The following is a 57671-nucleotide window of genomic DNA, read 5'->3' as shown; positions in this document are numbered from 1 at the left end:
CTCACCCGGCATCTGCGGGCCAGCGGGGTGCACGCCGGGGCCCTGCACAGCGGCAAGTCCCAGCCACAGCGCACACGGACCCTGGCGCAGTTCAAGAACAGCCAGATCACCGTTCTGGTGGCGACCAATGTCGCGGCCCGTGGCCTGCACGTCGACGACCTCGATCTCGTGGTCAACGTCGACCCGCCCACCGACGTCAAGGACTATGTGCACCGGGCGGGCCGCACCGCCCGCGCCGGTGAGTCCGGCAGCGTGGTCACGCTTGTGCTGGCGGGCCAGCGCCGCGAGACGAGCCGCATGATGGCCGAGGCCGGCATCGAGCCGACCGTCACCAAGGTGCGCTCGGGTGAGGCGGAGCTGAGCCGGATCACCGGCGCCAAGACTCCCTCCGGGATCCCGCTCGACGCCGGGCCCGCCGTCCCCCGACCCAAGAACACCAACGCTCCCTTCCGCGGCCTCGGCACCAGCAAGGGCACCTCCCGTGGCGCCGGCGGCAAGTCCCGAAAGGCCGGCGAGGCCCGCAAGCTCGCCGAGGCCCGCAGAGCCGCCCTCGTGCGTCGCAACGGCTGAGAGCCGTTGCCCTGGCAGCCTGGCCACGGGATCGACAACCCTCGGCCCGGCCCGAAGCCGTCCCGTGCGCCTCACCTACGAAGTCAACGCCTTGGCCGCGAGAGGGATATTCGCCGAAACGGAGCAGGATGACGTTGCCGGCGCCTCGCACTGCGCCCAGCATGACAAGCTGTGCTTGCCCACCCCCGAACCCAGGAGGTCACCATGACCGCAGAGCCAGTATCTACGGAAGGTTCGGAGCCGGCTGCCCCCGAGACGTCCCCTCTGGAGCCGGACAGCGACGGCAATTACGACCTCAAGCGCAAGTTCCGCGAAGCCCTGGCGCGCAAGCGCGGTGCGCAGGCGGACGCCGCTGATGCTGCCGCCAAGTCCGATGCGTCGAAGGTGCGTTCGGCGCACGGCCCGGCTGCGAGCCAGCGGTCGTTCAGGCGCAAGAGCGGCGGCTGAGTCGATGAGTCCCGCGAACTACGGGTAGTAGGTCTCGTGTCGCCACCAGACCGCCGTGTCCGGCGGAAGGGTTCCGGTCTCGTCGAGGGGATCGCTGGCGAGCAATGCCCGGCCCGGTGGCAGTCGTGCCCCCTCGTCGTCCATGGCGATGAAGACCGAGATGCCGTCCGGGCGGGCGCATTCGACGAGCCCGTTCTCGTGGAGTCGCCACCGGGCCGAGAGGCCGGCCGATGCCCCGGCCGGGCTCAGCAGCTCCCGTCGGACGCGCACCGCGGTGCGGAAGAGTTCCAGGGTGGAGCCCGCCGCGTCCGTCTGGGCCTCGACCGCGTAGCGTCCCCACCCTGGCGGGACGGGCAGCCATGGCTCGGCCGCCTGCGGGGGAGAGAAGCCGTGGGTGCCGGTGCTCGCGACGGTCCAGGGCATCGGGACCCGGGCTCCGTCGCGCCCGATGGCGGCGCGTTGCCACATGGGGTCCCGGCGACGGTCGGCCGGGACGTCGACCTCGGGTAGCCCGAGTTCCTGCCCCTGGTAGACGTAGACGGCTCCGGGCAGGCCGAGCAGGGCGAGCAGGGCGGCCCGGCCGCGCCGCCGGCCGCGTTCGCCGGTGCCGAACCGGGTCGCGGTCCGGACGAGGTCGTGGTTCTCCAGTGCCCAGGTGGTGGAGGAGGCGTACGCGTCCCGGGCGGCCGCCAGTTCGTTCCCCGTCCGTACCCACGCGGTGGCGTCCCAGCCGAGCTGGGTGAAGGTGAAGGCGAAGGACTGGTGCAGCTCGTCGGGCCGGGTGTAGCGAGCGGCCCGCGGCGCGGGAAGGTTGACCTCGCCGACCAGCAGTCGTGCCGGCTGGTAGCTCTCGGCGATGCGCCGCCAGCGGCGGTAGACGTCGTGGACGGGCTCCTGGTCCATGGCGAGCGGGTTGGAGCGCAGGCCGTCGATCACCTCCGGTACCGCGGGGCTGTCGGGCAGGCCGGGCTGCTTGTAGAGCCCGTGAGCGACGTCGATGCGTACGCCGTCGGCCCCGCGGTCGAACCAGAACCGCAGCACGCCGTCGAAGTAGTCGTGCACGGCCGGGTGCTCCCAGTTCCAGTCGGGCTGGCCGCTGGAGAACAGGTGGAGGTACCAGTCCGGGTCGGTGGGGTCCTGCTCGGGCGCACGGGACCACGCCGGGCCGCCGAACACGCTGAGCCAGTTGTTGGGAGTGCGCTCGTGGGCCGTGCCGCGGCCCGGGCGGAAGTGGAACAGGGATCGATCCGGCGAGCCGGGCTTCGCGGCGACGGCGCGACGGAACATCGGATGGCTCGTCGAGGTGTGGTTGGGCACGAGATCGACCAGCACCCGGATGCCGGTGCGGTGCGCGGCGCCGAGCAGTTCGTCGAAGACGCGCATCGAGCCGAACAGCGGGTCCACGTCGCAGTAGTCGCTGATGTCGTAGCCCTGGTCGATCTGGGGCGAGGGCTGGAAAGGGGTCAGCCAGACGCCGTCGACCCCCAGGGAGGCGAGGTAGGGCAGGCGCTCGATCAGCCCGGCCAGATCGCCGACGCCATCGCCGTCACTGTCGCTGAAGGAGCGTGGGTAGACCTCGTAGATGAGCGCGTTCCGCCACCATCCGTGGTCCTCGGCGGGGTTCAGCATCGCAGCCATGCGGTGGTGGCGGCAGGCAGCGTCGATCCCGTCAGGGGGGCGCTGGTGAGCAGCAGCTCGCCGTCGGGCAGCGGGCAGGGCGCGGCGCCGAAGTTGGTCACGCTCACCCATTCGTTGGGGCGGCGGAAGGCGAGGACGTCGTCGCGGCCGGTCTCGATCCAGGTGAGTTCCTCCTCCGTCTGGAGCCGGCGGCGCAGGTCCAGGGCGCGCCGGTAGAGCGAGAGCGTCGAGTCCGGGGCGGACTGTTCGGTCTCCACCGAGCAGCCGGCGAACCAGCGTGGCTGGGGCAGGTGCGCGCCGGCCGCGCCGAAGCCGAACGAGGGGCCGGTGGCCGTCCAGGGGAGCGGGACGCGGCACCCGTCGCGGCCGGCGTCCACGCCGGGGTTGCGGAAGAAGGTCGGGTCCTGCCGTGCCTCGGCGGGTATGTCGGCCACCTCCTGAAGCCCCAGCTCCTCGCCCTGGTAGAGGTACGCTGAGCCCGGCAGGGCCAGTTCGAGCAGCGTCGCCGCGCGTGCCCGGCGCAGCCCGAGGGCCGCGTCGAGTGGGGGTTCGGCGCCGCCGGACAGCAGCCAGGCGCCGCCTTGCTTGACCTTCGCGCCGTTCAGCGGGGGGAGGCCGTAGCGGGTGGCGTGCCGGACGACGTCGTGGTTGGACAGCACCCAGGTGCTCGACGAGCCCGACTCGTGGGCCAGTTCGACGTTGAAGGAGATGATGTCGCGGAACCGGGCGGCGTTGAAGTCGGCCTCCAGCAGGTCGAAGTTGAAGGCTTGCCCAAGTCCTTCCGGGCTCGCGTAGCGGGCGCGGCGGTCGGAGGCGACCCACGCCTCGGCCACGGCCGTGCGGGGCGGGGTGTACTCGTCGAAGACCTTCCGCCACTCGGCGTAGATGTCGTGGACGTCGTCGCGGTCCCAGAGCGGGTGGTCGCCGTCCTTGGGCAGGGCATCGAGTTCGGCCTGGGAGGGCAGCTCCGTGGGAAGGCGCTTGGCCAGCCCGTGGGCGACGTCGATGCGGAAGCCGTCGACGCCCCGGTCGGCCCAGAACCGCAGCGTGGTCAGGAAGTCCTCGTGCACCTCGGGGTTGTCCCAGTTGAGGTCGGGCTGCTCGGTGGCGAAGAAGTGGAAGTACCACTGCCCGTCCCCGACCGGCTCCCAGGCGGGTCCACCGAACGTGGAGGTCCAGTCCGACGGCGGCAGCTCGCCGTGGGCACCTCTGCCGTCGCGGAAGACGTAACGCCGGCGTGCCGGCGAGCCCTTCGGCGCGGCCAGTGCCTCCTGGAACCACACGTGGCGGTTGGAGGTGTGGTTGGGCACGATGTCGACGATGAGCCGGATGCCGGCCTGGTGCAGGGCGGCGACCATCGCGTCGAAGTCCTCCAGCGTGCCCAGGCGGGGGTCGACGTCGCGGTAGTCGTCCACGTCGTAGCCGCCGTCGGCGAGCGCCGAGGGGTAGAAGGGGCTGAGCCAGACCGCGTCCACCCCGAGCCGGGTGAGGTACGGCACCCGGGAGGTGATGCCGGGGAGGTCGCCGATGCCGTCGCCGTCGGAGTCGGCGAAGGAGCGGGGGTAGATCTGGTAGACGACGGCCTGCCGCCACCAGGTGTCGTCGGCGGAGCTGGATGAAGCGGGCGATACGGCGGTCATGGGTCCTGGTGTTCCTTCTGCTGGGGGAGGGGGAGTTGCTGCGCCGGCTGCGGCTCAGAGCGCGGCGAGCCGATGCAGGAGCAAGTTGACGAAGCGCTCGGCATCGACGTCGCGCGCGATCTCGCAGTTGGGCGGAAGCTCGTCGGGATGCCCGGCGAGGTCGGCCACGGTGATGCCGCGTGCCACGCCGTCCAACGCGACCTCGACGTGGGCCGGTTGCCACTCGATCAGGTCGGGATGGGCGATGGAGGCGACGGCGAGGGGATCGTGCAGGTGGAAGCTGCCGTGGGTGGTGGAGTGGGGGTAGCGCCGGCGCAGCGTCTCGATCCAGCCCAGCCCGCACTCTCCGGCGAAGCGACCGAAGTCGCCGCCGGTGGCGGCGAGCACGCCGGCCTGCTCCTGGCTCATCCGCACCTGGTAGGTGACGTCGAGCCCCACCATCCGGACCCGGGCGCCGGAGCGCAGGACGCGCACGGCGGCTTCCGGGTCCGCCCAGATGTTGAACTCGCCCGGCACCGTGGCGTTGTTCTGGGTGCCGAAGAAGTAGCCGCCCATGAGCACGATCCGGTCGATCGCGGTCGCCAGCTCCGGTTCGATGGCCAGGGCGGTGGCGAGGTTGGTCAGCGGGCCGATCTGCGCCAGCGTCACCTCGCCGGGGTGGGCCATGACGTGGTCGACGATCGCCGTCGCGGCCCGGCGGTCCGACGGCGGGGGGGACCCGAACCGCTGGAGCACGTCGCTTTGCCGGGAGCGTGCACGGCGGATGCCGAGGAGGGCGCGATCCGCGCCGCGTACGACGGGAATGTCCGACCGCCCCAGCCGGCGCAGGAGTTCGAGGGCGAGCACGGTGGCGCTGTCGACGTCGGTGTTGCCCTCGACGGTGGTGACGAGGTCGAGGTGGAGTGCCGGCTCGGCGATGGCGTAGGCCAGGGCGAAGCCGTCGTCGATGTCCTCGCCCGGTGCCCCCATCGCGACATCGGTGTCCAGAATGAGTCTCCGCGGAGAATCGATCATCACAGTTCCTCTTCCTGCAGCTGCGCCCCACGATGGGTGACGGCGCGCGTACCGGCCTGGACCGCCGCTTTGACGGCGTCCTCGAGGGTGGCGCCACCGGCGAGCGTGCCGGCGAACGCGTCGCCGGCGCCGGTGGTGTCGACGGCCTCGGCCGCCGGCCCCGGGATGTGCCTGACGTCGCCGGCGCCGCCACCGCAGCTCACGGCGTACGTCCCTTCGGCGCCGCGGGTGATGATCGCCGAGGCGGCACGTCGGCCGGCCTCGGCGGCGGCGCTGGCGACGTCCGCGGCCACCCGGCCGCTCGCCCAGAGAAGCGCGTCCGCCTCGTGCTCGTTGCCGACGAGCGGATCGGCGGCCGCCACGACATCGGCCGCCGGCGGAACGTACGGCGCGAGGTTGAGCACGACACGCCAGCCCCGTGCGACCGCGAGACGGGCGGCGTGCTCGATGACCTGCACCGGGATCTCGGCCTGAAGAACGAGGACGGCCGGCTCGGGGATGGTGTCGAATGCGGCGGTCACGGCGGCCGCGCTCAGGGAGCCGTTCGCGCCGGGGATGACCACGATCACGTTCTCGCCGGCCGCGTCGACGCTCACGACCGCGGCGCCGGAGTGACCGGTCTTCAGGGTCTCGACCGCGGTGATGTTCACCTCGGCCCGCTCCAGGGTGGCGAGCAGGTCCTGCCCGTCCGGGCCGACGGCGCCGATCATCCGGACGTTCCCACCGGCCCGGGACGCGGCGGTGGCCTGGTTGGCGCCCTTGCCGCCGAGGCCGGTGTGCAGGGCGCCACCGGTGACGGTCTCGCCGGGTCGTGGCAGCACCGGCGTCTCGACGGTGAGGTCATGGTTGATCGAGCCGACCGCGACGACCGGGCAAGGGCTGGTCCGGATCATCGGCCGGCCTCGGCCAAGGCCAGGGTGCGGGTGGCGAGCTCGCTGATGCGCGAGCCGTCGTATCCGCGCACGGCGCTGCGGACGCGGTCCGCGAGCGGGGCGACCAGGTGTTCGGGCAGCTGGGAGGCGCCCAGCAGCGCACCCATCACGGAGCCGACGGTGGCGGCCGAGGAGTCGGTGTCGTAGCCCGCCTGCACCGTCAGGCCGATGGCGGCGGCGGGGTCGTCGCCGCTCCACAGCAGGCCGGCGACGATGACGGCGGCGTTGTTCAGCGTGTGCACCCAGCTGTGCTCGCGGAAGGTGGCGTCGACCCAGGCGATCGCCTCCTCCCAGCTGCCTCCCCGCCGGTGCAGCTCGACGACGTGGCCCACCGTCTGCGCCAACCGCGAGCCGCGCGGCACGTAACCGAGCGAGCGCTCGACCGCCTCGGCGCAGGAGCCGGATACGAACGCCCCGGCCACCAGCGCCGCGGCCCACATCTCGCCGTAGATGCCGTTCCCGGTGTGGGACAAGCTCGCGTCGACGTAGGCGAGCCGCGCCGCCGCCAGCGGAGCGCCCGGGTTGACGTAGCCGAAGACGTCGGCCCGGATGAGGGCGCCGATCCACTCGCGGTAGGGATTGCGGTAGCGGCCGGCCTCGCCGACGGCGACACCGGAGACGATGTTGCGGTAGGTGGCCCGCTCCGCGGTGAAGGTCTGCAGGAAGGGCAGCTTGTCCAGCCACTCCCGGGCGACGTCGTCACGGGTGAAGGAGCGCCCGTAACGTTCGAGGAGATGCAGGCCGAGCACGGTGTAGTCGACGTCGTCGTCACGGGGCATCCCGTCTACGTGGCCGAGCGTCGCCTCGGTCGCCGAGGGATTGAGCCGCTCGACCCCGGCTGGCAGCCGGTCGCTGAGCGGGATGTAGCCGCGCAGGGGCCAGGCGCCCGCGTCGGCGAGGTAGGCGCGGATCTGCGCGGGTGTCAGTCCCTCGACGGGCTTGCCGACGCAGCAGCCGGCGCACCGCCCGTACCAGGCGCCAGCGATGCGGTCGGCGAGGTCGTCCGCCGCGGAGGACGCCGGAGTGGACGCCGGGGAGGCGGCGCCGGGCAGCCGGGCCAGGATCGTGTCGAGGTCGTCGGGCTCGTCGTAGGGCCAGTCGGCCGCGCGCTCGGCGCCGGCCTCCAGCAGGGGCAGCAGCCCGCGCAGGGCCGCGCGGTCGCCGGCCGCGCGGGCCTGTTCGATCCGGGTACGCAGGTCGGTCGGGACGCGGTGGCCGGTGAGGAGGAGCTGGTCGACCTCGTCGGGGACGGTGTCGCAGGGGTCGAGGACGTCATGCATCGTCGGAGGGCGCCTTCTTCGCGGATCGGGTCGGGCGGGGGAGGGATGCGGGTCGCAGGCTCGTTGGGCGCGCTACTTGACGGCACCGTTGGCGACGCCGCCGATGATCCACCGCTGCGCGAGCAGATAGATGATCATCATGGGGGCCATGGCCATGAGGTAGGAGGAGAAGGCCAGGTTGTAGTTCGTGGAGAACTGGCCCTGGAAGGCGTACTGGGTCAGCGGCAGCGTGTACTGGTTCTGGTCGGAGAGCACGACCAGGGGGAGCAGGAAGTCGTTCCAGGTCGAGAGTCCGGTCAGGATCGCCACGGTCGCGTTGGCCGGGGTGAGCAGGGGAAAGATGACCCGCCAGAACCGCTGCCAGGCGTTCGCTCCGTCGATCGTCGCGGCCTCGTCGATCGCGATCGGGATGGTGCGCATGTAGCCGGTGTAGAGGAGCACGTTGAACGGCAGGTTGTAGACCACGTAGAGCAGGGCCAGCCCGCCGAGGTTGTCCAGTCCCAGCCGGCTCAGCTCCTTGACCAGCGGCAGCATGATGATGGGGAACGGGATGAAGAGCGCGGAGAGGAAGTAGAAGAACACCCCCCGGAACGCCCGGCGATGCATGTTGCGGGCGATCGCGTATCCGACCAGCGAGTTGGTCAGCACGGTGAAGACGACGACCACCGCGGTCAGCAGCAGGCTGTTGCCCAGCGCGTGCCAGAAGTGGGTGACCCTGATCGCCTCGCTGAAGTTGCCCCAGTGCAGCGAGTGTGGCAGGCCCCACAGGCTGCTGCCGGCATCCGAGCGCGTCTTGAGCGCGGTGACCACGGTCAGGTACATCGGGGCCAGGATGCTGAGCGAGCAGAAGAAGAGCAGGCCGGTCAGCAGCCAGCCGGAACGCCGGCGCACGGTCGCGTTCACGCGCTCACCTCCCGAGCACGCAGCGCCCGCAGTTGCACCAGTGACAGCATGGCGATGACCACGAAGTAGATGACCGCGTTGGCCGACTGGTAGGCAAACTGACCGCCGGTGAAGCCGTTGTGGTAGATCAGGTACGAGATCGACTGGGTGCTCGTGCCGGGTCCGCCGCCGGTCAGCGCGACCACCAGGTCGAAGACCATCAGCTGGTTCTTCAGCGACAGCACCATGTTGATGGTCAGGAACGGCGCCAGCAGCGGGAAGGTGATCCGCCAGAACCGCTGCCAGGAGTTGGCGCCGTCGATCGTCGCCGCCTCGAGGACGTCACCGGGTACCGACTGCAGTCCGGCCATGTAGATCACGATCGTGGTCGCGCACGACTGCCACACGGCGACCAGCACGACGCCGAGCCACGCCAGGTGCGGGTTGCCCAGGATGCTGTCGGACAGCCAGGAGATCCCCAGCGACCTGCCGATGCCGGTCAGGCCGGAGGAGAACAGGAAGTTGAAGACGTAGCCGATGACGATCGTGGCCAGCACGGCGGGCAGGAAGAAGATCCCCCGCAGGAGCCCGCGGAACTTGATGTTGCGGGTGAGGCACACCGCGATCGCCAGGCTGATCGCGTTGACCACGACTGTGCTCAATGCGGCGAACCCGAGGGTGAAGCGGTAGCTGTGCAGCACCGAGTCGTCGGAGAACAGGTTCACGTAGTTCTCGAAGCCGACGAACTTCCAGTCGCCGTATCCGGTGGAGTCGGTGAAGCTGTAGAAGACGCCTTCCAACGCCGGCAGCGTGTGGAAGAGGAAGAAGAGCACGATCGCGGGGACGGCCATCAACCAGTAGGGGTTGACGCGTCTGAGGACGGCCCTGCGCACGACCTTCCCTCGATGTGCTTGAACGGTGCCGGCCACGACTACTTGATCCCGTTCTTGCCGAAGTCGGAGTCGACGTCGCCGAGGTACTTCTTCGCGTTGCCGTCGTAGAGGAACGTCTGCGTCAGCCCGGCGAGGTTGCTCGCGCCGGTGAACATGCCATCGGGGTACATCGCGGTCTTGTCGGTGTCGATCCACTCCTTCTTCAGCTGTGCGAGACCGCTGTCGCTCGGCGCGACGTCGTTGCGGACCGAGATCAGGTGCTGGTCGTCGGCGTACTCCTGCTGGGCGGACTTGGAGAACAGGAAGTCCACGAACTCCTGTGCCTGCTTCGCGTGCGAGCCGCTCTTGGCGACGCCGACGACGGAGTCGGGCCCGGACAGCAGCAGGTTCTGGCTCGCGGTGTCGCCGGTAGGCAGGACGAACTCACCGATGTTCTTGTGCGCGTTGATCGCGGTTATCTCCGGAATCGCCCAGGTCCCCTGGACGTACATGGCCGACTTGCCGTTGGCGAAGGCCGCGTTCCCGTCGTCGTAGGTGGTGCCGAACGGGTCGGACTGCGCGAACTTCTTCAGCTGCAGCAGCCGGTCGGTCGCGGTCCGGTAGGCGGCGCTGCCGGAGAAGGTGGCGCTGCCGCCCTGCAGCTTCTGCCAGAAGTCGGACCCCTGCGTCGGACCGGCCAGGGAGTTGAGCAGCAGCTTCGCGGTCCAGTTGTCCTTCCAGGTGAACTCGAAGGGCTGCTGACCGGCGGCCTTGATCTTCTGGGCCGTCTGCACGAACTCGGCCCAGGTGGTGGGGACGGACAGGCCCAGCTTGGCGAACTCGTCCTTGTCGTAGAGCACCACCTGGGCGTTGACCGTCCACGGCAGGGCGTACGTCTTGCCGCCGGTCTGGCCTGCCTTGTTCGTGTAGTCGATGGCGGCGGTGGCGTTGACCGCCTTCGCCGCCGCGGTGCCGGTCTGCGGCGCGAGGACGTTGGTCTTGGCGACATCGTTGTAGACGCTGACGTTGACCGCGATGACGTCGGGCACGTTGCCCTTGACCAGGGCCGTCTTGAGCGCGGTGAGCGCGTCGGGGGCGTTGTTCTGGACGACGGTGATGTCCGGGTGGCTCTGCTCGAATTCCTTGATCAGCTTGTTGACGACGGCGATCGACTCGCTCTTGCTCTGGAAGAACTCGATCTCGACCTTGCCACTGGAGCCACTGCTCCCGCCGCAGGCGGCGAGCGTGCCGGCCATGGAGAGAACCAAGGCGAGGCCGGCTGATCTCTTCAGGGGGCGTGCGGTCATGACTTCTCCTTTGAAGTGGGTGAAGAGGCTCGTGTCGTGGCTGGTGAGGGCATACCGGGACGGCCCATGGGCGAAGGATGAGACCCGCGGGCGGCGTGCCGTCCGGGGTCAGGGACTGGGCGGTGCCGGCACGGCCTGGGGCCGCCGGTCGGCGATGCTCCCGCGGTGGGTGATCGTGTGGGGCAGGATGTGCGGCTGGGGCCGGATGGAGGAGAGCAACTGCTCGACGGCCAACTCGCCCATGTGGTACAGCGGCTGCGTGACGGTGGTCAGGGCCGGATGAACGTGCTGGGCGGTGGGCGTGTTGTCGAAGCCCAACACCGAGACCTGGGCGGGGACGCGGTAGCCGAGGCGCTGCAGCTCGTTGACCGCGCCGGCGGCCATCTCGTCGCTGAGCGCGAAGATCGCCGTGATGTCGGGATGCTCCGTCATCAGGGTGCGCACGGCCGGAGGTGCACTGTCGTAGAGCGAGTCACCGTAGGCGACGATCGGTGCGAGCCCTGCCTCGGCCATGGCCCGCTGGTATCCGCACATGCGCGGCGTGTTGACCAGCACCGACTCGGTGTCGCCGGTGATGAGGCCGATCGTGTCGTGGCCCAGCCGCTGGAGGAAGCGGGTGCCGTCGTAGGCGGCGAGGTCGTCGTCGATGGCCAGGCTCGGGAACCGGGAGCCGTCGCGGATCGCCACCGCCGTGAAGGGGATGCGGTCACCGAGGGCCCGCCGGATCTCGGCTGTGACCACGGTGGAGATGAGGATGACCCCCGCCACCCGGAACGCCCGGAAGTTCCGCAGGTAGCCGGGTGCATGGACGGCGTGGGGCCCGGTGCGGCCCAGCATCACCGAGTAGCCGCGAGCACGCGCGGCCGCCTCGATGCCACCCATGATCTGGGACGCCAGCGCGTCGGAGACGACCGGGGCCAGCACCCCGAGCACCGGACTCTGCCGGGTCTTCAGTCCGCGGGCGAGGGTGTCGGGCTCGTAGCCCAGCCGGGAGGCCGCCTCCTCCACCCGCTGACGGGTCTGCTCGGAGAACCCGGTGAGCCCGTTGACCACGCGCGACACCGTGGCGGGCGAGACGCCCGCCACGCGAGCGACGTCGCGGATCGTGCTCATCGGACTCCCTCGAATCGGAACGCAAACGGTTTCCTACGCAAGGGGACATTAGGAGAGTGGCGCTCGCGACGCAATTGTTTACTAAACACGTATACCGGTGCTCGCGCGGTCGGCCCGGGTGCCGCTCAGTCTCCCCGCCCGGACCGGCGTGACCCGACCGTTTCCGAGGACGGTGACGGGGGCGGCGAGCGGTCCGCGCGGGATTGTCGTCAGGCCCGGGTCGGCAGCACACTCATTGCCACCGTCAGGAACGTGATCGCCCAGCGTCGGGCCTCCACGCACTTCCCGTCGGACAGCGCTGGGACCGCGTCTCGGGAGTGATTCTGATCGGCGACGCCGCACACCTCAGGTCACCGTTCGCAGGAGTGGGAACCGACCTGGCCATGTTCGACGGCGCGGAGCTTGCCCGTGCGATCCTCGAACACCCCGACGACATCGAAGCTGCCCTCACTGGCTACGAGACCGCACTCTTCCCCAGGGCGACGTCAGCGGCGGCCGACACCACCAAAAGCGGCCTCCGAGGTTGCCGCGATGATCGAGGGCGTGCTGCGGCACTGCACCGAGATGGTAGTGGACCGGCAGTACACCGACACCCACGGCGCCTCGATCGTCGGGTTCTCCTTCGCGCACATGCCTCGACTTCAAGCTGATGCCGAGGCTGAAGAATTTTGGTCTGCTGGTGGTACAGCGGCAGCAACTCGCTGACCTGCGAATATGGTGGCTGTGGCGACCTTGCCGGGACCGTCGGCCCGGGAATGGTCCGGATCTTGGCTGATGCAGACCTTGGGCCTGCGGCTCTGTTGGATTGGCCGTAGCCGCCCGCTCCGAGCTGGCGGTCTCACCTGGCACAGGTTGCAGGGGCCGTCCAGGGGGTTTACGCCAGTCCGGTGTGGGCGTGAAATCGCAGGTCAGGTCCTCCTGGTTCGGGAGGGTCCGTCCAGTTCGTGATAGCCGGTGAGACTCGCCGGGGATCGTCCTGACGGGGCCTCTGTCCGGAGCCGTGGGACGACGAAGCCGCGCCGGAGCGCTTGAGGCGCGACTCATTGTGAGAAGCCGCGCTGGCGCGCACGATGAGGTCGGCGCCTCATGCGGTCCGTGTCGCTGTGACGCTCTCAGAGTGCGCCTATTTCGTGTTTGCACTCGCCCACGCGTTTCTGAGCCGGTCGTCAGGTGTTCCGTTGTGCTGAGTCCGTTCGCCCTGTCCTCATGGACTGGGCGAGGGCGTTTGCGTGTTTGTGGAGAGCTCGGTCAGGGGCGTCGGTCGGTCGGTTCATCCTTTCTGGGCGGGGCCAAGGGCGACTGAGCACTGGATGCCTGTTCGGGTGCGGTGGCTTGGTGGCCGTGGAGTCGATAGACCATTTCGTCAGGACAACGGTGCAGGCGGGCCCGGCGCCAGGCAACGTCGTAGGACAGGGGTGTTGCGCTGCGCCGTTGAATGAACAGGGCTCGGAGGCTGGTCAGGGGGGCCAACAGTATCCGCCACAGGGCGAGCTTCATGGGTGCGCCCTTCGTGGTGCTCCGCCAGACCCGGGCGTGTCCACTGGCGCGATGCTGCCGGGGAGACTGCCGCCGTTGAGAGTCTTGAGGGAGTCGGACAGCACGAGCATGGCCTGCTGTCGCTTCTCGATGTCCGTGAATCCTTGGCCGACCTGTTCCCATTGCTGCAGGAGTGGGAACCACCAGCGGTCGCACGAGCAGATCAGGCGAGCAAGGCGCTGGAGTTCGGCAATGTGTTCGTCGCCCAGGGCACCGGGGGCGTGGTGTTCAAGTTGGTCCAGGACGACAAGGTCCGGGTGATCGTAGAGGTTGTTCTTCAAGAAGCGCAGGCGGTGGATTCGTTGCTTGTCCGCGGCCTGCTGTGCCAGTAGGTCCTGTGCCGCGCTGGGCAGACCGAGAGCCGCGTAGACGTTCAGCAGGCAGTAGTCCGGGGCACGGCGAGGCAGCCGGCCGAGGGCGGCGTTGACGGCGTCCTGTGCGGCGGGCACGTCCGAGGCTCCCATTCGCACCGCTGTCTCGGTGGCCGTGGCATGCACTGCAGTGCGTACTGCCTCCTCCACATTGGGAGGCACACGCCAGAGTGGTCGCCAGGTGATCGTGTACACGGCTTCGAACGCGATGCCGGCGGTGGCACTGGGCAGCAGGCGCGGCTGGACGGACGTACTCCTACGGACGGCGCGGTGCCACGGCCACCTCATGCGATGTTCTCTTCGAGCGGGAAGACCGTGTGCAGACGGCTGTCGACGAGGTGGTTGTAGAAGTCGTCAGCCACGCTCACGCCCTCAGCCGTGGAGATGCCACGCAACTCGTTCATGAGCTTCATGCCGGCCTCGAACATGTTGTGGCCGCGCAGCGCTGGCAGGAGTTGGTCGCGCAACTGTGTGTAGGCGCTGGGGTCGCCGGCACACGAGCAGATCCAGTCCGTCAGACGCGAGATGACCTCGGCAGCGGTGTCCGCGGAGGAGAGCAGGTCGTGGACGGCTTGCTGTACGTCGATTTCCGTGGGAGGCGTGCACACGAGCCATGGCGTGCCGTCATGATGGACGGCCATCAGCGCGAGGAAGGCCAGTGAGCCGCTACGTGCGGAGACCTTGCCCTGCTGCCAGCCGTGGACCTCACCGACCAGTCGCTGGGCCACGGTGGGGTGTTGGACAAGATCGTCGAAGGCAGCCAGGACTTGGCTGACTACGGTGGCGTCGGTGTTCTTGTGCGCGACGCGGCGCAGCCGCACCATTGCCCGCTTGGCCAGAGATGTGGCGACGGAGGAGTCCTCCAGGATGCGTCGGCACAGTGCGATCACGGCGGGCGCGTAGCTCTTCTGTTCTGCCCACCCGTAAAGCGCTTCCCACGCCAGGCGGCCGACGTGTTCGTTGCGCACGGCGCTTTCCAGGACCGCGCCGAGAACCTTTGGCTGACTGCTGCCGACGAGTTCGCCCAGCGTGGTGAGGTATTCCACCGTTCCGTGCCGCACGGTGAGTTCGGCCAGCGCGGCCACTGCGTGGTCTTCCGGATCGGAGTTCTGGGCTGTCGTGACGAGCCAGGTCAGCAAGGGTTTGCGCATGACGTCGTAGTTGTCCCAGACGTACTCCAGCACTGCGCGTCCGTAGGCCGGCCGGTCGAAGACCACAGTGTCCTGCATGCCGACTCGGCCCCCGACATCCTGGATGCGCCGACGCATTCCCCGTCCGGCCAGGGCACCGAGGGCCGGTGAGATTCCTGGTGCTGCGCCGGGAGCATCGGGGGTGTCTCCGATGGCTTCCAGCAGAGCGGCTGCACTGCGCGTGACGACAGGCATGGGTGCGGACTGCTGCACGGCCAGGGCCAGCAGCAGACAACGGTCCTCCACCGTGAGCGAGGGGTTGTCATGGGTGTGCAGGCTGTTCGTCTCGCCGAACCGGCCGTCGAGTTCACCGCGCCAATCGGTCAGCGCCGCGATGATGCGTTCTTCCAGGGTGACCTGCGTTTCGCCCTCGCCGTCGACCTGTACGAGCGACTGCTGGGAACTGGTGTGGCTGTGTTCCTTCCAGGCCATCACGACGGTGTGCGCGGCACGCACGGCAGCCACTGCTGTGAGTCCGCGTAAGGACGTGGTGGCCTTGGGGAAGGAGCGCAGTGACGTGACCAACTGGTCGTAGCCGTAGGCGGTCAGATGCGCCTCGACCACGCGCTGGGCATGGGGTGCCTCGCGCAGATGAACGACTTGGATGCCGTCACGATCACTGAGACGGTGGTCCGTCCACAGGCCCTGCGCGACGGTCAGCACGAGATAGGAACGGCAGTTGCGGAGGTGGGAGGCATGTTTCGACAGGGCGTTGAGGAACTCGGCGGATACCTGGTCGTTCTCCGGGTGCTTGAGATCGAGTTGGTACGCATGCGCCTTCTCCAGCGGCAGGCGCCCCTGACGGGGGGTGTCCCAGTCCGCGTCCAGCTGGACCGTGGCGGTGTCGTCAGCCGTGTGCTCGGCCAGCAGTCTCAGAGCGAAGGTGGTCGAGCCGTAGGAACGGGGCGCCACGATGACGATCACAGGCTGGCGAGGACGGCCGGTGACGGGGTTGACGATCTGCTCCCAGACCGTGTCCCAGTGTGGGCCCCGAACGAACGGCTGGGCGAGCAGCATCTCGCGACTGAACTCGACGCCCTCCAGCAAATCCCGCTTTCGGGTCTCCAGGATCAGTTCTTCAACGACGTTGGCGACGACGTCGACGTCCCCGTGGAGGTGTGTTGCTGCACCGCCGGTTTCGTGCAGGTGCGGCGTGGGCTGAACACCATTCGTCGACGGGGGAGCGGGGGACGGGGATGGGCTGTCGAAGCGCGGGTCCGGGTGATCGGGGTTGACGGTGCCCGGACGCCAGCGACGCTGCAGCCAGCTGCCGGAGCCGTTGGACTGGTTATCACCGGTTACGCTGGTCGGCGCGGTGGTTTCGGAGCGGGCGGGGTCGAACGGGGCGTCAGACATGCGGGAGCTCCAGGGGGAGTGTGAGAGAGCGGTAGGTGAGGTGGTTGGGCGCCTCACCGCTGGCGACGGTCGATCCGCAGAGTTCCGATGTGATCGGCGATAGTGGAGTCACTGACCTGACCGTGGAACTGGAAGGTGCCGCCGCCGTTGCTGACAGTCGGTGTTGCCTGCGCGTCCCCCGGTTGCGAGGCAGAGGCGGAAGCAGTAGCCGATGGTGCGGCGTCGGCGAGGTAGGGGCGTACAGCAGGTCCGGTCAAGCCCGGCACGTGGATCCGGCAGGGCTGCTCGAAGCCGGGCTTGTCACTGACGCGGGCTACCGCATCGAGGAAGTGGTGCGGGCCGAGATCTGGCGTACGTCCCGCGTGCACGGTGCGCTGGTAGACGACCTCGGAGACCGCAGCCGCGAGGAAGGCACCGCTGTCCTTCGCGGCCGACAGCGCTTGGCGGGTCGCCTGACTATCGAGCAGTCGGGCGGTCTCGTTGATGGCATTCCCGCGGTGGTCGGGGAGGGACAGGGGGCCGACGTGCACGCTGACGCGCAGTCGCAGGAGCGGACTGCTGGCCAGCCTCTGCCGCTCGTAGCGCACCAGCGCCGCATTGAGTCGGCCGAGCAGCGGGTCCACGAGCCTCGCCAGCGCCGAGGGCGGGAACAGCAGGATCGCCCCGTCACCGCTGTCCTTGTAACCACCGGGCAGCTCCTGCGGATTGGGCAGCGCACATTCGGCGAGCACGGTCGCCACGATGTCGTCCACGTCGTACCGGGCGGCAGCCATCTTCGCCTCGACGATCTGGCTGTACTTCTCCATATCGATCGCCACGAAGGCGAGTTCAGCGGGCACATCCACGGGCTCTGCGTGCAGCGGCGCATCCATCGGGCACCGTCCTTTCAGCACAGGCGGTCAGGGAAGCGCCCATGCTGATCCGGTGGGACGGCCATCGCTGCCCAGTAGTGGGCACGCTTCAAGTGCGGCCTGTCACGCCTGCGTACGCGCGTGCGACTGAATCGAATGGATGTCGCGAACGAGGAGTCCGCCACCGGAGGCGGTGCGGACCCAGTCCTGCTCGCGCCAGGGCTTGAGGGCGTTGACCACCGCATTACGGGAAGCGCCGATCATCTGAGACAACTCTGTCTGTGTCAGCCGCACGGCGAGATCCGGGGCCGAGGTGGACGCGGCTTCGACCAGCCGGGACAGGGCCGATGCCAGGCGTAGTGGCACAGACGCGGTGGCCAGTTCGAGCCGGACAGCTTCCGACTCCCTGACCCGGGCGATGGCATGGCGCAGCAGTGGCGCGAGCAGATCATGTTCCTCAACGAACGTGAGGAAGGCGGCAGCCGGGACGATGCGGATCTGGCAGGTCTCGGCGGCGATGACCGTGGCCGTGCGCGGCTGGGAGTCCAGTACGGCCAGCTCTCCGAGCAGCTCGCCGGCGCCGCGCACGGCAAGAAGAGTCCTTTCCCCGCAGTTCCCCGCCAGGGTGATCAACGTTGATCCGGACTCCAGCACGATCACGTGCGTTGCAGGATCTCCCTGGCGGAGTAGCACACTCCGAGCGGGCCTGACGCGCTGCGGTGCGAGCGCCTTCAGGCGCGCCCATAACTCGTCGCCGATCACCATCGAATGCGGCTGATACACACATCCCCCTGCTGTGCGGCCCCGACACACTTGAGGTGATCGTCTCAACCGACTGGAATATTGCTCAATAGGCACATTCCAGCCATCAGGAGCGCTGCTAGAGCAAAGTCGATGGCCAGACGGGCTGTTCGCAGCTTCCTGTCCGCGAGCCAGGCAAGCACCCGGAGCCGGTGGGCCTCGGCATGCCGTTCAAGCTCCACCCGGTGGCGTGCGGCTGCGTCGCCTATCAATTCGGCATGCAGCCCGGCCCTTGGGACCACGGGCCGCAGTGCGAGCAGTGCGGCTCCGATCGCGACCATCAGAAACAGGCACATCAGGACCAGAGAGAACATCCCGATGGGCGGCATGCCATCGGCATTCGACAGCAGGGCGACCCCCGCAGCCAGCAGTCCACCGGCTATTCCGCACAAGGCCGCTGCTTTCGTGTCCGCCCGTTGCACCTCGACGAAGGCGCGTTCAGCGTGCCCGTGCAGCCGCTGCACCTCCGTTGGAATACCCCGTGGCTCGCGCATACCGTTCACATCCTCCGTGGGCCGTCGCGTGCTTGTCATGGCAGTTGCCAGCCTGCTCGCAGCCGTCGAGGGGCATTGCCTACCGCAGGGCACGAGGAGTGCTGGATCCCTCACCCCCGGTCCTGCGAAGGTGGTAGCCACGAAGGGCGGTGCGGACGAGACGGATCGGACGTGGGCCTGAGCGGTCGAGTTCGACGCCGGCCGGCAGGCCGGTGTGAGGTCTGTTGTGGCGAAGGAGGGGTGCGCGCTTTGCCATGCCCGCGGCCGGGCCGTAGTCCATCCCGCGAAACAAGGGTTGGTCGGTCGTGACGCTCGTTTGGTGCTCCAGGGCCGTGAAAGCTTGTGGTCAGTGAGCCACAAAGTGAGGCCAGACCTTCAGCTTCCCTCGCCTGCGTCGGCCCTGACCTGTTCCCGATGACCCACCACGTGGAGTGAGTCTTTCCCGGTAATGGATCATGACGTTGTGTGATCGTTCAGATGGTTCGGTCGTATTCGAGCTGGAACAGGCGAGGGCCGCGGCGGCGATCTGGGTGATGCGGCTGGGGTTGAGACTGACCCGCCGCAGCGCCTTTGAAGGTCGTCTTGAGTAGGGAGTTGGCCCGTTCGCACACGCAGTGGACGCCTCGGATGACCTTGTTGTAGGTCTGCTGGGCCTCGGTCAGCTCGCCGCGGGCGGGCTTCTTGACCGGGCGCCGGAGACCGTCTGCGGCGTTCTCGTACCCGAGGTCGACCAGGGTCGGCACGCCCAGCTTGGCGGCGAGGGTGTTCAGGGCGTCGAGCAGGCCGTGGTGGCGGGCGCAGGTGGTGTCGTGCTCGCGGCCCGGGCGGACCGGTGAGACCCAGATCGGCCAGCCGTCCGGGGTGGAGATGACTTGCACGTTCTCGCCGTGATGGCGTTCCTTCCCGGACCACCACAGGTCCGCGCCGTTGGGGCCGGGGGTCGCGACGCGGTAGGTGCGGACTACGGTGCCGTCCAGGTTCAGATGGGTCAGCCCCGCCGCCTTCGCCCGCTCCAGCGCGGTGTGCAGATCCGGCGCCCCGGCCGCCAGGACGGTCAGTCCTTCGTACAGGTAGCGGTAGGCGGTGGAGGATGATAGGCCGTTGTCACGGGCGAGTTGCCTCAGGCGAGTCCCGTCGAGGAACCAGCGCAGGATGAGCACGGCCTGCCGGATGCGGCCCAGCGCGCGCCGTCCCTGGCGGGTGCCGGTCGCGGCGCGGTAGTCACGCAACAGCCGGGCCAGATGTTCGGCAGTGGATTGGCGGACCTCGAGCACGGCGGTGTATGTGACACTGGTCGGCACGTGAGGCCCCTCGGTCGGATCTTTCTGTCGCAGGGTCGTTCTTACCAGGGGCAGTCGGACTTGGGCACGGCAGGGGCACGCAGCACAGCCCAGCGATCACAGCGAGCGGCGACCGGGTACCAGGAAATACCCAATGGGATTCCGTGTCTCTTTCTGGCACATTTCCGGCAGTCGTACGCAGGGGGAACGCATGAGCGAGTGGGATGTCGACGCGCGGGTCGAGGAGCTGACCCGGGGGTTGCGGCGGATGGCCGCGAGGCTGTTGCAGTCGGCGGCCGAGCATCCGGATGCGGTACGAGCGCGGGAGTTGTCGGCGGCGGCCCGGGTGCTGACGAGCGACGTGCTGGCGCGCCTGGACGGGGAAGCTGTCGAGGATTCCCCGGCGCACCGGAGCGAGCCGGAGGTGCAGGACACCGTACCGCTGGCGAAGAGCGCGGCCTCCGAGTATCGGGCGGCGCTCGACGAGCTGGTGGAACTGTATCTCCCGGACTATACGCGGCGCCTGGACGACGACCCGGTGATGACTGACCCGGACCTCTCCTACGAGCGGTGGAACCATCTGCACCGGGTCCGGTACGGGCGCGGTAATACCTTCGAGGATGCGCCGCTGTGGAACGACGCCGTGTCCAGCAGGGGGAAGGCGGTGGTGCGTGGCATGACCTCCAAGGTGGAGGTGCTGCGCCGCCTGCACCACAGCTACGTGACCCGGCAGGATCTGGACAGTCCGGAGGGCGAGCTGGTGGTTCAGGTGCTGCAGGGGTGCAAGGCAACCCAACGCTCCCGCGCGATCGGCGACGGCGACTTCGTCGACGAGTTGGATCTGAAACGGAAGCTGGACACCCTGCAGTGGCGCGCCGTGGTGATCGCCGCCGGTCGGGGCGAGCAGGCCCGTGCCCAACTCCTCACTCAGCTGAGACAGCTGGAGGTGCTGGCCGCCGTGGTCCTGGAGCTGGACACGGCGTTCCGGCAGCGCAGCAGCAGCCCTTCCCTGGGCGCCCGGATTGCCGCGGCCGCCCATGGGGTGAAGGCGGTGCTCCGGCACTGGCCGCCGAAGGTCGAGGGGGCCGTTGCGGAGTCAGGTCATACGACGCCGTAACCCCTGGACAGGCATCCCGTGATCGACATGGACCCGGATCGCCGCCGCAGCCCTTATCCTGCTCCAGCTCGAATACGACCGAACCATCTGAACGACCACACAATGTCGTGATCCATTACTGGGAAAGGCTCAGTGTGTCGCCATCCTCGAACCGGCCGCGAAGGACTCCTGAACTGCGGTTTTACCCGTGCACATTATGCGCGGTGTGGGCGTTACGGGCGATATCTTGATGCTGAAATGGCGCTCATGACGCTCATTTAATGCTCGCCCTGATGGGGCGTCAGGCGAATTGGGATGCTGGTCAGGCTGCCTGTAGCTGGGTGGGAATGGGTGGCTCTTCAGCGAAAAGGGGCCCCAGCGTTGGCCGGTGGACGGCACGTGCTGGGGCACAGGTTGACCCAGATCAGCGCGGCGTGCAGCACGCTGGGCGGGCCGAGCGTCAGTCGCGTGACGGACACGGTGGGGTCTCCGCTGCCAGCGTTCCCGGGGCTGCGAAGATTGGCGCGGCGGACCGTCCTCGCCACGTTTGGGACCTGGATGACGACGCCACCCGCTCAAGCCAAGAGATCCGAGAGCCTCCAATAGCCCTCCTTGTGTGCCGACGTACGTCCATCCTGGGGGCATGACTCAGGCGAGCCCTTGTTGGCACCGCAAAGCACGCCGAGGATCACGGCGGTGACGCGACGCGACATTTTTGACTACTTGCGCGGCGAGGGCGGCCCCTGGTGGGGACGGCTCGACGAGATCGACTTCCTGGAGGGTCTATACGACCTGGACGGGCTGGCGTCGACGGACTTCCCGTTCACGACGGCGCGTGACGACATCGTCCAGCACCGGATCAACAATCCATTGGACTTGCCGGACGACTGGGTCTTCGAGGACCCACGCTTCCAACTCCTCGATGGCCCCGATGAGGTGCTGCTCGCCTTCCTGACACGGCTCGTTCATCCAGAGGTACAGCCTGATGCCGACCAGTCCTCCCGACGAGTCGAGAAGCTGAACCGCCTCCTCGGGCCGGACGGCTGGACATTTCGCGTCTTCGAGTTCCTGTCGGGCCGGCCGATTTTCACACCGTTCGCCATACAGGCCACGGGTCCGATGGTCTCCCTGCCGCTTGCCGACGACGACACCGGCAAACTCGACGTCGTGCTCGGGCAGATCTACAGCCTGCTCGATCGCGACGGCGAGGAGGTGGCCCGCGACCTGATCCGCGCGACCGTCCTGACGCTGCGTCGTGATGGCGGCATCTACCACCCCATGCCCGGTGACCGATGGACGGACGATACGTACGAGGCTGTTCTCACCGTGGATCGAGTGTTGCTGCCCGCGTTCACCAGAGCGGTCAGTGACGCGATCTGGCAGCGGCTGGAACCGGTACTCACCAGGCTCCAGCGCCGGGATGTTCAGTCCCTCGTAGTCGAAGGCGACATAGGACACCTGCCGGCTGTCCCGCTGGACTGGAGGAACCAGACGGCCGAGGCCGATCCGCCCGTCGCTCGGCGTCTCCGGATCGGTCTGCCGACTCAGGAGTTCGACGTCACACGGCAGGACTTCTCGGACCTTGAGATCCGCGGCACCGGTTTTCCCTACTTTTACGACACCCGCGGAGGTCGCCTGATCACCGAATTCCTCCTCGACGACCGGCCGCAGGTGGCGACGCTGTGCCATGTCACCCTCATCAACAAGGACGGGGTCCTTTCGCCGAGGATCAAGCTGTGGAAGAAGGACAAGACCAAGACCGTGAAGACGCCGGCGACGGAGGTGATTCCCGGCACCGAGGCCCCTCAGATCGTCAAGGCGCTTGTTGACACCAGCGATGTGCACGAGAACTTCTGGAAGGTCATCAGCTTCCTACAGAGTTGCGTCGGGCTGGACTTTTCGGGAACCAGCTTGCGGCCAGTCGTCGACGACGAAGCCGAGTTGGCTCGGCTCCTGGCCGATCAGGACCGCACTACGCTCCTCGAAGCCGTCAGGACCGCTGTCGGCGGCGCCCTCACGGAAGAGGACATCCGGCTGATCAGCAACCGCAAGTCGCAACTCCAACGGTTCAGACAGCTGTTGAACGACCCGGAGTTCTTCGAGCAGGACCGCGGCCGGGTGGCCGGGCCGGAAGCAGTCTGGCAGGGCTTCTTCGAGGAGAACCCGTGGATCTTCGGGTATGGCCTCACCCTCGTCGCTTGTGGCCCCATTGACGACGGCAAGCTGGAGCGCATCACGACGGGTGCCAATATCTTCTCGGGAGCGGGAAAGCGCAGTGACGCTGTCATGCGCTCCAAGGGCTTCATCAGCAGCCTGCTGTTCTGCGAGATCAAGACCCACCGGACATCCCTGCTGGCCGGCACGCCGTACCGGCTCCCAGACGTGTACCAGGTCTCCAAAGACGTCGTCGGTGCCGTGGCGCAGGTACAGAAGACCGCCCACAAGGCCCAACGACTGGTCAGCGGTGAACTGCACAGGCACTACCGGGATGACGGCGCCCCGACCGACATCGAAGTATCCACCGCCCGCCCTCGACAGGTATTGGTGATCGGAAGCCTCAGCGAGTTCACCGACGGCGGCGCGGCGAACCCGGAGAAGATCACTTCCTTCGAGCAGTACAGGCGATCTATCCAGGACGTTGAAGTCATCACGTTTGACGAGCTCTACGAACGGGCCTGCTTCATCGTGGAGGACCGGTGAGGCGCACCCTGGCCATGGTGTAGGGACGGGAGTGAATGCCTGGACGCCAAGGCTGAGTATTGGCAACAGGCATCAGGTATGCAGTCTTCGGAGAGGGCCTCACTGATTCGAACTTGCGCTCTCAGCTTGGAAAGCGACGGTGCTCAGACGATTGCATGGCCGTCGATCTGCGCTTATGCGACTTGGCGCCCGCCTCGTGAGCGTGGGTGCGCACTGCTGTTGACCGTTCTTGTCCGCTGGTAAGAAAAGGCGCGCTACGGGCACGACCCTGCGAAGCGGATGACGCGCGGTGCGGTGGCACGTCCCCGTGTTCTGGAGCTGCTCGACTCGCAGATCGCCGGACCAGGGCCGTCGTGACCGCACAGAGACGCCGGACTTCGCCAAGGCGGCCCATCGTTCCGTCGGCTGCGCGGCCGTAGTGGTGTCTGAGCAGACCGTGCTGTAGGCGGCCATACCGTTGGAGCTTACGCGCACGTGAGAGCAGCTTGCGGGGAGTTTCGCAGCCCCGGTGCGCTGCCCTCCCGCGCCGCTGGGTCGTTGAACCCAGCCTGGGCTGGACCATGTACGCCTGCCACCTGGGCCGGGACTACGAGCGTTTTCCGGAGCCCAGAGCGCTTCCGGCGCGCCATTGGATCTGCCTAATCCTGTGACAGCTGGGGGTGGTTCGTGCAGTATCGGACGTCATGGTTGCTCTTCGCTCCCGCCGTCTGGAGGGGCTCTTCGGGGTCCGGCTGGACGCGGTCTCGCACACTCAGGTCGCCGCGCTGAAGACGAGCGCGGTCTCTGAGTCCTACGATCTGGAGTTCAAGGGGGAGCTCTACGGCGGCAACGACAAGGCCAAGCGGGACCTGGCCGGTGACGTGGCGGCCCTGGCCAACACCGCCGGCGGAATCCTGCTGCTCGGAGTTGCTGAAGACGACCAGGCTCGGGCAACGGAGCTCCCCGGGGTCGCGCTCAGCGACGCCGAGGTGCTGCGGATCCGTAACATCGTGGCCGACCAGGTCCACCCTCTGCCCACCTTCGACGTCAAGCAGATCGAGGACCCGGACAATCCCGGTCACGGGATTCTGATGATCGCTGTGCCCCGCAGCCCCTCCGCTCCGCACGGAGTCCTGGTTAACGAGGGCCTGCGCTACCCGCGCCGCAACGGCGCCAGCATCATCTACCTGACGGAGGCCGAAGTGGCCGCTGCCTACCAGGACCGCTTCGCCCGTCGCCAGTCCCGCCACGACGACCTGCTCCGCTACGAACGCGATCTGATCGGCCGCTTGGACGTGAGCGACCAGACGTACATTGTTGTCACCCTGGTCCCGGACCTCAGCGGGGACTTCACCCTCGACACCAAGGCCCTGCGCGCCTTCCAGCAGGAGACCCGGGGCAAGGACCTGCTTGTTATCCCGCGCGGGGTGTACGTCCACCACGTCACGGTAGGCAGCCGTCGCCTGATGGCGCACGGAGGCTCCGAGCCAACGACGGCCAAATGGATCGCGTGCGAGCTCTACCAAAGCGGCGCCGGCACCTTCGCCGCCATCGCCGCCAACCGCACCGACCTCGCCCGACCCGGCCAGGTGGACGAGAACACCACGGTCAGTCGGATCGAAGACGAGGACCTGGTCCTCGACATCTGGTCCGGACTCCGGCTCCTGGCCCGCCACGCACGGGACCGAGCCGCCGCAGGAGGCACCACCACAGTCCGCGTGACCATCGCACCCGTCAACGCTGACCTTCCGGCCGAACTGCGTCACCCGCGCGGACACGCCAACCTCGGCGGCAGCCTCGGCACCCACCAAGTGACCGAGTCACCCCAAGCGACGTCCGTCTTCGACATCGACGACCTCGCCGAAGACGGACCGGGACTGATCGCAGCCACCTCCGTCCTCGCAGCTGGCCTGATCCAGCACTTCGGCTACCCGGAAACCCTCCAGATGACCACCGACGGCGTCATCCGGACCAAATACTGGAGTTCACAGCGCTACGGCTCTGGAGTGCAGCAGTGGGCCACCCAGGCGAACGTCGACATGACCGACGACACCGTTGACTGAATGTCGACCGCTGGCCGGAAGGCGCTTATACGGCCGATCTGCGGGGCCTGTCAGTGGCATCCTTTAGGTTCGAGCCGTGGTAAACAACTGGACGAGGCTGTTCCTGGCCCCCTTCGATCCAAACCCGGACTCATCAGGCCGTCTTCCTACCGTGGGCCGACGGGCATACCAGAGGACCTGGACTGGGATTCACTGGACCGCATTGCCCGGTCTTACCTCCACCCCACCGGTACAAGTCCCTCCTTACACCCGAGGCCATCAATGAGGCGCGCGCGGAGCTGAAGCGCGGGTTGACCCCTCCGTTCCACGACCACACGGCGATTCGGCTCGGTGAGCATCTGAGGGACGTGGTGAGAGTCCAGTGCCCGGAGCCAGCCAACGGCAAGGAAGGCCGTCTGTACGTACTGGAGTTCCAAGACCCTTTCCACTACGTGCTGTTGGGACACACCAGGAACGCGCCACGGCGGATGTCCCGCCACATCCTGGACGCAGGGGACCACGGTTACGGACTACTCAACGCTTGGCTCTCACCCGTGCTGCCGGACGCTCAGAAACAGGAACGGGTGGCGCTCGACCTCGCCGAAGCCCTGTACGGTACTCCGCACGTCGGTGAGCGCTTCTACGGAATGCCCTTCAGTACCGCGCTCACCGTGGTCAGGGTGGCGGCGGAGACTGGTCTGCTGAACGGTGCGCCGGACACGACTGCTCCCGAACCGTGAGGGGGCCGGAATAGGTGTCAGACCGAGGCTCTCTGGACGAACAGAAGCGATCAACTTGACCAAGCAATGCCTCGTGAGTCCGCCATGACAGGAGTAGAGCGCCGGGCGCTCGCCACCGGGCTGTCATGTTGCCTCCAGAAGGTTGTGCTGCCGTGCCCACTCAGCGACAGCGCCGCGGTTGCGGTCGGTGAAGCCGTCGGTGCGAAGCTGCCCGTCCGTGGCGATCAGCCCTGTCTGTGGGATGCCGTAAGCGTGAAGAAGTTCGTCGGCCAGAACAGCCGCAGCCTGGAGCAGCTCCCGGTCGTGACCTGCCACGTCATCCAGCAGCACGGTGGCTTCTGAATATGCGTACTCGCACGGCTGCGTGCTGGTCGGCAGACGTCGCCCAGTGCCGTGATACAGGTGATCGACGGCCACAGGCAACGGGTCACGGTATTCCGCGACCGTATGCATGGAGGCATCGGGATGAGAAGCGATGTCGTTCACCAGAACGGTCTTGACCACGGCCGTCCCGCTGGCCGCAGTCCGGTCGCGGGCATGGCCGGCCAAGAACGGCAGCGCACACAGCAGCTTGTAGACGACTTCTCCCGGTTCGACGAACTGCAGATCGACTTCAGGCCTCATCGTCACTGGACCAGGACCGGGCCAGCCTCGGTACCGGGCGCAGGGTCGAGTTCAGTTCGACGAGTTTGTCGAAGACTGCCTTGTGCTGGGCGATGTCCACGAACTGCCGCTGCGCGTGCGGGTCCATCGTCTCCTCCCCCCCCCGGCCGGGCAAGGCCGCGTTCACCGTCCCGCCCTTCTTGGGTGAGGAGGAGCCGGAGCCTGCGGACGAGCAGCCGGTGAGGAGACCGGCTCCCGTGGCGGCCGCCGCGGCGAGCACACTCCGGCGGGTGGGGGCGATCGGCATCGGGACGTACCTTGCTGACTGTCGCTCCGGAACCACGGCACACGCATGCCCATGCAATAGGGGTCGGTGTGGGGCCGATCACTCGGGCCGACATCGCGGTCGGGCATAATGCGCTGCGTACACACGAGCGACGGGAACCAGGAAGCCGGTGCGAATCCGGCGCGGTCCCGCCACTGTGACCGGGGAGCGAACCCTCATACGCCACGGCCGCCCGGCCGGAAGGCGGGGCGAGCGGTGATCCGGCAGCCAGGAGACTGGCCCGTCGCTTTCACCGACCGTCCGGGGCGTGGACTCCCCAGGAGGAGGCTCGTGATGCGCGTCAGATACCGGCACACGGCCGGCGCGTCCGCCTGCCCTGGGCCATGTCCGGCGACCAGGGGAAGGCCCCGCACACCATGACTCCCTCCTTCGCGCGCCGCCGCCTGCTCACCGGAGCGGGCGCGCTCGCCGTCGGCGCCGCCCTCGCGAGCTGTTCCTCAGGTGACGGTGACAACTCGTCGGGCGGCCGCCGACTGCGGGCCGCTTTCAGCGCCGGCGGCTCGCAGGAGACCCTCGACCCGCACATCGCCCCGCTCTTCGTCGACCAGGCCCGTGCCAAGGCCTTGTACGACAGCGTCCTGACGTACAAGGACGACATGTCCGTGCAGGCGCGTCTTGCCGAGAGCTGGGAGAGCGACCGGTCAGGGAGCCGCTGGACGGTACGGCTGCGTTCCGACGCCCGTTTCCACGACGGCAGCCGGGTCACCGCCGCCGACGTACTGTGGAACTACCGGCGTATAGCCGACCCCGCAACCGGAGCCGCCGCCCAGCAGCTCTTCTCCCGCGTCGACTTCGGAGCGAGCAACGCCAAGGGGCGCGACCTCACCCTCGTCCTGAAAGAACCCGACTTCGAGTTCCCGGCGGCCCTCGGCGCCCCCGGTACCGAGATCGTCCCGGAGGACACCAAGGACTTCGCGAAGCCCGTCGGCTCCGGCCCCTTCCGGTACCGCTCCTTCGAGCCGGGCGGCAACGCCCTGTTCACCGCGTGGGCCGACCACTGGGACGGCGGTCCACGCATCGAGGAATTGGAGTTCGTGCCTGTCAACGACGAACGGGCCCGGCTCAACGCCCTGCTGTCCGGCCAGGTGCATTACGCCCACGACCTGACAGCGGCCTCCGCGAGCCGCGTCGCCGACCGGGACGGGCTCGGGGTGCTGCGCAGCAAGCTCAGCACCATGCAGGCGATCCTGCTGCGGCTGTCCCGCGCACCCTTCGACGACGCCCGGCTCGTCAGGGCGTTCACCCTCGGTCTCGACCGGGACCGGCTGGTCGAGGTCGCTCTGTCCGGCCACGGCACCGCGGGCAACGACCTCTTCGGCATGGGGCTGCGCGCCTACCCGAAGAACCTGCCCGACCGGGAACGCGACGTCGACCGGGCCCGTGCCCTGGTCAAGGCGGCGGGCGCGGACGGTCTCGCCGTCGCCTTGGAGACCAGCGACGCCGACCCCACCTGGCGCAACGCCTCCACCCTCATCGCCGATCAGCTCAAGGACATCGGCCTGAAGGTCACCCCGCACGTTCGTTCCGCCGCCACCTACTTCGGCGAGATCAAGACCAAGGGCGTCGCCTTCCACAGCCGCACCGCCACCCTCCCCGTCGTCACCCACCTGCGGTCCCGGCTGCGCAGCGACGCCGCCAACAACCTTATGGGCTATGAGGACGCCACCTTCGACCGCCTGCTCGCCGAGGCCACCGCCACCCGCGACGAGAAGACCCGCCTCGAACTCCTCGACCGCGCGCAGCGCCGCGCCCGGGACCGCGACGGCCAGCTCGTATGGGCCTTCAGCGACTGGAACATCGGCCACAGCGACGCCGTCACCGGTCTGCGGGCCGCGCCGCCCAACTCATACGACTGGGCCCGGTTCGACCGCGTCCGGCTGAGCTGACGGCCCGTCGTAGGTGACACAGCACGTGAGGCGGCGGCCCTCGGGAACCGCGCACTACACGGTGATCAGGACCGCTACGGCACTGCTCCAGGCCGCCGCTGTCCTGGTCGCGGTGTTCGTCCTGACCTCGCTGCTGCCGGGCGACAGTGTCGACGCGGTCCTCGGCGAACAGGGCACCCCCGAGCAGCAGCGGCTGGCCCGCGCCGAACTCGGGCTCGACGAACCGGCCGTCACCCGCTTCGTCCACTGGGCAGCCGACCTGTTCCGCGCGGACCTGGGCCACTCCCTCGTCACCGGCCTGCCCGTCACGGACGAGATCGGCAGCCGGTTCGCGGCGACGGCGGTCCTGGCCGGCGCGGCGCTGGCGGTGCTCGTGCCGCTCGCCCTCGCCCTGGGCGTCCTGACCGGGCTGCGCGAGGGCTCCCTCGCGGACCGGGTGCTCAACGCTGTCGCCCTCGCCCTGCACGCCGTACCGGAGTTCGTCCTCGGCCTGCTGCTGACCGCCTGGCTCAGCGTGGGCCTCGGGCTGCTGCCCGCCACCGCCGCCGGCCTGCGCGGCACGGAGATCCTGACCGACCCGGCGGTCCTCGTCCTGCCCGTCGGCGTCCTCGTCGTCCGGCAACTGTGCGATCTGGCCCGGCAGATACGCATCGGCGTCGCTGCGCAGGTGACCGGCCCCGTCGTCCGGCACCTGCGGCTGCTCGGCCTGCCTGAGCGCACCATCGTGCTGCGGCACGTCCTGCCCGGCTGCCTCGGCCCCTCCGTACAGCAGCTGGCGCGTTCCGTGGACGGCCTGCTCGGTGGCACCGTCGTCATCGAGGCACTGTTCGCCGTCGGCGGCCTCGGCACCGGGTTCGTCGAGTCCGTACAGGACCGCGACATACCGGCCGTCCAGGGATACGCCCTGCTGTTCGCGGCGACAGCCCTGACTGTGAACCTCCTCGCCGACTTGGCCGTCGCGCGCCTGACCCCGCAGCGAGAGGAGCGTGCATGACCGGCCACCCGCCCGGCGTCCGCCCGCGCCGGCTCGGCGCCGTCTGTCTGGACGTGCTCGCCCTTCTGCTGCTCGGGCTGCCTGTCGCACTCGCCGTCGTGGGTCCCCTCTACGCCGGTCCCACCGCACCCGACGCCGCGCCCGCGCTGCCGCCCGGTGCGGGCCATCCCCTCGGCACCGACGTCCTCGGCCGGGACGTCCTCGCCCTCGTCCTCAGCGGCGGGCAGTCCGTACTGGTCATGACGCTCGCCGCGCTCCTCGTCTCCTGCGCGCTGGGGCTGCCGCTCGGCCTGTTCGCGGCCGGCACCCGCCGCCGCTGGGCCGACGAGGTGGTGATGCGGGGCCTGGACGTGTTGCTTGCCTTCCCCGCCCTGCTGCTGGTGATGACGCTGGCCGCATCCGGACACCAGGACGCCACCACCCTGGTCGTCACCGCCGCCGTCGTGCAGGTGCCGGCCGTCACCCGGCTGGTGCGTGCGGCGGCGCTCGCGCCGGGCTGCCGGACAGCGGTGGAGGCGATGCGGATGCAGGGCGCGCCATGGCACCACATCCAGGGCCGCTACGTCCTGCGGCGGGTGAGCGAACCGCTGATCACGGACGCGGGCAACCGCGGCGCCGTGATCCTCACACTGCTCGCCTCCGCCAACTTCCTCGGCCTCGGCCTGCCCACCGACTCAGCCGACTGGGCCGTCCTGATCGAGCGCAACGCCGATGCCCTCTTCCTCCAGCCGTACGCGGTTCTCGTCCCGGCCCTGCTGCTCACCTCCCTCGCTGTCGGCGGTAACCTCACCGCGGACCGTCTGCTGGGCGGAGCCCGCCGCGTCCCGGGCTCCGCCGACGGCCCGCGCGCTGTGGCTGCCCCCGCCGACGGGCCGCCCGCTGTGCCGGGGCCCGTCGGGCCGCAGGCCGAGGCGTCCCGGCCGGCCACCCTGCCGACCCTGCTGACCTGCCGCGGACTCACCACCCGCACCCTCACCGGCGACAGGCTCCTGGACCGGATCGACCTGGACCTGAGACCGGGCCGCTGCCTCGCCCTGCTGGGCCCCTCGGGCAGCGGCAAGACCACCCTCGGCCTGGCCGTCCTCGCCCTTGCCCAGCCCGGCGTCACCCTCACCGGCACCGTCCGCCTGAACGGCACCGACCTCCTTGCCCTGCCACCGCGCGACCTGCGCACCGCCCGCGCCGGGACCGTCGCCCACCTGCCCCAGGACCCCGCCTCCGTCCTCGACCCGACCCGCCGCGTCGGCGCGGTCCTGCGAGAACTTGCCGCGCTGAACCACCGACGGGGCACGCCGCCCGGCCGCACCCGCCGTCACGCCGTCGCAAACGACGTGCGGCAGGCACTGCGCGCAGCCGGACTTCCCGAGGACGGACCACTCACGCGGCGCCACCCTCACCGCCTCTCCGGCGGCCAGCAGCAGCGCATGGCACTGGCCACCGCCCTCGTCACCCGCCCCCGGCTGCTCGTCCTCGACGAACCGACCAGCGGCCTCGACAAGGAGACGACCGTGCTCCTCGCCCGCCGCCTGCGGGACTTGGTACGCGGCGGCACGGCTCTCCTGCTCATCACCCACGACCCGCACCTGGCCGCCGCGCTCGCCGACGAGACGGTCGTACTGGAACGAGGGCGTGTCGTTCGTCGAGAAGCGACCGGGCAGCTTCCGGCCCCCGACGCACCGGAGGCCGTGCCTCTCTCGCGTCCGCTGCCGCGATCCGAGGCCGCCCCGGGCGCCGTGCGGACCCACGCGCTCACCGTCGCCGGAGATGACCCGTCCCGCCCCCGCCTGGCTGCCACCCGCCTCACCTTCCCGCCCGGCAGCCGCACCCTCGTCACGGGCTTGTCAGGCGCCGGAAAGACCACCCTGGCCCGCGCCCTTGCCGGCCTCACCCCGGCCACCGGTGGCACGGTCGAATACGACGGCGCGCCACTGCCCTCGGCCGTGGAGCGCAGGGACCATGACGCGCTGCGCGCCGTCCAGTACGTACACCAGGACCCGCGGGCCTCCTTCGACGAATACCGTCCGGTCATCGGCCAGCTCACCAGGACTGCCATGCTGCTGCGTGGCCTGCCCGCCGACCGGGCGCACGACGAGGTGGTGACGCTCGCCGGCCGGCTGGGCCTGTTCGCGGCCGACCTGACCCGCCGCCCCACGGCCCTGTCCGGAGGCCAGCTCCAGCGCGCCGCGCTCATCCGTGCGCTGACGGCCCGGCCCGCCCTCCTCGTCTGCGACGAGGTGACCTCCGCCCTCGACGCGGCCGCTGCCCGAGCGACGGTCCGCCTGCTGGTGGAGGAGAGCGAAGAGCATGGCACAGCCGTCCTCTTCGTCACCCATGACAGCGCGCTCTTCGCGCCTGTGGCCCAGCGCCGGCTGCGGGTGGCCGACGGACGGGTCGAGGAGTGCGACGCGAGCGGCTGACAACCATGCACACAAGCCGCCCTCGCCCGGACCGGTGCGGGGCAGGGCGGGACGACCTCCGGCGTTCGCCCTCCGCGCCGCCTGGAAGGAACGGAACCGGACATCCGTCGACGACCTTCCCCGCTAAGCACCGATCCGACTTCCATCGGCGCAGGGCAGGAACACGTATCGGCCGTTTGCGGCACACCCCGTCACGTACAGGTCTGGCGCCGCGAGGCAGGTTCGAGCAGAGCGTGTGACGCCCGTGACGTCAGGACCGAGGGAACGCCTCCTCTCCCGGCCACGACCACTGCGTCGGACGATCGAATGCGGCGGCAGCCGTTCCGGCAGACAGGAGCCGCGACCCTACGACTCCTACGCGGCGTCAAGCGCCCCAGCGCACGGCGATCGTGTCGCCCACACCCACGGTCGTGCTCCGGGTGGCGGTGGCGAAGGGCGAGCCGTCGATGCTGACCTTCCAGGTGTTCGAGCCGCTGTTGGCCCGGCCGTTGAGGGAGGTGATGGTTCCCGTGCCGGAGGACGGCGTCACCGAGGTCACGCAGCCGGACGGGGTGGCCGCGCCGGTGGCGGCGTCGAGGACGGCGCCCAGCGTGGTCGTCGAACCCGTCGGGGTCAGCGAGACGGAGCACACCTTCAGGCTTCCGGCCCCGTCGTCCACGGTCAGGGCCAGCTTGGTCGCCGCCCCCGAGGTGAAGGACCCCTGGCTCACCCACTGCGGCGCACCCGCGGTGGTCGGCACCGGTGGGGTGGAGGTGAAGCCGCCGCCGGCCACGGCCCGCAGGCCGTCGATGGAGGCGTACGCCGACGGGCTGGTGTCGCTGGGCAGGTACTTGAAGCCGCCGCCCGGGTTGAACTGCTGGGCGATCAGGAAGTCGACCGGTGTCTTGCCCAAGGAGGTGAGGAAGTCGCCGGTCTGCGGGTTGATGCCGCAGGCGTTCAGCCCGGACACGGCCCAGCCGTTGGAGTCGGTGTTGACGCCGAACACGGCAGCGAAGGCACCGTTGTTCGCGATCAGCTTGCTCTTGAGGAACCCCTTGGCCTCGACGATGTCCGTGTCGGTGTTCGGTACTCCGGACACGCAGAGGGCGGCCATTGCCGCTCCGGTCATGTCGATGTCGCTCGCCGCGGCGAGCTGGGTCGGGTTGCCCTCGGCTTTGCTGTAGTCCCAGCCGCCGTCGTTGTGCTGGTTAGCGCGGATACGGGCGGTGATCGAGTCCCGCAGGACCTGGGGTATGCGCTGGGTGCCGGACTGGGTCTTGGTGCCGTTCAGGGCAAGGGCGGCGAAGACGGTGCCGTTGAAGTTGGCCGACGGGCCGAAATAGCCGGGCTCGGTGGTCTGCCAGTAGGCGTAGGCGTCGGCGATCAGGTTGCGGGAGGGAGAGACGCGGGCCGGGTCGATGCCGGCGGCGTAGGCGTTGAGGGTGGCGCGTTCGTAGTCGGTGACCGCGGGGGAGGCGGACGGCCAGCCGCTGGTGGAGAGCAGGTCGCGGTAGACCGATCTGGCGTTCTTGCTGGTGTCGCCGCCCGGTGTGACGTCGACGGCCGCGGTGCCGGCCGCGGCGAAGGCACTGAACGCCCACTCGTTGGACAGTCCTGCACCCGCGTACGAACCGTCCGCGGCCTGCAGGGACTTCAGGTAGGCGACTCCATTGGTCTTCGAGGTCGCGATCTGGGCCGGGGTGGCGGTCGCCGCCGCCGGAAGCGCGGTCAGCGCGAAGGCGCCGAGCGCGGCGGCGGCAACGAGAGTGGGGCGACGGTACATTGGCCTGCTCCTTGGGTTAAGGACGCCGGCCGGACCCGCGTCGCCGGGACCCTGGCGGCCTGCGGAGCAGCGGGCGGGCCGCCGTCCGGAACGCGTGGACTGGCTGCCGAAAGTGCATCGCCGCTTGGGTATTCGGGCTCGGGCCGGCCCCCTGCCGTCCCACACCGTTGCGCGTCAGCCCCGGACTCCCACCGGGTTCCCCCACTCGGCAGTGCGGGACGGTACCCGACCGGCACCCACGCCGCCAGAGGGCCTCAAAACAACTCCCGCATCGGTCTGTGCCTCGCCTTGACCCTCCCTGTGAACCATGTTCAAATCCGCCTGATACGCAAGAAGTTCCAGGGGAAGCCGGTCGAATTCCGGCGCTGACCCGCAACCGTGGGCCCGGTCCATCGCCGGGCGAGCCGGAATGCCTGGAGCGTGATCCGAGCAACGAACGCCGTCGCGGACTACGGCGTGGTGCGACCGCCTCTCGTGCGCGGGGAACTCCCCGGGCCCACGGGGTCCTCAACCACGTCTCCGTCCCGCGCCGGACAGGGGACGAGGGGGCCGCCGTGGGGACCGGAGAGCGAAGAGACGGGCGAACGGTCGCAAGGCCCGCCCCTTGGACGGCACTTGTGACCGCACTGCTGGTGTTGGTCGCCGCCTGCGTGACGTTCCTCACCACAACCTCGGCGGCGGCAGCCGACCTGATCGGCGATTGCACCGCTTCCAGAGGTGCCGTCGTCGTCGTGGACTTCGGACCCTTCGGCGGCAAGCTCGAGCGCGGCTGCGACACCACCCCGACCACCGGCTACGACCTGCTTCACGACGGCGGCTTCACCACCGTCGGCACCCAGCACGACGGCCCCGGCTTTATCTGCCGCATCGGCTACGGCTCCGGCACGCAGTACCCGACTCCAGACAAGGAGTCCTGCGTCCTGACCCCGCCCGCCACCGCCTACTGGTCGTACTGGGTCGCGTCGCCAGGCCAGGACGAGTGGAGCTACAGCCAGTACGGCGCCATGGACCGCAAGGTGAAGGACGGCGACATCGACGCCTGGGTGTACGGCGGCACGGATGCCGGCGGCAGCACCGGCAAGCCCACCTTCACCCCTGCCGACGTCCGCGCCGGCGGCGCCGGGACTCCCGGCCCGGGTGGCACACCCACGGGCGCGCCCGGCGAAGTCGACCTGACCGCCGCCGCGACCTGGCTCAAGGGCCGCCTCACCGATGGTGAACGCATAGTGGACGACGGCGCCGAAGCCCCGAACCACCTCCTGACCGCCGAGACCGCGTACGCGCTCGCCGCCACGGAGGGCAACAGCGCCGCCCTCGACAAGGTCACCGCATTCCTCACCGCCCACGCGGGCGACTACGCCTACCCGAACGGCACCGACCAGGCCCCCGACTCGACCGCCGCCGCCCGCCTGGCCCTGCTCGCCGAGATCACCGAGGCCGATCCGCACGCTTTCGGCGGCCGCGACCTCGTGGGCGATCTGGCGAAGAACGTGTGCGCTGCGGGCCCGGAATCCGGTGAACCAACCCCTGGCTGCACCGCCAAGGGCGACTTCCGTGACGCCACCTACGCCGACGGCCAAGCATGGTCCGTCTTGGCCCTGTCGCGCGCTGGCGTCACCCCTCCGTCCGCCGCCGTCGACCGCCTCACCCAGCTTCAGTGCAACGACGGCGGTGTCACGAGCATCCTCATCCGCTCCGGCGAGTACTGCGACGGCGACCCCGCCACCACCGGCCTTGTCGCCCTCGTACTGCACCAGACGGGCGGACACGACGACACCGTCGCCAAGGCCCGCACCTACCTGACGAAGGCCCAGCGTGAGGACGGCGCCTTCCCCGGCTACACCGGCTCCACGACCGGCAGCGTGTACGCGACGGCATACGCCGCCCAGGCACTGCGCGCGCTCGGCGAGACCGCCCGCGCGGACGCGGCCGTCGGCTGGCTGTCCCGGCAGCAACTCGACGGCGGCGGCTTCGGTTTCGAGGAGGGAGCCATCGACCCGGCCGTCTACCCGACGCCGTCCGCCGTCCTCGCGGGCGCCGGCACCAGCCTGGTCACCCTGACCACGAAGAAGGCGGAGCCGACCGCCCCGCCCACGTCCCAGCCCCCGACGACGACTCCCGGCACACCCGCACCGTACGACGGCCCCGACCTGAAGAAGGGCGTCGCCTATCTCACCAGCGCCGCCAACCTCAAGCAGGGCCAGTACTACGTCGCCGGACCCGGGATGTCCCGCGCCGACTTCGGCCTGACCATCGACGGCGCCTACGCGCTTGCCGCCACCGGACTGAACAACGCCAAGCTGCGCGGCATCGTCGACTTCCTCGACCACGAGGGCAAGGACAGCGAGGGCCGCACCGTCAACGACTGGACCGGCATCGGCACGGCCTACGCCGCCGGCGGCTCCCTCGGCAAGACGGCCCTGCTCGCCGAGGCCGTCGGCCGTGACCCGCGCGACTTCGCCGGGCACGACCTCATCGCCGCCCTCGGCAAGGCGGTCTGCGCGGAGCCGAGCACCGCGCCCGACCGCTCGTGCGCGGCGAAGGGCGCCTACACCAACGCCCCGTCGGTCTTCGCTCAATCCCTCGCCGTGATCGCCCAGTTGCGGGCCGGTGAGGGGGCCGACGAACCGGTCGCCTACCTGGAGAGCCTCCAGCACGACAGCGGTGCCTGGCCCAGCCTGATCCCCGCCACCAACGACTCCGACGTCGACTCCACCGCCATCGCGGCCATGGCCCTGGCCCTGGCCGGCGGCGACAGGGCGGACGAAGCCGTGGACAAGGCGCTCGCTTGGGTCGCCTCCGAGCAACTGTCCGACGGGGGCTTCCCGGGCGCCGCGGGCAACTCAGTCAACTCGGCGGCGCTCGCGGTTCAGGGCCTGTCCCTGGACGCGGACACGTACGCTGACGAGATCGCCGACGCCCGGAAGTTCCTCGCCTCGCAGCAGAACGGCGACGGCGGCTTCCGGGTCGCAAAGGAGGGGCAGGACGGTTCAGACCTGCGTGCCTCCACGCAGGCAGTCGGTGGCGCGACCGGCATCAGCTTCGGCGCGCTGGAGCGCAGCCTGACCGGTACGACGCCGCAGCCCACGCCGAGCCCGAGCGGCAGCGCCCCGCAGATCATCACGCCCGGCGGTGACACGGGCGGATCCGGCGCGGGCCGCGGCGGTGCCATGGCCTCCACCGGCGTCCAGGTGGGAGCCCTTGCCGCCCTCGCCCTCCTGCTGGTGGGTGCCGGCTGGCGCACGGTGGTCGTCGCCCGCAGGCGCGTGGAGAGCGGAGCCGGACGATGACCCGACGACTCCTGCGGGCCGGAGCGGCGCTCGGGCTGACGGCCGCCTTCCTCGGCGCGACGGCCGCCCCCGCCGCGGCCGATCCCCAGCTCATGGGCCGGTGCACCACGACGTCCGGGGTCGTCCTCGCCGTCGACTTCAGCCACTGGGGCGGCCCGATCTACCGCTCCTGCGGCACGACCCCGACCACCGGCTACGAGCTGCTCAACCAGGGAGGCTGGAGCACCACCGGAACCGGACACGACGGACCTGCGTTCATCTGCCGCATCGGCTACAGCGGGCACCAGAACGGCAAGCAGTACCCGACCGCCGCCCAGGACGCCTGCGTACTCACCCCGCCCGCCTCCGCCTACTGGTCCTACTGGCACGCCGACCCGGGCGCCAAGGACTGGAGCTACAGCCAGCTCGGCGCCATGCTCTACAAGCCCAAACCGGGCAGCGTCGACCTGTGGATCTTCGGTGCCACCAACGCCGAGGGCACCGAGGGCCGCCCGCGGGTTACCGCCGACCAGCTGCGCGCCCACAACACCCGCCCGCAGGGCGACGCGGGCAAGCCCGACTCCACCGACAAGGCGTCCCCGCTGCCGCCGGACGTCGACACCGGCCCCGCGCCGGAACAGCCGACCACCAAGCCACCGAAGACCACCTCACCCGAGCCGAAGCCGAAGAAGACCAAGTCCAGCGTGTCCCCCTCGCCGGCGACCAGCCCGTCGAAGACTTCATCGGCGGTGGCGGCCCCCCGCTCCACTCCCAGCGTGGTGGACGCCGCCCCCGCCGCCGACGCCAAGCACGACACCGGCTCGATCACCCCCGTGGTCATCGGCGCCGCACTCGTCGCGCTGATCGGCGGCGCCGCGGTGTTCGTCGCCCGCCGGCGTCGTCGTGCCGAGTGACTGCGGTGGACCGTACGACCGTTCAGGCGTCCGCCACCGGCCCCGACCCGTCGCCGGACGTGGGCGGGCGCCGGCTGCCGCGTGCCCTGCATCCGATGGCCTGGTGGGTGTGGGCCCTGGCCCTGGCGACCGCCGTCAGCCGCACCGACAACCCGCTGCTGCTGTTCCTCGTGCTCGCCGTTCTCGGCTACGTCGTCACCGCCCGGCGCACCGAGGCGCCCTGGGCCCGAGGCTTCAAGTACTACCTGTACCTGGCCCTCACGGTCGTGGTGATCCGGGTCGTCTTCCGTGCCGTCTTCGCGACGGGCATCACCTCCCGCGACCACTTCCTGTTCTCCCTCCCGCACATCCCCACCCCCGATTGGTACGCGGGCATCAAGATCGGCGGCCCGGTTTCACTGGAGGCGCTGCTGTCGGCGGCGACCGACGGTCTGCGTCTGGCGTGCATGCTGTGCTGCATCGGCGCTGCCAACACCCTCGCCAACCCCAAGCGGGCATTGCGCGTCCTGCCGGGCGCGCTGTACGAGCTCGGCGTCGCTGTCACCGTCGCCATCAGCGTGGCCCCGCAGTTGGTGCAGAGCGTCCAACGCGTCGTGCGGGCCCGGAAATTGCGGGCAGGCAAGGCCCAGGGCATGCAGGCGCTGCGCGGCATCGTCGTCCCCGTCCTGGAGGACGCCCTGGAACGCTCGCTGCGCCTCGCCGCCGCCATGGATTCCCGCGGCTACGGTCGTGCGGGCCGGGCCACCCGCCGCTCCCGCCACATCACCGGCGCGCTGATGCTGCTCGGCATGTGTGGCCTGTGTGCCGGCGCCTACGGGCTGCTCGATGCCACCGCGCCCGCCTTCCTGGGCCTGCCCGCCATGGGGCTCGGCGCGCTGCTGTGCGTGGCGGGCCTGCACCTGGGCGGCCGACGCGTCACCCGGACCGCCTACCGTCCCGACCCCTGGCGCCTGCCTGAGTGGGCCGTCGCGGGTGTCGGTGTCCTGTCCGCCGTTCTGCTCCTCGCCAACCTGGGCTACGACCCCGCCCAGCTCAACCCCACCTTCTACCCGCTCACCTGGCCCGCTCTGCCTCTCGTACCGACCGCCGCGATCCTGCTCGCCGGCACGGCCGGTTTCCTCGCGCCCCCGCCCAGCCCCGCCCAGAGAGCCGACGCCCCGTGATCACCTTCGACCAGGTCACCATCCAGTACGAAGACACGCCCGAACCCGCCCTGCGCGATGTCGACCTCACGGTAGAGGAAGGCGAACTCTGCCTCGTCGTCGGGCACACGGGCGTCGGCAAGTCGACGCTGCTGGGCGCGGTCAACGGCCTCGTGCCGCACTTCACCGGCGGAACGCTCTACGGCCGGGTCACCGTCGACGGCCGCGACACCGCCCCTCACCCGCCCCGCGAACTCGCCGATGTCGTGGGAGTGGTGGGACAGGACCCGGTCGATGGCTTCGTGACCGACACCGTCGAGGAAGAACTCGCCTATGCCATGGAGCAGTTGGCGATCCCTCCGGGCACGATGCGCAAACGCGTCGAGGAGACGCTCGATCTGCTCGGCCTCGCCGACCTGCGCCACCGCCCACTGCACGAACTCTCCGGCGGCCAGCAGCAGCGGGTCGCTATCGGCTCCGTCCTCACCGCCCACCCCCGGGTCCTGGTCCTCGACGAGCCGACCTCCGCCCTGGACCCGACGGCCGCCGAGGAAGTCCTCGCCGCCGTCACCCGTCTCGTCCACGACCTTGGCGTCACCGTCCTCATGGCCGAGCACCGGCTCGAACGCGTCGTCCAGTACGCCGACCGCGTCATCCATCTCCCGGGCGACGGCCGCGCCCGGATCGGCCCTGCCGCTGAAATCCTGCGTACGTCGACCATCGCGCCGCCGATCGTCGAACTGGCCCGCGCGGTCGGCTGGTCCCCGCTGCCCCTGTCCATCCGCGACGCCCGCCGCGCCGCCGCACCCCTGCGCACCGAGCTGGCCGCCCGCACCCCGGCCCCCGTCCGCCCGGCACCCGCCCAGGAGCGGCCCCGGCTGTTGACGGCTCGCGGCATCACCGTCACCTACCGCGGTGTCCCCGCCGTACGGGAGGTCGATCTCGACCTCAACGCGGGCGAGGTGACCGCCCTCATGGGCCGCAACGGCTCCGGAAAATCCTCTCTCCTGTGGGCTTTGCAGGGCTCGGGACCGCGCCGCGCCGGGACGGTGAAGGTGGCCGGCGGACCCGATCCTCACGACGTTCCCGCCGCGCGGGCCCGCCAGCTGGTCGGCCTGGTCCCGCAGACGCCGGCCGATCTGCTCTACCTGGAGAGCGTGAAGCAGGAACTCGACCAGGCGGACAGCGAGTCGGGCACGACGGTGAAGGCCCGCGCCGTCCTGGATCGGCTCGCCCCTGGCATCGACGACGCCACCCACCCCCGCGACCTGTCGGAAGGGCAGAAGCTCGCCCTCGCCCTGGCCATCCAGCTCTCCGCCGCACCCCGAATCGTCCTGCTGGACGAGCCGACCCGTGGCTTGGACTACCGAGCAAAGACAGCACTGATCGGTGTCGTGGACATCCTCGCGGCCGAAGGCCGGGCCGTCGTGATCTCCACCCACGACGTCGAGTTCGCCGCACGCGCCGCCGACCGCGTCGTCGTCATGGCCGAGGGGGATGTCGTCGACGACGGTCCGACCGCGGAAGTCATCGTCTCCTCGCCCGTGTTCGCGCCTCAGACGGCGAAGATCCTCGCGCCTCTCCCCTATCTGACCGTCGGGCAGGTCAAGGCGGCCCGATCGTGACGGCCGCCGCCATCCGCCTGACCTCACGCGTCGGAGTCGTCATGACACTGGCCGCGTTCCTCGGTGTTGTCGCGTTCTTCTGGCCTTTCCTCGTCGCACCAGGGAAGTTCGGCTCCAACTACGCACCCCCGCTCATCTTCGGCGTGCTGCTGGTGCTCGTCCTGTGCGTGGTGCTGTCGGAGATCGCCGAGGGCGGCATCGATTCCAAGGCCCTGGCCATGCTGGGCGTTCTGTCCGCCGTCAACGCCGCTCTGCGCCCCCTGGGTGCCGGAACCGCCGGTATCGAGACCGTCTTCTTCGTCCTGGTCCTGGCCGGCCGCGTCTACGGCGCCGGCTTCGGCTTCACCCTCGGCTGCACCTCGCTGTTCGCCTCCGCGCTCATCACCGGCGGGGTCGGGCCGTGGATGCCCTACCAGATGTTCGGCTGCGCGTTCGTCGGCATGCTCGCCGGGTTCCTTCCCCGGGCGACCGGCCGACGCGAGGTGCTCATGCTGGCTGTCTACGGTTCCGTGTCCGGCTACCTCTTCGGCTTCCTCCTCAACCTCTCCTTCTGGCCGTTCTCCCTGGACCCGAACAGTTCCATCGCCTACCTGCCCGGACTGCCCTTCACCGAGCAGTGGCAGCGCTACCTCGCCTTCGACCTCGCCACGTCCCTCGGCTGGGACACCGGCCGGGCCGTCACCAACTTCGTGTGCATCCTGCTGGCCGGCCCAGCGGTGCTGACCACCTTCCGGCGGGCGGCGCGCAAGGCGCGATTCCGTGCATCGGTGCGCTTCGCCGGGCCCCGAACGGCCGATTCCGAACCCCGCTGACCAGCCAAGTTCTGAGGACACGGCCGTCAGTACTGGATTTGCTAGGACGTCCAACTATATAGTCCGAGTACAAGGCCCGCGGTGCAGGGAAGCCGGTGTGAATCCGGCACGGTCCCGCCACTGTGACCGGGGAGTGTGCCGTCGAGCAGGACGCCACTGACGAGCTGGATGTCGGGAAGGCGGACGGCGCGCGCTGATCCGGGAGTCAGGATACCGGCCGCGGGATGTTCCGTGTTGTCCACGAGGATGGAGCTGACACGCATGGCACCGGTGTGTACCCACGGCCCTGGTGAGCCCGCCGTCTGACGGGGCTCCGGCCATACGCGATCTCGCGCCCCCGGCACCCGTACGCCACCCGCGTCCGTGTGCGGGACCGGCGCGCCATCCCCGGATCCCTCCTGACGAGAGCAGGCAGTCATGATCCGAGAGCACGAACGCGCCTCCGTGCGCGAGTTGACGCACTTCGTCGGCGGCAAGCACACCCCGGGGACATCCGGGGCCTATGGCGAGGTGTACGACCCCAACACCGGCGAGGTCCAAGCCCTGGTGCCCCTCGCGAACCGCGCCGAGACCGAGGCGGCGATCGCCGACGCCGGCCAGGCGCAGCGTGGGTGGGGGGAGTGGAACCCGCAGCGCCGCGCCCGCGTTCTGATGAGGTTCCTGCAACTGGTGGAGCAGGAGAAGGACACGCTGGCCCGGCTGCTGTCCGCCGAGCACGGCAAGACGGTCGCCGACGCGCACGGCGACCTCCAGCGCGGCCTGGAGGTCGTCGAGTTCGCCACGGGCATCCCGCATCTGCTCAAGGGCGAGTTCACCGACAACGCCGGTACCGGCATCGACGTCCACTCGCTGCGCGCCCCGCTCGGCGTGGTCGCCGGCATCACGCCGTTCAACTTCCCCGCGATGATCCCCCTGTGGAAAGCCGCACCTGCCTTGGCCTGCGGCAACGCCTTCATTCTCAAGCCGTCGGAGCGCGACCCGTCCGTCCCGCTGCGGCTCGCCGAACTGTTCCTGGAGGCGGGACTGCCGCCCGGCGTCCTCAACGTCGTCAATGGTGCCCGAGAGACCGTCGACACCCTCCTGGAAGATCCTCGCGTGGCGGCGCTCGGCTTCGTCGGCTCCACCTCGATCGCCGCGCACGTCTACGCCACCGCCGCCGCCCGCGGCAAGCGCGCCCAGTGCTTTGGTGGTGCCAAGAACCACATGATCGTGATGCCGGACGCCGACCTCGACCAGGCCGTGGACGCCCTGATCGGTGCCGGGTACGGCTCGGCCGGTGAGCGCTGCATGGCGATCTCCGTCGCCGTCCCGGTGGGCGAGGACACTGCCGACGCGCTCGTGGCCCGGCTGAAGAAGCGCATCGGTGCGCTGCGGATCGGCCGTAGCGACGACCCCGAGGCCGACTTCGGCCCCCTGGTCGGCCAGGACGCTGTCGACCGGGTCCGCTCCTACGTTGACCTCGGCGTCGAGGAGGGTGCCGACCTCGTCGTGGACGGGAGGGATTTCGTCCTGGAGGGGCATGAGAACGGCTTCTTCGCCGGAGCCTCCCTCTTCGACCGGGTGACTCCTTCCATGCGCATCTACCAGGAGGAGATCTTCGGACCGGTGCTGTCCGTCGTCAGGGCCGCCGATTACGAGGAGGCCCTGCGTCTGCCCAGCGAGCACCTCTACGGCAACGGCGTCGCGATCTTCACCCGCGACGGAGACACCGCCCGTGACTTCACCCGTCGCGTGAACACCGGCATGGTCGGCGTCAACGTACCCATCCCGGTACCGGTGGCTTACCACACCTTCGGCGGGTGGAAGCGGTCCGGATTCGGTGACCTCAACCAGCACGGACCGGACGCCATCCGCTTCTACACCCGTACGAAGACGGTGACTTCCCGCTGGCCCGCCGGTCTGCGCGAGGGCGCGAGCTTCACCATCCCCACGATGGGTTGAGCGATCATGACCAGCACCCTGCTCACCGAGGACCAGCAGGCCCTCGTGGAGACCACTCTCGACTTCGCCCAGGACCACCTTGCTCCGCACGCCCTGGACTGGGACCGGGACAAGCACTTCCCCGTCGACGTCCTGCGCAAGGCCGCCGGGCTCGGCCTCGGCGGCGTCTACGTCCGCGAGGCGTCCGGCGGCAGCGGCCTCACCCGCTCCGACGGCGTCCTCGTCTTCGAGACCCTCGCCTCCGGCTGCCCGTCCATCGCGGGTTACCTCTCCATCCACAACATGGTCGCCTGGATGATCGACCGCTACGGCGACGACGCCCAGCGCGAGCGGTGGCTGCCGCGTCTGTGCGCCATGGAGGACCTGGCCAGCTACTGCCTGACCGAGCCGGGCGCCGGTTCGGACGCGGCGGCCCTGACGAGCCGTGCCGTACGGGACGGTGACGGCTGGGTGCTCACCGGCGTCAAGCAGTTCATCTCCGGTGCCGGGGCCTCCCAGCTGTACGTCGTGATGGCCCGCACCGGTGGCGAGGGCGCCGACGGCGTCTCTGCGTTCGTCGTCGACAAGGACGACCCCGGTCTCGCCTTCGGGCCGAACGAGCGGAAGATGGGCTGGAACGCCCAGCCGACCCGCCAGGTCGTCCTGGACGGCGTCCGCCTGCCCGCCGACCGGCTCCTCGGCCGTGAGGGCGAAGGCTTCCGTATCGCCATGAACGGCCTCAATGGTGGCCGGCTCGGCATCGCCGCCTGCTCCCTGGGCGGCGCCCGCAGTGCTCTCGACCGCAGCCTGACCCACCTCGCCGACCGGGAGGCGTTCGGACAACGCCTCCTCGACGCCCAGGCCCTGCGTTTCCGGCTCGCGGACATGGCGACCGAACTCGCCGCCGCCCGGGCCCTGGTCCAGCAGGCCGCGCAGGCACTCGACCGGGGCGATCCACAGGCGCCGTACCTGTGTGCGATGGCGAAGAGGTTCGCCACCGACACCGGCTACTCGGTCGCCGACCGCGCGCTCCAGCTCCACGGCGGCTACGGCTACCTCAGTGAGTACGGCATCGAGAAGATCGTCCGCGACCTGCGTGTCCACCAGATCCTGGAAGGAACCAACGAGATCATGCGTGTCATCGTGGCCCGCGGTCTGACGGAGGCGTTCGGATGAGCGACGTTCTGTTCCGTACGGACGGCCACGCCGCCCACATCACCCTCAACCGCCCCAAGGCCCTGAACTCCCTCACCCATGACATGGTGCTCCGCATCGACGAGGCGCTCATGGAGTGGGAGCACGATCCGGCCGTCGAGACCGTCGTCATCACCGGCGAGGGGGAGCGCGGTCTGTGTGCCGGCGGTGACATCCGAGCCATTCACGACGACGCCCGCGACGGCGACGGAACCGCCTCGGCCGCCTTCTGGCGTGACGAGTACCGCCTCAACGCCCGCATCGCCCGCTATCCGAAGCCGTACGTCGCTGTGATGGACGGCATCGTCATGGGCGGCGGCGTCGGCGTCTCCGCGCACGGCAGCGTCCGCATCGTCACCGAACGGTCCAGGATCGCCATGCCCGAAACCGGCATCGGCTTCGTCCCCGACGTCGGCGGCACCTACCTGCTCGCCCTCGCCCCCGGAGAACTGGGTACCCACCTCGCCCTGACGGGCGCGCCGATCGGCGCCGCGGACGCCCTGCTGTGCGGGCTCGCCGACTACTGCGTGCCCTCGGCCTCGCTCAGGTCCTTCGTCGACGACCTTGCCCGGCTGCCGGTACGCGAGGCTCTCGGGCGTCATGTCCAGGACCCGCCGCCGGGGGCACTGGCCCGTCGACAGGACTGGATCGACGGCTGCTTCTCCGCGGACACCGTCGAGGAGATCGTCCAGCGGCTCCTCGCCCAGGGCGCCCCGGCCGCCAAGGAGACCGCCGAAAACCTGCTCGCCAAGTCCCCGACCGCCCTCAAGGTCACCCTGGCCGCGCTGCGCCGCGCCCGCCGGCTCGGCCCGCTGGAGCGGGTCCTCGACCAGGAGTACCGCATCTCCTGCGCCTGCCTGCGCAGCCCCGACCTGGTGGAGGGTATCCGCGCCCAGGTCATCGACAAGGACCGCGATCCCAGCTGGTCGCCGCCGACCCTCGTCGAGGTCACCGACGCGGACGTCGAGCGCTTCTTCACCCCTCTCGGCGAGCGCGAACTCGGCCTCGCCGTCGTATCCGACACCGCCGAGGAGGTGGTCTGGTGAGCCGGACCGTCGCGTTCATCGGACTCGGACACATGGGCGGCCCGATGGCCGCCAATCTGATCAAGACCGGCCACCGGGTGATCGGCCACGACCTGGTCACCGCAGCTGTGGAGGCCGCCGCCGGGACCGGCGTCGAGCCCGCCGCGTCCGCGCCCGAGGCCGTCGCCGGCGCCGACGTGGTCATCAGCATGCTGCCCGCCGGACGCCATGTCCTGGGCCTCTACGACGACATCCTGGCGGTCGCCCGCCCCGGCACCCTGTTCGTCGACTGCTCCACCATCGACGTCGCCGACGCACGCACGGCTCATGAGCGAGCCCTCGCCGCCGGGAAGCGTGCCCTGGACGCGCCTGTGTCCGGCGGGGTGGTCGGTGCCGAGGCCGCCACGCTGACCTTCATGGCAGGTGGGGGCGAACGCGAGTTCGCCGAGGCGCGCCCCCTGCTGGAGGCCATGGGCAACAAAGCCGTGCACTGCGGCGGACCGGGTGCCGGACAGGCCGCCAAGGTCTGCAACAACATGATCCTCGGCGTCTCCATGATCGCCGTCAGTGAGGCGTTCGTCCTCGGCGAGAGCCTCGGCCTGTCCCACCAGGCGCTGTACGACGTGGCCTCCACGGCCTCCGGACAGTGCTGGGCCCTCAGTGTCAACTGTCCGGTCCCCGGACCAGTGCCGACCAGCCCCGCAAACCGTGACTACCGGCCTGGCTTCGCCGCCTCCCTGATGGCCAAGGACCTGGGCCTGGCCGCCAACGCCGTCCACGAGGGCGGCGTGCACGCGGAACTCGGCCTCCGCGCGGCCGAACTGTACGCGGATTACGCCGAACGCGTCGGTGACTCGGAGGACTTCTCGGGCATCGTACGAACCATCAGGAACCGGAGTGGAGAAGCCACGTGACCACCGACTATGAAACCATCCTGGTCGAACGCAAGGGCCGCACCGCCCTGCTCACTCTGAACCGGCCGAAGGCGCTCAACGCGCTGAACCTCCAGGTGATGAACGAGGTCGTGGCCGCCACCGAGGCCCTCGACCGGGACCCGGACTGTGGCTGCATCGTCATCACCGGCTCGCAGAAGGCCTTCGCGGCCGGCGCCGACATCAAGGAGATGCAGCCACAGGGGTACATGGACATGTACCTCGCCGACTGGTTCACCGCCTGGGACCGGCTCGGACAGTTGCGGACCCCGACCGTCGCGGCCGTCGCTGGCTACGCCCTGGGCGGAGGCTGTGAGTTGGCCATGCTCTGCGACATCCTGCTCGCCGCCGACACCGCCGTCTTCGGGCAGCCGGAGATCAAGCTCGCGGTGATCCCCGGTATCGGCGGCTCTCAGCGGCTGACCCGGGCGGTGGGCAAGGCCAAGGCCATGGAACTGTGCCTGACCGGGCGCACCATGGACGCCTCCGAGGCCGAGCGGGCCGGGCTGGTCTCGCGGGTCGTGCCCGCCGACGAGCTGGTCGGGGAGGCGCTGGCGGTAGCCGAGACCGTCGCGGGCATGTCGCTGCCGGTGGCGATGATGGCCAAGGAAGCAGTCGGCAGGGCCTTTGAGACGACGCTCGCCGAGGGCGTCCGATTTGAACGCCGCCTGTTCCACGCGGTGTTCGCCACCGCCGACCAGAAGGAGGGCATGGCCGCCTTCGCCGACAAGCGTTCACCCGGCTTCCGCCACCGCTGAACGCAAACCATTGCGTCGGCGCCGCTGGACATCTCCCTGAGAGATCCGGCGCCGTCACCCCACGGTGCTCTCCACCGGATACGGCACGTAGGTGCGCCGGTCGGGATCGACGGCCAGACGCCCGCCCGCCGGTGGACGGGCCCGTTGCACGCAGTCGCGGCGCTCGCAGATCCGGCAGCCGAGACCGATCGGGGTGACGGCGCGGGGGTCGTCGAGGGCGACACCTTCGGCGTAGACGAGCCGGTGAGCGTGGCGCAATTCGCAGCCGAGGGCGACGGCGAACTCGGCGCGCGGGGCGTGATGGCCGAAGCCCCCTCGCGTGATGGTGCGTGCGACCCAGAAGTACCGTTTGCCGTCCGGCATTTCGGCGACCTGGGTGAGGATCCTGCCGGGTGCGGAGAACGCCTCGTACACCGTCCACAGAGGGCAGGTGCCGCCGAGCCGGGAGAAGTGGAAGTCGGTCGCGGACTGCCGCTTGGAGATGTTCCCGGCCCGGTCGACGCGCAGGAAGGAGAACGGTACTCCTCGCCGTCCCGTGCGCTGGAGGGTGCTCAGCCGGTGGCAGACCGTCTCGAACCCGACGCCGAAGCGTGCGGAGAGCAGCTCGATGTCGTAGCGCACCTCTTCGGCCACGGTGTGGAACGCGGTGTACGGCATGAGGAGCGCGCCCGCGAAATAGTTCGCCAGTCCGATACGGGCAAGGGCCGGTGACTCCGGCGAGGTCAGCTGTGTGGCGCTGTCCGCCAGCTGGTCGAGGAGCGGGCCGTGCTCCAGCAGGGCGAGCTGAGTGGCGAGCTGGAAGGCGCGCTGGCCGTCGCTGAGCCAGGGGGAGAGGAACAGAAGCCCGGTTTCGGGAGCGAAGCGCCGCGCGTCCCCGGCCCGTCCCGGTGCGGCCTGGACGACGCGGACGTGGTGGCGCTCGGCGAGCAGCGCCGCCAGCGGGTCGGCGGCTTTGCCCGGACGCAGGTCGAGTGTGCCGACGGTCCGTTCGGCTTCGGTGTCGAGCGGTTCGAAGTGGTTGTGGTGGGCGTAGAAGAAGTCCCGTACCTCGTCGTGCGGCTCGGCGGGAGGCAGCAGACCGCCGGCCGGTCCCGGGGACCCCAGGGCGGCGGCCTGTTCGACCGTGTCGCGGTAGCGGCGGTGCAGGGCGACCAGGGCGCGCGCCACGTCAGGATGATCGCGGGCTGCCTCGGTAATCTCCTCGGGGGCGAGTGACGCCACCCCGCACGCCTCGTCGGCGACCGCGGCCCGCAGATCGGCGGCAAGCCGGTCCTCGTCGGCCTCGGAGAAGAACTCCGCGTCGACCCCGAAGACCTCCGCGACCCGCAGCAGAACGGACGCGGTCAGCGGACGCTGGCTCTGCTCGATCTGGTTGGCGTAGCTGGTGGAGATACCGAGAGCACGGGCCATGTCCACCTGGTTCATGCCGTGCTCACGGCGCAGCCGGCGTAGCTTCGCGTGGGCGTAGACCTTGCGGTCGGCTGCTCCTCGTGGCATGGCGCACATCCTTGTCGCAAGCCGGGAAGTGGGGGACATTCCGGTAGGGGCTGCTTGCGAACATAGCATCCGCGTTCTTCGCAGATTTCGCAGATTCGCAGCTCCGGGATGTATGAATTCCGCAGATTGGAGAGGTGGCCGGGCAGCCCCTGAGCGGGCACTGTCGATCACGTCAGCACTGACAAGGATCGTCCGCACCGCGCGAGGAGTCCCGTGATCGAGCACCACGTCCGTGTCCACCCCAGCGCCGCCCGGCTTCCGCGCGAGGAGCAGCTCGCCTGGAAGCTGGCCGCTGCGGCCACCGGCACCGAGGAACTGGACGCCGACAGTACCGCCATGGCGGTCAACCGAGTGATCGACAACGCCTCGGTGGCCGTCGCGTCCCTGCTGCGCCGCCCGGTAGCTGTGGCTCGTGCCCAGGCCACCGCCCACCGTGGCGGCACCCCTGGCGCATCCGTCCTCGGCAGCCGCTCCCGGGTCTCCCCGGAGTGGGCCGCCTGGGCGAACGGCACTGCCGTCCGAGAGCTGGACTTCCACGACACCTACCTGGCCGCCGACTACTCCCACCCCGGCGACAACATCCCGCCGCTGCTCGCCGTGGCCCAGCACACCGGCCGCACCGGCATCGACCTGCTGCGCGGGGTCATCGCCGCGTACGAAATCCATGTCGCGCTGGTCAAGGGCATCTGCCTGCACGAGCACCGCATCGACCACGTGGCCCATCTCAGCGCCGCCACCGCGGGCGGACTGGGAGCGATGCTGCGGCTGCCGACCGAGACGGTGTACCAGGCCATCCAGCAGGCCGTGCACACCACCACCGCGACCCGGCAGTCCCGCAAAGGCGAGATCTCCAGCTGGAAGGCGTACGCGCCCGCCTTCGCAGGCAAGGCCGCGATCGAGGCCGTCGACCGGGCGATGCGGGGCGAAACGTCCCCGTCGCCGGTCTACGAGGGCGAGGACGGCTTCCTCGCCTGGATGCTGAACGGCCCGGAGTCCGACTACAAGATCCTCCTCCCGGAGGCGGGCGCGCCGCGTCGCGCGATCCTCGACACCTACACCAAAGAGCACTCCGCCGAGTACCAGGCCCAGGCGATCATCGATCTCGCCCGGCGTCTGCGTGAGAAGACCGGTCCCCTGGACCGCGTGCGCTCGATCGTCCTGCACACCAGCCACCACACCCACCATGTGATCGGCTCGGGTGCGAACGATCCCCAGAAGTACGACCCGACCGCCAGCCGGGAGACGCTCGACCACTCGGTGCCGTACATCTTCGCCGTTGCGCTGGAGGACGGCACCTGGCACCACGCGCGCTCCTACGTCCCCGAGCGCGCCCAGCGCCCGAAGACCGTCGAGCTGTGGCGGAAGATCACGACAGTCGAGGACCCGGAGTGGACGCGCCGCTACCACGACCCCGACCCGGACCGCCGTGCCTTCGGGGGACGCGCGGTGATCACCCTGGACGACGGGACGGTGATCGAGGACGAACTCGCCGTCGCCGACGCCCACCCGGCCGGCGCACGCCCCTTCGACCGCCCCGGATACGTCGGCAAGTTCCGCACGCTCGCCGAGGGCGTCGTCACACAGTCCGCGCAGGACGCGTTCCTGGACACCGCCGCCCGCCTCGCCGAGCTGTCGACGGACGACCTGGACGGCCTGTTCCCGGCCGTCGACACCGACACCGTCGCCGCGTACGACGCGAGCCTGCCGAAGGGACTGTTCTGATGGTGCTGCACACGCGCACCACACCCGCCGAGCGCCGCCGGACCTTCCGCGAACAACTGGCCTCGGGCCGCCTGCTGCGCATCCCCGGCGCGATCAATCCGCTGTCCGCCCGGCTGATCCAGGACACCGGTTTCGACGCGGCCTACCTGTCGGGCGCGGTGCTCGCCGCTGACCTGGGACTGCCCGATATCGGCCTGACCACCTCCACCGAGATCGCGGCCCGCGCCCAGCAGACGACCCGTGTCACCGACCTGCCTGTCCTCATCGACGCCGACACCGGCTTCGGTGAGCCCATGAACGCGGCCCGCACCGTCCAGCTCCTGGAGGACGCCGGCCTGGCAGGGCTGCACCTGGAGGACCAGGTCAACCCCAAGCGGTGCGGCCATCTGGACGGCAAGACCATCACGCCCCGCGAGGATATGGTCCGTCGCGTCCGCGCAGCTGTCGACGCCCGCCGGGACACAGACTTTCTGCTGATGGCCCGCACTGACGCTCGCTCGGTCGAGGGCCTGGACGCGGCGATCGACCGGGCGAAGGCGTACGTCGACGCCGGCGCGGACGCGATCTTCCCCGAAGCCCTTGCGGACGTCTCCGAGTACGAGGCGTTCCGCAACGCCGTCGACGTCCCCCTGCTCGCGAATCTCACGGAGTTCGGCAAGACGCCTCTCATCGACACGGCAACGCTGGAGAACCTCGGCTACAACATCGCCCTCTACCCGGTGACGCTGCTGCGCCTCGCCATGGGCGCGATCGAGGACGGGCTGCGCACGATCGCCACCGAAGGCACCCAGGAGTCCCTGCTGCCGCGCATGCAGACCCGCTCCCGGCTGTACGAACTCCTCGGCTACGAGGAGTACTCGGCCTTCGACTCGGCCGTCTTCGACTTCACCCTCCCGCCCGGCACATGACCACCGGCACCTGACCCACCGAAGGCAGGCACCCATGACCACCTCCGCGCCCGAGATCCACCGCGGCCTCGCCGGTGTCGTCGTCGACACCACCGAGATCTCCACCGTCATCCCGGAGACCAACTCCCTCACCTACCGCGGCTACCCGGTCCAGGATCTGGCCGCCCGCCGCTCCTTTGAAGAGGTCGCCTACCTCCTCTGGTACGGCGAACTCCCCGACGAGGGACAATTCCGCGACTTCCGGGCCCGCGAGCGCGCCCTGCGCCCGCTGGACCGCACCGCACTGGAGCTGCTGACCCGGCTGCCCGAGACCTGCCACCCGATGGACGTGCTGCGCACGGCCGTCAGCTTCTTCGGCGCCGAGGACCCCACGGAGGACGACGGCACTCTCGCCGCCAACCGCGCCAAGTCCCTCACCCTGCTGGCCAAGCTGCCCACCGTCGTGGCGGCCGACCAGCGCCGCCGCCGGGGCCTCGCCCCGATCCCGCCCGACCCCTCCCTCGGGTACGCGGAGAACTTCTTTCACATGTGCTTCGGCAGTGTGCCCGACCCGGACGTCGTCCGCTGCTTCGAGATCTCGCTCACGCTGTACGCCGAACACAGCTTCAACGCCTCGACGTTCACGGCCCGCGTGGTCACCTCCACCCTCTCTGACCTCTACAGCGCGGTCACCGCCGCGATCGGGGCTCTCAAGGGTCCGCTGCACGGTGGTGCCAACGAGGCTGTGATGAGCATGTTGCTGGAGATCGGCGACCCGCAGCGCGCAGAGGCGTGGCTGGACGAGGCGCTGGCGGCCAAGCGGAAGATCATGGGCTTCGGCCACCGTGTCTACAAACACGGCGACTCCCGCGTCCCGATCATGCAGGACGCCCTCGACCGGCTGGTGGCGCGTGCCGCCGACCCCGAGGTGACCCGGCTCGCCACGCTGCACGCGGCTCTGCGGCACGCCATGATCAACCGCAAGGGCATCCACCCGAATCTGGATTATCCTGCCGGGCTCGCCTATCACCTGATGGGCTTCGACATCCCGGCCTTCACGCCGATCTTCGTGATGAGCCGCATCACCGGCTGGACCGCCCACATCACCGAACAGCTTGCCCATAACTCCCTGATTCGCCCGCTGGCCTGCTACGCCGGGCAGGAACGGCGGGCGGTACCGGCGGCCTCGTAGGAGCGGCTCCCACACGGGCAGAGGACGATGCCGAGCAGCGCCTGCCCGCCTCTGTGCCGAGGCCGCGGTGCCCGCGAGGCGGGCTGGCCCGCTTCGGGAAGGCACTCCTGAGTCTCATGTCTGGCCGGCCGGCTGAGCACTTCGGTGCAGGAATCCACAGCCCCACTGCTCGGACTCGATTTGGCACAGGCTTGATTGACGGCTTGGAGAAACGGGCCATACGGTCCCCTTGTAGTGATGGCACAAGGAAGCTGGTGGGATTCCAGCACGGTCGCGCCACTGTGAGCGCGCCACCGCAAGGTGGCACGCGAGTCAGACACTGAGCCCTCACTCCGCCCGCATAAGCAAAGGGACGCACGATCCCCGAAGGAGGGCTTGCCTTGAGCGGCGTTTCCACATCCCCCCGCCCGGCGTCCACGCCGGTCGTCCTGCCGGTCTCGAAGTCTGTTCTGTGGCTGGTCGGCACCGCACTGATCGTGCTGGCCGTCTACTACTTCATCGGCGTCGACCAGGGCGCCGTGTCGGTGTTCGGCAACGACATGCACGTGCACGAGTTCGTCCACGACGCCCGCCACTTCCTCGGCTTCCCCTGCCACTGACCTCGCCGGCACCTGGACGTACGGACAACTCGACATGGAAAAGAAGCTCATACTGCGCGGCGTTTTCGCCGGCGCAGTCGGGGGTCTGCTCGCTTTCGTCTTCGCGCGGATTTTCGCCGAGCCGCAGATCGCCAAGGCCATCGACTACGAGAGCGGCCGTGACGCCGCGCAGAACGCCCTGGACAAGGCGGCCGGCTTGCCCGTCGAGGCCGCCGGCCCCGACCTGTTCAGCCGCACCATCCAGGCCAACGTCGGCATCGGTGCCGGCATCGTCTTCTTCGGCATGGCGATGGGTGCCCTGTTCGCCATCGCTTACACCGTCTGCTTGGGCCGTACCGGCGGCCTGCGAGCACGCAACCTGGCGCTGCTCGTCGCTGGCGGCGGCTTCCTCGGCATGTATCTGGTGCCGTTCCTGAAGTACCCGGCGAACCCGCCCGCGATCGGCCACGAAGAGACTATCCAGCAGCGCAGTGGTCTGTACCTGATCATGGTCGTCTGCTCGGTGGCCTTCCTCGCGGGAGCCGTCTACCTGGGCAAGCGGCTCCAGGCCCGATTCGGCAACTGGAACGCCAGCCTCCTCGCCGGCGCGGCATTCCTCGTCGCAATCGGGATCGTCATGCTGCTCCTGCCGCAGCTCGGCCACCTCTCGTACAACAAGGCCAACTACGGCAACCACGCCACCGAGACCCCGCTGCCGCTGACGGATTCCAAGGGCAACATCGTCTTCCCGGGCTTCCCTGCCGACGTGCTGTTCGCCTTCCGCTTCTACTCGGTCGGCGCGCAGCTCATCCTCTGGACGGCCATCGGCCTGATCTTCGGGCCCCTGGCGGAACGCCTACTCAAGCCCGTGCGTCCGGATACCGCCGCCCCCTCACAAGAGCCGGACCCCGTCCCGGCATGACCAGCCCTACGGTGAGCGCGGTGATGGAGGAGATCACTGCGCTCGGCCCGTTCTTCGCCGTGCAGGCTCACCCGCCTGACAGGGAGCCGTCCGAGCCCTGGCAGCCACTCTCCCGCCAGTTGCTCCAAGCCCGGGTGAGCGACGTACGGGACTGGCTGGCCGCGGCTGGCGGGCAGCCGCCTGACGCGGTCGAGACACGGGTTGCGGCGTCTGTCGCACACTTGGGGCTGGCAGCCCGGCTGGTATCCCCGGCGCTGGCTGCCGCCGTGCTTCACCGTTTGGTCCTCACCCCTGACCTCGCGGATCTGCGGTGGCAGCCCGTGATCGGCGGCCCGATCCCGTTGTCGCTGCCTGACGACGCCTTCGCCGGCGGCAGCGTCGCAAGCTCGCTTTCGCAGCTTGCCGACGAACTGAACGGTCGCCTGCTTGACGGCCCGTTGTGCGAACTCGCCGACGCCATGGGACAGTTCTCGGTCTCCCGGCACATCCTGTGGGGCAACACCGCCTCGGCCGTCAGCGGAGCGGCGACCATGATCACAGCGTCCCGCCCGGAGGCCACCGCGCGGACCCGCACCCTCACCACGCTCCTCCTGGAGCGGTCTCCACTGCGCGGTGCGAGTACCACGACGCCCGGCGGAGCGTTCCGGCGCCGGAGCTGTTGCCTGATCTACCGTGCCGCACCGGGCGGCAAGGGGGCCCTGTGTGGAGACTGCGCCCTGTCCCGCTGACCCGGCCGTTCGCACCTGAGAGGAATTGCCGTGGGCCGACGCCTCGAGCCCCGCAGAATCGTCCTGAACGGTGTACCGGCCGTCGCCCTCACACTGGAGGAGTACGAGCGCCTCGTCCTGGCCCGCCGCCAGCTCGGCGGGCAGAGCTCCCGCATGAGCGGCCTGAACCGGGACTTATCGCTGGCCGCCAACCTTCTGGAAGACGCCCGGGCCGAACTCTGCACCACCGACGGCACCGGCGGTTGCCCTGCCGGGCGGTCTGAGCAGGAGGGCGATCGCCTCTGCTGCCGGATCCAGGCATTGCTCGGGTCCGCCCGGTTCGCGGCACCCTCACGCTCGTCTGCCCCAGCCGACAGCAGCCCGAAGCCGCGGCGACGTACTCGCCGGGCCACCGGTCACCGATGACCGGTGGCCACCTCCACGAGGTTCAGATGAGTACGGGTACCGGCGCCGAGCACTGTGCGGTCCTGTCGGGCAGAGCGGCGTCGTCGCCGGGACGCATGACCTGGGCGCCGCCGAGCAGCCCTTCGATCACTTCGGCCAGGTCCATGCGCCGTTCCACCGCCCGCAGCTGGGGCAGCTCGGCCCGGGTGCTGACACGGGGCGGGGCGAGAAGCCGGCAGCAGTCCTCGTCGGGCAGGACGGAGATCTCCGCCGTACCGATCGACCTGGCCTCGTCGATGATCTCCTGCTTCTCCCAGCCGATCAGGGGCCGCAGCACGGGCAGCGCCGCCGCATCGTCCACAGCGACCAGGTTGGCCAGCGTCTGACTGGCCACCTGCCCCAGGCTGTCACCCGTCACCAGCGCCTCGGCGCCGGTACGGGTGGCCAGCGCGGACGCCGTGCGCACCATCAGCCGACGCTGGGCCACCACCTGCAGCCGTCCGGCACCGGCCACGGCGAGCCGCTTCTGAGCCTTGCCGAGCGCGATGACGTGCAGGGACCCGGGCGGCTGGTAGCGGTTCAGCTCCCGGGCCAGGGCGTACGCCTTGTACACGGATGACGGATCGGTGTAGGGAGCTCCGTTGAAGTGCACGAAGTCGCAGACCAGACCACGCCTCATGGCCCGGTGGGCGGCCACGGGGGAGTCGTAGCCCCCGGACAGCAGCACCAGCGCCCGACCGCTGCAGCCGACGGGCAGCCCGCTCAGGCCGGGGAGCCGTTCCCAGGACAGATACGTCTCCCTGCGGTCGATCTCCACCGCTAGCGTGACGTCCGGCCGGGCGAGGTCCACGCGCAGCCACGGGACCCGGGCCAGGACCCGGGCTCCGATGTGCGCGTCCACCTGGGACGAGGTCAGCGGGAATTGCTTGTCTCGACGCTTGGTCCGCACGGCGAAACTGATGCCGTGCCGTGTACCGTCCAGCGCGTCAACGGCCGTTGCGGTGATGGCGTCCAGATCGCTGGGCACCCGCACGGCCGGCTCCACCGAATTGAAGCCGATCACTCTACGCGCCCGCTCCAGCAGCGCCTCTTGGGGCACCTGTCCGCCCAGTACAGTCACGTTCTGGGCGGTTTTGATCCAGGTCGAGCCGCCGATGCCGCGGAGTGCGAGACGCAGGTTGTCGTGCAGTCGCTCGGTGAAGCGGTGGCGGTTGCGGCCCTTGAGGAAGATCTCGCCGTGCTTGAGCAGCACACACGAGCCGTGGGGGCCGTACGCGTTACGGGGAGCGAGCATGCTGGGTTTGCCGGACATGTCAGCCTCTCAGAAGTCCCAGTCGTCGTCGGCGGTGTCCTCGGCCTTGCCCATGACGTAGGAGGAGCCGGAGCCGGAGAAGAAGTCGTGGTTCTCGTCCGCGCCCGGTGACAGCGCCGCCAGGATCTCCGGGTTGACCTCGGTCCGGTCCGCGCCGAACCGGGCGGGATAACCCAGGTTCATCAGCGCCTTGTCGGCGTTGTAGCGGACGAAGACGGCCACGTCGTCCATCAGCCCGAAGGGCTCGTACAGTTCGCCCGAGTACTGGAGCTCCAGTTGGTACAGCTTCTCCAGCAGGTCGTGGGTGAACTCCCGCATCTCCGCCTGTCCGGCGGCCGAGAGCTTCTCCAGGCCGCGCTGGTACTTGTAGCCGGAGTAGTAGCCGTGCACGGCCTTGTCGCGCAGGATCAGCCGGATCATGTCGGCGGTGTTGGTGAGCAGGGCGTGGGTGGAGAAGTGCAGCGGGAGGTAGAAGCCGGCGTACAGCAGCAGGGAGGACAGGAGAGTGGAGGCGACCTTCCGCTTGAGCGGGTCGTCGCCGTAGTAGTGCGCCAGGACGGTCTTGCAGCGCTGCTGGAGGACGTCGTTGTGCACCGCCCAGCGATAGGCGTCGTCGATCTCCGGGGTGTTGGAGAGCGTGGAGAAGACAGACGAGTAGCTGCGGGCGTGCACGGCTTGCATGAAGGCGATGTTGGTGTAGACGGCCTCCTCGTGCTCGG

General features: G+C 69.5%; 46 protein-coding genes, 2 pseudogenes and 4 riboswitches (1 of these 52 running past the window's edge). Of the genes and pseudogenes, 27 read left to right on the top strand and 21 right to left on the bottom strand.

All coding sequences use genetic code 11. The features are described 5' to 3' along the window. On the top strand, positions 1-570 hold the end of the coding sequence (locus tag CTZ28_RS36765; protein WP_121894088.1) for a DEAD/DEAH box helicase. The gene continues 846 nt to the left of window position 1, outside the view; only the last 570 of its 1416 coding nucleotides appear in the window; its start codon lies beyond the left edge, outside the window; its stop codon occupies positions 568-570. A gap of 204 nt (positions 571-774) precedes the next feature. Further along, the gene (locus CTZ28_RS36760; protein ID WP_121894087.1) at positions 775-1017 is read left to right on the top strand and encodes a DUF5302 domain-containing protein; all 243 of its coding nucleotides are present in this window, start codon (positions 775-777) and stop codon (positions 1015-1017) included. An 18-nt stretch (positions 1018-1035) separates the two neighbouring features. Here the strand turns inward: CTZ28_RS36760 and CTZ28_RS36755 are convergent, their stop codons facing one another. The 9 genes from CTZ28_RS36755 to CTZ28_RS36715 all read right to left on the bottom strand — a co-directional run bounded on the left by CTZ28_RS36755 (position 1036) and on the right by CTZ28_RS36715 (position 11695). Then, a complete protein-coding gene (locus CTZ28_RS36755; protein WP_220795517.1) occupies positions 1036-2655 on the bottom strand; it encodes an alpha-amylase family glycosyl hydrolase in 1620 nt (539 codons plus the stop codon). Continuing rightward, the gene (locus CTZ28_RS36750; RefSeq protein ID WP_121894085.1) at positions 2640-4295 is read right to left on the bottom strand and encodes a glycoside hydrolase family 13 protein; all 1656 of its coding nucleotides are present in this window, start codon (positions 4293-4295) and stop codon (positions 2640-2642) included. The genes CTZ28_RS36755 and CTZ28_RS36750 overlap by 16 nt, the downstream gene beginning before the upstream one ends. 54 nt (positions 4296-4349) lie before the next feature. Further along, positions 4350-5309 (bottom strand): nucleoside hydrolase, encoded by a 960-nt coding sequence (locus CTZ28_RS36745; protein WP_121894084.1) that lies wholly within the window; start codon positions 5307-5309, stop codon positions 4350-4352. Next, positions 5309-6202 (bottom strand): ribokinase, encoded by an 894-nt coding sequence (locus CTZ28_RS36740; RefSeq protein ID WP_121894083.1) that lies wholly within the window; start codon positions 6200-6202, stop codon positions 5309-5311. Before CTZ28_RS36740 ends, CTZ28_RS36745 begins: the two co-directional genes overlap by 1 nt. Continuing rightward, a complete protein-coding gene (locus CTZ28_RS36735) occupies positions 6199-7521 on the bottom strand; it encodes an ADP-ribosylglycohydrolase family protein (RefSeq protein WP_121894082.1) in 1323 nt (440 codons plus the stop codon). The genes CTZ28_RS36740 and CTZ28_RS36735 overlap by 4 nt, the downstream gene beginning before the upstream one ends. A gap of 72 nt (positions 7522-7593) precedes the next feature. Then, the gene (locus CTZ28_RS36730; protein WP_220795515.1) at positions 7594-8424 is read right to left on the bottom strand and encodes a carbohydrate ABC transporter permease; all 831 of its coding nucleotides are present in this window, start codon (positions 8422-8424) and stop codon (positions 7594-7596) included. Next, positions 8421-9296 (bottom strand): carbohydrate ABC transporter permease, encoded by an 876-nt coding sequence (locus CTZ28_RS36725; RefSeq protein ID WP_220795513.1) that lies wholly within the window; start codon positions 9294-9296, stop codon positions 8421-8423. Before CTZ28_RS36725 ends, CTZ28_RS36730 begins: the two co-directional genes overlap by 4 nt. 38 nt (positions 9297-9334) lie before the next feature. Beyond that, positions 9335-10582: an ABC transporter substrate-binding protein gene (locus CTZ28_RS36720; RefSeq protein WP_121894081.1), complete on the bottom strand. Its 1248-nt coding sequence runs from the start codon at positions 10580-10582 to the stop codon at positions 9335-9337. 108 nt (positions 10583-10690) lie between these two features. Next, entirely contained in the window at positions 10691-11695 is a 1005-nt protein-coding gene (locus CTZ28_RS36715; RefSeq protein WP_121894080.1) for a LacI family DNA-binding transcriptional regulator, read from the bottom strand. 272 nt (positions 11696-11967) lie between these two features. Here CTZ28_RS36715 and CTZ28_RS48940 point away from each other — a divergent pair. Continuing rightward, positions 11968-12270: pseudogene (locus tag CTZ28_RS48940) on the top strand (FAD-dependent monooxygenase); the annotation flags it as partial. Beyond that, positions 12227-12400 (top strand): Tn3 family transposase, encoded by a 174-nt coding sequence (locus CTZ28_RS48935; protein WP_398657495.1) that lies wholly within the window; start codon positions 12227-12229, stop codon positions 12398-12400. The pseudogene CTZ28_RS48940 and the gene CTZ28_RS48935, both read left to right, overlap by 44 nt. Positions 12401-13188: 788 nt before the next feature. Here CTZ28_RS48935 and CTZ28_RS36700 read toward each other — a convergent pair. The 6 genes and pseudogenes from CTZ28_RS36700 to CTZ28_RS36675 form a co-directional block, all read right to left on the bottom strand. Next, positions 13189-13680, bottom strand: a complete 492-nt coding sequence (locus CTZ28_RS36700) for a hypothetical protein (RefSeq protein WP_259471982.1) — start codon at positions 13678-13680, stop codon at positions 13189-13191. A gap of 206 nt (positions 13681-13886) precedes the next feature. Beyond that, a complete protein-coding gene (locus CTZ28_RS36695) occupies positions 13887-16148 on the bottom strand; it encodes a hypothetical protein (protein WP_259471981.1) in 2262 nt (753 codons plus the stop codon). A gap of 53 nt (positions 16149-16201) precedes the next feature. Then, entirely contained in the window at positions 16202-17020 is an 819-nt protein-coding gene (locus CTZ28_RS36690) for a hypothetical protein (protein WP_121894078.1), read from the bottom strand. 102 nt (positions 17021-17122) lie between these two features. Further along, positions 17123-17782: a Crp/Fnr family transcriptional regulator gene (locus tag CTZ28_RS36685; RefSeq protein WP_121894077.1), complete on the bottom strand. Its 660-nt coding sequence runs from the start codon at positions 17780-17782 to the stop codon at positions 17123-17125. A 44-nt stretch (positions 17783-17826) separates the two neighbouring features. Next, the gene (locus tag CTZ28_RS36680; protein WP_121894076.1) at positions 17827-18294 is read right to left on the bottom strand and encodes a Pycsar system effector family protein; all 468 of its coding nucleotides are present in this window, start codon (positions 18292-18294) and stop codon (positions 17827-17829) included. A gap of 473 nt (positions 18295-18767) precedes the next feature. Next, positions 18768-19595, bottom strand: a pseudogene (locus tag CTZ28_RS36675) (HARBI1 family protein). A 190-nt stretch (positions 19596-19785) separates the two neighbouring features. On the opposite strand from CTZ28_RS36675, the gene CTZ28_RS36670 reads away from it, so the two are divergent. The 4 genes from CTZ28_RS36670 (at position 19786) to CTZ28_RS36650 (ending at position 26131) form a co-directional block, all read left to right on the top strand. Next, a complete protein-coding gene (locus CTZ28_RS36670) occupies positions 19786-20691 on the top strand; it encodes a hypothetical protein (RefSeq protein WP_147481250.1) in 906 nt (301 codons plus the stop codon). A gap of 675 nt (positions 20692-21366) precedes the next feature. Continuing rightward, positions 21367-23370, top strand: coding sequence for a Shedu anti-phage system protein SduA domain-containing protein (locus tag CTZ28_RS36665; RefSeq protein ID WP_259471980.1), 2004 nt, complete (start codon positions 21367-21369; stop codon positions 23368-23370). 683 nt (positions 23371-24053) lie between these two features. Beyond that, entirely contained in the window at positions 24054-25412 is a 1359-nt protein-coding gene (locus CTZ28_RS36660; protein ID WP_121894073.1) for an AlbA family DNA-binding domain-containing protein, read from the top strand. Positions 25413-25945: 533 nt separating this feature from the next. After that, a complete protein-coding gene (locus tag CTZ28_RS36650) occupies positions 25946-26131 on the top strand; it encodes a hypothetical protein (protein WP_147481249.1) in 186 nt (61 codons plus the stop codon). A gap of 123 nt (positions 26132-26254) precedes the next feature. Here CTZ28_RS36650 and CTZ28_RS36645 read toward each other — a convergent pair whose 3' ends face one another. Beyond that, positions 26255-26755, bottom strand: a complete 501-nt coding sequence (locus CTZ28_RS36645) for a hypothetical protein (protein WP_121894070.1) — start codon at positions 26753-26755, stop codon at positions 26255-26257. After that, complete coding sequence (locus CTZ28_RS36640; RefSeq protein ID WP_259471979.1) at positions 26745-27041, bottom strand: hypothetical protein; 297 nt, start codon at positions 27039-27041, stop codon at positions 26745-26747. Before CTZ28_RS36640 ends, CTZ28_RS36645 begins: the two co-directional genes overlap by 11 nt. Positions 27042-27139: 98 nt before the next feature. Next, positions 27140-27318, top strand: a riboswitch (cobalamin riboswitch). A gap of 85 nt (positions 27319-27403) precedes the next feature. On the opposite strand from CTZ28_RS36640, the gene CTZ28_RS36635 reads away from it, so the two are divergent. Genes CTZ28_RS36635 through CTZ28_RS47840 form a run of 3 tightly spaced genes read left to right on the top strand, consistent with a single transcriptional unit; the run spans position 27404 to position 32377 of the window. Then, on the top strand, positions 27404-28966 hold the full coding sequence (locus CTZ28_RS36635; RefSeq protein WP_259471978.1) for an ABC transporter substrate-binding protein: 1563 nt from the start codon (positions 27404-27406) through the stop codon (positions 28964-28966). A 25-nt stretch (positions 28967-28991) separates the two neighbouring features. Then, a complete protein-coding gene (locus CTZ28_RS36630) occupies positions 28992-29960 on the top strand; it encodes an ABC transporter permease (RefSeq protein ID WP_259471976.1) in 969 nt (322 codons plus the stop codon). After that, a complete protein-coding gene (locus tag CTZ28_RS47840; protein WP_220795510.1) occupies positions 29957-32377 on the top strand; it encodes an ABC transporter ATP-binding protein/permease in 2421 nt (806 codons plus the stop codon). The genes CTZ28_RS36630 and CTZ28_RS47840 overlap by 4 nt, the downstream gene beginning before the upstream one ends. 364 nt (positions 32378-32741) lie before the next feature. On the opposite strand, the gene CTZ28_RS36615 is transcribed toward CTZ28_RS47840, so the two are convergent. Further along, positions 32742-34139 (bottom strand): prenyltransferase/squalene oxidase repeat-containing protein, encoded by a 1398-nt coding sequence (locus tag CTZ28_RS36615; protein WP_121894068.1) that lies wholly within the window; start codon positions 34137-34139, stop codon positions 32742-32744. Between the two features lie 296 nt (positions 34140-34435). Continuing rightward, positions 34436-34571, top strand: a riboswitch (cobalamin riboswitch). A 185-nt stretch (positions 34572-34756) separates the two neighbouring features. On the opposite strand from CTZ28_RS36615, the gene CTZ28_RS36610 reads away from it, so the two are divergent. From CTZ28_RS36610 to CTZ28_RS36565, 10 genes are all read left to right on the top strand, one after another. Next, on the top strand, positions 34757-37429 hold the full coding sequence (locus CTZ28_RS36610; RefSeq protein ID WP_183154770.1) for a prenyltransferase/squalene oxidase repeat-containing protein: 2673 nt from the start codon (positions 34757-34759) through the stop codon (positions 37427-37429). Continuing rightward, positions 37426-38322, top strand: coding sequence for an LPXTG cell wall anchor domain-containing protein (locus CTZ28_RS36605; protein WP_121894066.1), 897 nt, complete (start codon positions 37426-37428; stop codon positions 38320-38322). Before CTZ28_RS36610 ends, CTZ28_RS36605 begins: the two co-directional genes overlap by 4 nt. After that, entirely contained in the window at positions 38319-39485 is a 1167-nt protein-coding gene (locus CTZ28_RS36600; RefSeq protein WP_121894065.1) for an energy-coupling factor transporter transmembrane component T, read from the top strand. The genes CTZ28_RS36605 and CTZ28_RS36600 overlap by 4 nt, the downstream gene beginning before the upstream one ends. Continuing rightward, positions 39482-41089, top strand: coding sequence for an ABC transporter ATP-binding protein (locus CTZ28_RS36595; RefSeq protein ID WP_121894064.1), 1608 nt, complete (start codon positions 39482-39484; stop codon positions 41087-41089). Before CTZ28_RS36600 ends, CTZ28_RS36595 begins: the two co-directional genes overlap by 4 nt. Positions 41090-41130: 41 nt before the next feature. Beyond that, entirely contained in the window at positions 41131-41901 is a 771-nt protein-coding gene (locus CTZ28_RS36590) for an ECF transporter S component family protein (protein WP_259471985.1), read from the top strand. 62 nt (positions 41902-41963) lie between these two features. Further along, positions 41964-42137, top strand: a riboswitch (cobalamin riboswitch). A 181-nt stretch (positions 42138-42318) separates the two neighbouring features. Continuing rightward, positions 42319-43842, top strand: a complete 1524-nt coding sequence (locus CTZ28_RS36585; RefSeq protein ID WP_121894062.1) for a CoA-acylating methylmalonate-semialdehyde dehydrogenase — start codon at positions 42319-42321, stop codon at positions 43840-43842. Between the two features lie 6 nt (positions 43843-43848). Continuing rightward, on the top strand, positions 43849-44997 hold the full coding sequence (locus tag CTZ28_RS36580) for an acyl-CoA dehydrogenase family protein (RefSeq protein WP_121894061.1): 1149 nt from the start codon (positions 43849-43851) through the stop codon (positions 44995-44997). After that, positions 44994-46061 (top strand): enoyl-CoA hydratase/isomerase family protein, encoded by a 1068-nt coding sequence (locus tag CTZ28_RS36575; protein ID WP_121894060.1) that lies wholly within the window; start codon positions 44994-44996, stop codon positions 46059-46061. The genes CTZ28_RS36580 and CTZ28_RS36575 overlap by 4 nt, the downstream gene beginning before the upstream one ends. Continuing rightward, entirely contained in the window at positions 46058-46954 is an 897-nt protein-coding gene (gene mmsB / locus CTZ28_RS36570; RefSeq protein ID WP_121894059.1) for a 3-hydroxyisobutyrate dehydrogenase, read from the top strand. Before CTZ28_RS36575 ends, mmsB begins: the two co-directional genes overlap by 4 nt. Further along, positions 46951-47730: an enoyl-CoA hydratase gene (locus CTZ28_RS36565; RefSeq protein ID WP_121894058.1), complete on the top strand. Its 780-nt coding sequence runs from the start codon at positions 46951-46953 to the stop codon at positions 47728-47730. The genes mmsB and CTZ28_RS36565 overlap by 4 nt, the downstream gene beginning before the upstream one ends. Before the next feature lie 54 nt (positions 47731-47784). On the opposite strand, the gene CTZ28_RS36560 is transcribed toward CTZ28_RS36565, so the two are convergent. Further along, entirely contained in the window at positions 47785-49227 is a 1443-nt protein-coding gene (locus tag CTZ28_RS36560; protein WP_121894057.1) for a short-chain fatty acyl-CoA regulator family protein, read from the bottom strand. A gap of 213 nt (positions 49228-49440) precedes the next feature. Between CTZ28_RS36560 and CTZ28_RS36555 the strand changes: the two genes are divergently transcribed. The 6 genes from CTZ28_RS36555 (at position 49441) to CTZ28_RS36530 (ending at position 55256) form a co-directional block, all read left to right on the top strand. Then, positions 49441-50949, top strand: a complete 1509-nt coding sequence (locus tag CTZ28_RS36555) for an MmgE/PrpD family protein (RefSeq protein WP_121894056.1) — start codon at positions 49441-49443, stop codon at positions 50947-50949. Positions 50950-50951: 2 nt separating this feature from the next. Further along, positions 50952-51857 (top strand): methylisocitrate lyase, encoded by a 906-nt coding sequence (gene prpB / locus CTZ28_RS36550; protein WP_121894134.1) that lies wholly within the window; start codon positions 50952-50954, stop codon positions 51855-51857. A 34-nt stretch (positions 51858-51891) separates the two neighbouring features. After that, positions 51892-53028, top strand: coding sequence for a bifunctional 2-methylcitrate synthase/citrate synthase (locus CTZ28_RS36545; RefSeq protein WP_121894055.1), 1137 nt, complete (start codon positions 51892-51894; stop codon positions 53026-53028). Between the two features lie 204 nt (positions 53029-53232). Next, a riboswitch (cobalamin riboswitch) is annotated at positions 53233-53425 on the top strand. Next, the gene (locus tag CTZ28_RS36540) at positions 53409-53627 is read left to right on the top strand and encodes a CbtB domain-containing protein (protein WP_121894054.1); all 219 of its coding nucleotides are present in this window, start codon (positions 53409-53411) and stop codon (positions 53625-53627) included. It overlaps the preceding riboswitch by 17 nt. 34 nt (positions 53628-53661) lie before the next feature. Next, positions 53662-54528, top strand: coding sequence for a CbtA family protein (locus CTZ28_RS36535; RefSeq protein ID WP_121894053.1), 867 nt, complete (start codon positions 53662-53664; stop codon positions 54526-54528). Further along, entirely contained in the window at positions 54525-55256 is a 732-nt protein-coding gene (locus CTZ28_RS36530) for a (2Fe-2S)-binding protein (RefSeq protein WP_220795508.1), read from the top strand. The genes CTZ28_RS36535 and CTZ28_RS36530 overlap by 4 nt, the downstream gene beginning before the upstream one ends. 427 nt (positions 55257-55683) lie before the next feature. Here CTZ28_RS36530 and thiI read toward each other — a convergent pair whose 3' ends face one another. After that, positions 55684-56952 carry a tRNA uracil 4-sulfurtransferase ThiI gene (gene thiI, locus CTZ28_RS36520; RefSeq protein ID WP_121894051.1) on the bottom strand — a complete coding sequence of 423 codons (1269 nt, stop codon included), beginning with the start codon at positions 56950-56952 and terminating at the stop codon, positions 55684-55686. A 9-nt stretch (positions 56953-56961) separates the two neighbouring features. Further along, a partial coding sequence (locus tag CTZ28_RS36515; protein ID WP_121894050.1) for a ribonucleotide-diphosphate reductase subunit beta occupies positions 56962-57671 on the bottom strand: 710 nt, incomplete at its 5' end.

Origin of the sequence: Streptomyces shenzhenensis (genome assembly GCF_003688995.1) — a bacterium.
Classification (GTDB): domain Bacteria; phylum Actinomycetota; class Actinomycetes; order Streptomycetales; family Streptomycetaceae; genus Streptomyces; species Streptomyces shenzhenensis_A.
The sequence above is the reverse complement of the archived record's forward strand: the minus strand, read 5'-3'. Positions and strand labels throughout refer to the sequence as shown.

Excerpts from the sequence above, each read along its gene's own strand:
- CTZ28_RS36750 (WP_121894085.1), bottom strand. The coding sequence starts at position 4,295 with ATGACCGCCGTATCGCCCGCTTCATCCAGCTCCGCCGACGACACCTGG.
- CTZ28_RS36635 (WP_259471978.1), top strand. The coding sequence starts at position 27,404 with ATGTCCGGCGACCAGGGGAAGGCCCCGCACACCATGACTCCCTCCTTC.
- CTZ28_RS36560 (WP_121894057.1), bottom strand. The coding sequence starts at position 49,227 with ATGCCACGAGGAGCAGCCGACCGCAAGGTCTACGCCCACGCGAAGCTA.
- CTZ28_RS36585 (WP_121894062.1), top strand. The coding sequence starts at position 42,319 with ATGATCCGAGAGCACGAACGCGCCTCCGTGCGCGAGTTGACGCACTTC.
- CTZ28_RS47840 (WP_220795510.1), top strand. The coding sequence starts at position 29,957 with ATGACCGGCCACCCGCCCGGCGTCCGCCCGCGCCGGCTCGGCGCCGTC.
- CTZ28_RS36645 (WP_121894070.1), bottom strand. The coding sequence starts at position 26,755 with ATGAGGCCTGAAGTCGATCTGCAGTTCGTCGAACCGGGAGAAGTCGTC.
- CTZ28_RS36575 (WP_121894060.1), top strand. The coding sequence starts at position 44,994 with ATGAGCGACGTTCTGTTCCGTACGGACGGCCACGCCGCCCACATCACC.
- CTZ28_RS36670 (WP_147481250.1), top strand. The coding sequence starts at position 19,786 with ATGAGCGAGTGGGATGTCGACGCGCGGGTCGAGGAGCTGACCCGGGGG.
- CTZ28_RS36720 (WP_121894081.1), bottom strand. The coding sequence starts at position 10,582 with ATGACCGCACGCCCCCTGAAGAGATCAGCCGGCCTCGCCTTGGTTCTC.
- CTZ28_RS36530 (WP_220795508.1), top strand. The coding sequence starts at position 54,525 with ATGACCAGCCCTACGGTGAGCGCGGTGATGGAGGAGATCACTGCGCTC.
- CTZ28_RS36760 (WP_121894087.1), top strand. The coding sequence starts at position 775 with ATGACCGCAGAGCCAGTATCTACGGAAGGTTCGGAGCCGGCTGCCCCC.
- CTZ28_RS36715 (WP_121894080.1), bottom strand. The coding sequence starts at position 11,695 with ATGAGCACGATCCGCGACGTCGCTCGCGTGGCGGGCGTCTCGCCCGCC.
- CTZ28_RS36605 (WP_121894066.1), top strand. The coding sequence starts at position 37,426 with ATGACCCGACGACTCCTGCGGGCCGGAGCGGCGCTCGGGCTGACGGCC.
- CTZ28_RS36680 (WP_121894076.1), bottom strand. The coding sequence starts at position 18,294 with ATGCGCGAGCCACGGGGTATTCCAACGGAGGTGCAGCGGCTGCACGGG.
- CTZ28_RS36535 (WP_121894053.1), top strand. The coding sequence starts at position 53,662 with ATGGAAAAGAAGCTCATACTGCGCGGCGTTTTCGCCGGCGCAGTCGGG.
- CTZ28_RS36690 (WP_121894078.1), bottom strand. The coding sequence starts at position 17,020 with ATGGATGCGCCGCTGCACGCAGAGCCCGTGGATGTGCCCGCTGAACTC.
- CTZ28_RS36545 (WP_121894055.1), top strand. The coding sequence starts at position 51,892 with ATGACCACCTCCGCGCCCGAGATCCACCGCGGCCTCGCCGGTGTCGTC.
- CTZ28_RS36615 (WP_121894068.1), bottom strand. The coding sequence starts at position 34,139 with ATGTACCGTCGCCCCACTCTCGTTGCCGCCGCCGCGCTCGGCGCCTTC.
- CTZ28_RS36695 (WP_259471981.1), bottom strand. The coding sequence starts at position 16,148 with ATGTCTGACGCCCCGTTCGACCCCGCCCGCTCCGAAACCACCGCGCCG.
- CTZ28_RS36735 (WP_121894082.1), bottom strand. The coding sequence starts at position 7,521 with ATGCATGACGTCCTCGACCCCTGCGACACCGTCCCCGACGAGGTCGAC.
- CTZ28_RS36755 (WP_220795517.1), bottom strand. The coding sequence starts at position 2,655 with ATGGCTGCGATGCTGAACCCCGCCGAGGACCACGGATGGTGGCGGAAC.
- CTZ28_RS36590 (WP_259471985.1), top strand. The coding sequence starts at position 41,131 with ATGACACTGGCCGCGTTCCTCGGTGTTGTCGCGTTCTTCTGGCCTTTC.
- CTZ28_RS36740 (WP_121894083.1), bottom strand. The coding sequence starts at position 6,202 with ATGATCCGGACCAGCCCTTGCCCGGTCGTCGCGGTCGGCTCGATCAAC.
- CTZ28_RS36660 (WP_121894073.1), top strand. The coding sequence starts at position 24,054 with ATGGTTGCTCTTCGCTCCCGCCGTCTGGAGGGGCTCTTCGGGGTCCGG.
- CTZ28_RS36745 (WP_121894084.1), bottom strand. The coding sequence starts at position 5,309 with ATGATCGATTCTCCGCGGAGACTCATTCTGGACACCGATGTCGCGATG.
- thiI (WP_121894051.1), bottom strand. The coding sequence starts at position 56,952 with ATGTCCGGCAAACCCAGCATGCTCGCTCCCCGTAACGCGTACGGCCCC.
- CTZ28_RS36640 (WP_259471979.1), bottom strand. The coding sequence starts at position 27,041 with ATGCCGATCGCCCCCACCCGCCGGAGTGTGCTCGCCGCGGCGGCCGCC.
- CTZ28_RS48935 (WP_398657495.1), top strand. The coding sequence starts at position 12,227 with ATGATCGAGGGCGTGCTGCGGCACTGCACCGAGATGGTAGTGGACCGG.
- CTZ28_RS36580 (WP_121894061.1), top strand. The coding sequence starts at position 43,849 with ATGACCAGCACCCTGCTCACCGAGGACCAGCAGGCCCTCGTGGAGACC.